Source organism: Psychrobacter sp. NPDC078501 (genome assembly GCF_044900935.1).
In the GTDB taxonomy this organism is placed as follows: Bacteria; Pseudomonadota; Gammaproteobacteria; order Pseudomonadales; family Moraxellaceae; genus Psychrobacter.
The window spans coordinates 1-57,671 of the sequence record NZ_JBJDOS010000009.1; the positions used below are offsets into that span (position 1 = coordinate 1).

Below are 57,671 nucleotides of genomic sequence, written 5' to 3' on the forward strand. Positions count from 1 at the left end.
TAAAACGCCAAGACAGGTGTGGTTTGACTATTATCGTCAGGCTGCGTAATTAAAATCTCCCAAGTTTAGTTGTACGGATTTGACGGCAGGGGTCAGTATTTGATGCCAATAAAAAGATATCTGCTGAAGATTTTGAGCAGATTAAAGACATGCTACAGATGAGTCCATCAAGTACCAATATTCAACCATGGAGCTTTGTCATTGCAGATGATGATGCAGGCAAAGCACGCATTGCCAAAAGCACGCAAGGCGCCTTTCATTTTAATACACCTAAAGTCTTAGATGCCTCACATGTGGTGGTTTTCTGTACTCGTATCCATGCCGACGATGAGTATATGCAGGCGGTGTTAGAAAAAGAAGATCAAGATGGTCGCTATGCGCAGCCAGAGTTTAAAACGCAGATGCACCAAGCACGCCAATTATTTTTAGACATTCATCGTTACGATGTCAAAGATGAGGCACATTGGCTTGCCAAACAGGTACATCTAAATATGGGCGCGGTATTATTGGGCAGCGGTCTCTTAGGTATTGATACTGTTCCTATGGAAGGCGTTGATTTACAGGCGCTTGATACGGAGTTCGACTTACGTAGCAAAGGATATTCTGCTGTAGCAGTGGTATCGTTTGGCTATCGCAGCGATGAAGACTTTAATGCCAAAATACCTAAATCACGCTTAAGTGAAGAGACTATTTTTATCAAGGCTTAAGCAATCATTAAGCGAAGTCTAGACATTATCAGATGGTCAGTAATCATCATTTTAGCGTTGCTATTGGCCGTTTGAGTTTCTACTATAGATTTTCTGACGTTTTTTAATAAAATTTCTTATTGATCTACTTTATTATGTTTAAAATAGTATAAACAAACATCCCGATCCATCCATTACTTGCTACCAATAAGGTGAACGCTTTATTTCTTCGGCAAGAAAATCAATAAACTTTCTTTGTAGTGGTGTCACCTGCTTTCGATTGGCATAAACCACATAAACACCCAAAGTTTTAGGTTTCCATTCAGGCAATAACTCAATAAGTTGGCCAGAGGCAATCAAAGATTTGACTGCGCCAGATGGCTGTAAACTAATCCCATGTCCACGCAACGTGGCAGAGAGCAAGACTTCAGAAATATTGGCGCTGATATTGCCAGAGATAGGAACAGATTCTAAACCATTTGGCCCGTCAAACACCCATGCAGACCGTCCAAAATACGCAAACGATAGACAGTTGTGATGTACAAGCGACTGTACATCTGTAGGTCTGCCACGCCGTTGTAAATACTCAGGTGCCGCGCATACGATAGAGTGGCACTCACCGATACGTCTGGCAACGACATTTGGCTCCAAGTCATTGGTGATACGAATCGCCAAGTCAATACGGGCATCAACTAAATTGACCGAGTCATCAGTGGTAAGAATATCAATCGCTGTTTGCGGCCAGTGAGATACAAAGCGACCAACCACATCCATCAAAAGGCTATCAATCAGCGAAAAGCTGGCCGTGATTCTCAACTGTCCTTTTAGCTCCAAAGTGTTTTGATTGCGTATCTGATCCAACGAGTCAGTCAATTCAAGTAACTGATACGCCACCTCAAGGGTCTGCTCACCAGGTGCAGTGAGGCTTAGACTTCGAGTCGTGCGATGTAATAAGCGCATATCCATCCAGCTCTCAAGCTCTGTCAGATAGCGCGTTACCTTAGCTCTAGACATGTCTAAATTGTCCGCGGCACGGCTCAAGCTACCTTGTTCAACGATCGTGACAAACACTTGCAACGCGGTCAGCCTATCCATCTCTTCATCCTTATTTGCGCGAAAACTGAAACAGTAAATACCGAATTATAGCGTATTTAAACGAAATACAATCGAATAGAATAGCTACTAACAACGAATGCCGCCATTAACGCGGTCTATTTACTCAAATGAAAATACAGGTAGATTATGAAAAAATTAATGACAGCTTCTATGGCGGCCAGTGTGCTACTGCTTGCAACCCAAACAAACGCAGCCGATCTACAACTACAAGCATATAAACCTGATCAAAATGCTATTTTCCCAGTGGTTTCTGTACTGGCAAGTGGCGAGAAAGATGCTATTTTGTTCGATGCACAGTTTAGTGTTAAAGATGGTGAAGCATTGGTTGATATGATCAAAAAAAGTAATAAAGACCTAAAAATGATTTATATCACGGCAGGCGATCCAGATTACTATTTTGGTCTTCAGCCTTTAGTCAAAGCCTTCCCTAATGTAAAGGTTATGTCTAGCCCTTCGATTATTGAACACATTGAGGCGACTAAAGATGCAAAATTAAAGCATTGGGGTCCAATCCTTGGTAAACATGCGCCTACCAAGATCACAGTACCGCAAACACTTGATCAGTCTACACTGACCCTAGAAGGTCACAAAATTGAAATCAAGGAGATGGGAACCCATCAAGCATATATGTGGGTACCAGAGTCAAAAACCGTTTTCGGCGGTGTGTCGGTAACATCAGGTATGCATGTGTGGACTGCTGATACCCAAACTAAAGAAGCTCGTAGCGAGTGGATGCAATCATTGGAACAAATGAAGCAATTAGAGCCAAACCTTGTGATACCAGGTCACTATTCGGGCAACCTACTCAAAAAAGACTATGCTGTTGATTTCACTCTCAGTTATCTAAAAACCTTTGAGCAAGCACTGGATGAGGCAAAAAAGCAAGACTCTAAACAGTCAGAAAAAGTGATTTCTACTATGGAAGCAGCTTATCCCACGTTGCCCGGAGGAAGTGATTTAGAGTTGAGCAGTCAAGTCAATACAGGTGAGATAGAGTGGTAAATACAGGACAACTATTAAGTAAAAAACACTAATACTTTACTAAACCCACTAACCAGATATTAGTAGCAAAGTACTGGCGTATGCTGGGTCAATCAGCATACGCCAGTACTTTTAATGATAAATGAGAACAACTGATGACAATACAGTATCGTCGTGCTACGCCTGAAGACTTTGCAGCCATTGTTGACCTTTTTGTCGTCAATATGAATTTGAGTGTATTTACTACTGCAACAGATAAGCAGGTTCTAAAGCAACTGGCTACCCTATTTCTAGCTAAAGACTGTCATCATGCTACTTTTATACAAGTTGCAGAATATGGTGACATTATTTGCGGTGTGGTGATAGGGATCACTAGACAAGATCCACATAAAGCTTTGTCATTCGATGATAAGCCCATTATTGATCAGATAGAAAACAAGCTGCGTTTATCTGATCAAGGTCGACAGGTATTAAGTGATTTACAGAAAAAAGAATCGGCTGGCGCGAAACAAAAGAAAGTCGATTTTGATAACGAATTACAGTTCTTCTGTGTAGATCCTGACTATCGTCGCCACCGTATTGGAGCGACGCTAATTCAGGCATTTGAGACTTATCTCGTGGCACAGGGCGTAACCACGTATGCATTACATACAGACACTTTATGTACTTATCAGTACTACGATAATAATGGCTATCAACGTGTTGATCAGTATCCTAACCACCTAAATCCGCAGATAATACACTATACCTATGTCAAATCTTTATCTTAACAAGCTTTTATAGATGACCATCAATGATATTCAAATAAGCATAATCCAAAAGCTCTGAGACAATATTCATACAACCAATAAACTATCTTTAATTAGCCAATAAAGCGGCTTCGAATGGATAATTAGTAAGGTTTTCAAACCCAGTGTCTGTAATAATGATTTGATCTTCAAGTTTGACACCACTTTTACCACCAACTCGACCTACATACGCTTCAACGCAGAGTGCCATGCCCGGCTCCAACACACCACTATAGCCATGGCATTCAAGGTCTTCGGGGTAACGAATAGACGGGTATTCATCACAAAGACCAACGCCATGCATCATCACACCATATCTTTGCGCTCTATATTCTTCAGGAAGCAATAAACCAGATTTTGTCACCTCTTCAAATGTCATTCCTGGTTTCAATATATTCATGTTGTGTTGGATATGTTCATAAGCTACCTGATAGAGATGCTTTTGCTCTGCACTTGGCAAGCTCTCTCCAATCATCCAAGTTCGAGACAAGTCTGCACACATTCCATAAGGGCCAATCAGATCTGTATCGAATGCAAGTAACTCACCCTCCTTCACAATTCGAGGGCCGCTTTCTTGAAACCAAGGATTGGTTCTAGGCCCTGAAGAAAGAATTCGACATTCTATCCACTCACCACCTCGACGAATATTTTCCGCATGAAGAATAGACCATATGTCATTCTCAGTGATACCGGGTACTATTGCTTCTTGCATGCACTTCATCGCAACCTCTGTTGAGGCAATTGAACATCGCATGGCATTAATTTCATCTTCGTTCTTAATAGATCGAGCAAACTCCATCACTTCCTGACCATCAAAAACATCGATTCCTAATTGTTTTATCTTATTGAAACCAGCAATTTCCATTTTATCGATAGCCAATCTTTTATTGTCTCCAGCATGTTCCTGTAAAATAGATTGAATTTCTGAAGCAAACCTAGAGTCATGTTCGTCAGTTCTATCACCGGTTTCAAAGTAGAAGAAAGAAGCGCCTCCTCTGACTTCTTTGATCAAAGGACGGTGTGCTGATAAGTGCTCACAATTGTGAAAATCCCATAAAATAAGATGGCCTGATGCCGATACAAAACAGGCTCTAGAGTGATTATGGGTTACCCATACCTGCATATTTGTGGAGTCAGTCGCATATCGAATATTAAGAGGATCAAACAATAAGATGCCGCCAAGATCTCTTTTCTGTAGTTCTTTTACGATTCTTTGGAGGCGGTATTCGCGCATTCGTGTAAGGTTAGGAGGTGTCAGCCCTAGCTCAGCCCACTCATTGAATGCAAGATCTGTTGGACCTATCTCGACACGGTCATTGTCGTTAAGAGAGCCATCAGCTTTGAACGTGCCACCTCGACGCCGTGAAGGGTCTATTTTTCGATTTGAAGATGTGACTGAGAATGTGGTTATATTGCTCATTATTTGGCCTACCTCATAGTAATAACTCCAACAAACACAGGCTCCATTGAAGACTAGAGCCTTGCGTGAATGGTTGTATCTATAGTAATTTGCCACAGAAAATGAGTATGAAAAAACGATTTAAACACACGAATTCATGACATAAAGTCATGCTAATATTATGACGCTTTCTTTCTCCGCTCTCTATGTTTCAAAACGCTATAAGGCTGTTCTTTTATATTTAATAGACTCAAGCGTGGCGAGCCAAATTAAAGGTAAGACAATAAGAGCCGAACCTATCAAAAGACTGATATCAGGTATTTCATCAAACCATATGATGCCGATAACCACTGCTCCTAACAGACCGGTATATTCTGCACTAGATATTTTATGTGCTTCAACCGCTCGGTAGACCAGTACGCAGATACCCGCATAGATCAAAATAAACAAATTTGAGCCTGCTGCTATCCATAGCGCGTACCAACTCAAAGGGGCATTTTCCCAAATAGCCAAACCAAGCCCCAACGGTATTCCGACTAAATTGGTCAAAAACAAGGTCTGAGCAACGGTGTGATTCGAAGGCAATTTACGCACTAGTAGGTTGTTTGTCGCCATGGTTAAGGCCACTATCAGCGCAAATATAGCACCCATATTAATTTGTGTTGGTTTTACCACGACAAGAATACCTATGAAGCCTAGTATTGCCACAATGATGCTTGGTGCTGTGAGTCTGTCTTTATAAAACAGAAACCCTAACGGCAACATCAGTAAAGGTGCAGTATAAAAAATCGCATTGACCGTGGCTAGCGGTAGCGCTTGGATAGACAACACCATGAATACCGCGCCAAACAACCAAATATGCCCACGTACAAAATGCCATTTTACGTTACTAAGTAGCTTGGCTTTTTGGTTGAATAAACAAAACGGTAGCAGCATCAAGACAGCTGTTAGCTGACGCAATAGCACAAACTGATAGACGGCTGCGCCATCAGGCAATTCTTTTATCAGCGCATCTGAAAGGACGGCAATCATGTTTCCTGCAACCAACAGTATCATTGCAAATCCAACACTCATCTTCGGCATTATCATGCTTATACCTATCTCAAAATACATAAAATTTTCAATTAAGCCATTTAATCTAATGGTCGGATAAATAGTATATTCGCGTATACTCATGACGTATAATGATATAAAAACGTTTAGTATTAGTTGAACTCATAATGAAACTCCCCCCATTACGTGCCATACAATGCTTTGAATCTGTAGCAAGGCTCAATAGTTTTTCTAAAGCGGCAGAAAGCCTCAACGTAACGCAAAGTGCTGTGAGTCATCAGGTTCGAACGCTTGAAGAATATCTTGGTGAAGCGTTGTTTTATAGGCAGGGCCGAACCCTTTCTTTAACAGATATAGGTGCTCGCTATTTCACAGAAGTGAATCAATCGCTGACTACTCTATCCAATACCAGTCAGGCCATTCGCCATGATAAGCCTGGCCATATTCGCCTAGCACTGTATAGTTCAGTGGCTGTCAATTGGTTGATTCCTCGGTTAGAAAACTTCCGCGAACAGCACCCAGAGATTGAGCTGACCTTAAATATGGTGACAGACCAAGACGACTATAATGAGCAATGTTCGGATTGCTTTATTACCGTCAATCTACCGAAACGCAATGTAGTCAGCAAGCTTTTATTCGCTGAGAAGCTATTTCCTGTCTGTGGCCAAAAGCTTTGGGCAGAAATAAAGGATCAGCCATTGCCTGAGGCGTTATGGCAACACCCTATACTGTCCGTAAAATATTCTGACAAAAGTGAAGGTACGGCTAATGATTGGCTAAAATGGTGTAAAGCAGGCGGGTTTGAGCTGCCAAGCGAGGTAAAGATTAATCAATTTAGCCATGTACTGCTTGCCGCACAGGCTGCACGTTATAACTTAGGTATTACGCTTACCGACAACTATATGATGCTAGAACAAACACATCAGCAAAATCTTGTCAAAATCCCAATGCATGAATTACTCACTGGCGACAGTTTCTATTTCTTTTATAATGACTTAAAGTCAAATCAACCAGACATCATTAAATTGAGTCGTTGGTTAGAGTCACAATGTCTTTAAAAGTGTTTTAAATAGCATTTTAAATAAGTGTTTCTAAAGACCGTCATTAACGAATATTACCTATAATTGCGACCAATAAGCACTGTGAAAGTATCAACCCCCTACGGTAAAGAGCAAGACCTATGCAAATAATCCTCAATCAAATGGATATTACCGATTATCAAGTATCAGTAAATGCTGCTGCGATATTAAAATCAATCCATGACAATCAAGCCTGCGATGGCTTTATGATTTTTCCAGAACTTGCTTTGACTGGCTTTCCGACGCTAGACAATATTGAAGCGTTGTATCATCAATCAACAGAGCACTTTCACAGCATATTGGAAGCAAGCAAAAATACAGATTCAACCATCATTATTGGACATATTGACAAACAGGATCAACTTTTCTATAACGCATGTTCTTTTATAAAAAACGGCAAAATCATTCATAAACACAGAAAGTCAAAGCTTTGGCTTGATGATGTTGGGGTATTTACGAGCGGAGAAGACTTGTCAGTGGTTAGCATTAATGATGTGGTTTGCGGTGCTCAGATTTGTTTTGAGCTAGAGTTTCCAGAAGGCTCAAGAGCACTGGCAAAAAAAGGCGCACAGATCATATTTATGCCAAACGGCAATATGTCTCCCTATGCAAATAACCACTATGTATTGACTCAAGCTCGGGCTATAGAGAACCAATGTTTTGTGATTACCTGCAATGGTGTCGGCGTCGGTCATGGCGGTCAGTTTGTAGGAGAGAGCCTAATCGTCTCTCCTACAGGACGAATTATCAAAAAACTTGGTTCGTCGCCAGATATAGTAACAGTAGATATAGATTTAGAGGAACTAGAGCAGTCTAAGCAAAACTATCAATATATAGACTTGTCTTAATGTAACCATAGAGCTTAATCATTAAACTGAGTAACAAGGTTATTTTCTGGAGAAACCACAGTGAAGAAAAATCACGGTTACTTATCGCGGCTGACGTCTGGTGGCTTGAGAGCCAATGGACTATCGTTGAGCTAGTACAGCGCAGCCTATATATCCTATGACTTACTATTCTCAGTCTCTCAAAGCATCTTCAACAAAGCTCAACCGGTCTTGACCAAAGTACATTTCATCATTTACGAAGAAACTTGGTGCCCCAAATATGCCTCGTGCTACTGCTTCTTCGGTACTAGATTTTAAACGCGCCTTGACCTCAGGCTCACTAATACGCGCCATAAAATCAGTCGCCTCAATGCCTACTTTCGACAGAACTTCAGCCACAACTTCTGGTGATTCCATATTTAACTTTTCAGCCCATAGCGCATTGAAGATAGCGGATAAATAACTCTCAAATTTAGGTGTCCCCAAATAAGCGGTAACACCGCGCATAAGCTGCATCGTATTGACTGGGAAAAATGGATTGAAGCGAAAAGGTACGTCATAGATGGCTGAAAAACGCTTAAGGTCTTTGAGCATATAAGCGCCTTTAGCAGGTACGGCAGCTGGTGAGGTGTTACCAACGGCTTGAAACACTGCGCCAAGTAACATAGGTCGCCAAACAATTTCGGCATTGTGACGCTGCGCGATACTCGCTAACTGTGTCCATGCCAAGTAACTGGCTGGGCTACCCACATCAAAGAAAAACTCTACTTGTTTACTCATCTTTGCATTCCTTGCAATATATTAAAAATTCATTAAAATTTTGACGGTTATTAACCAGATAAGATTAAAAATTTTCCATCCATGGGCGTAAATCCAGCTCATGCGTCCAGCTATCTCTTGGCTGACAGTGCAACTGCCAATACTGCTCAGCGATATGTTCTGGATTTAAAATACCATCTTGGTCTTTTAGCTCATAGCGCTCAGGAAAGTTGTCACGAATAAAATCAGTATCAATAGCACCGTCAATGATAGGGTGTGCGACATGTATGCCTTTAGGTCCCAACTCGCGCGCCAGGCTTTGTGCCAGTGCCCGCAGAGCAAACTTAGCACTAGCAAAAGCTGAAAAACCTTTACTACCGCGTAAAGACGCTGTTGCACCCGTAAAAATAATTGTCCCCCTCTCACGTGGAATCATGACTTTTGCCGCTTCTCTACCTGTCAAAAATCCAGCCAAAGCACCCATCTCCCACACTTTACGATAGACCCTCTCTGTCGTATCTAAGATGGAGAAATGCACGTTTGCACCGATGTTAAACACCACGACTTCAATCGGCCCAATGTCTTTTTCAATATGAGCAAACAGCTCAACCATCTCTTGCTCGATACGCGCATCACAACCAAATGGCTTGACTACTCCTCCAGCCGCTTCGATATCACTGACTAATGTTTCTAGCTTCTCAACAGTCCTTCTGGTCACGCACAAAGTAAAACCTTCTCGCGCAAAACGTCTGGCAACAGCGCTGCCAGTGGCATCGCCTGCGCCGATTACAACTGCTACGGGTGCTCTGTTCATATCTATTTCCTTATAGGTTCCTTTTTAGAACTAACAAAAACATAGCTTTATTTTTGGACCCTGTCAAGCTAACCTATAGCTTAAAGATAAAGGAGATAACCTATGCGCTGGGATGAACTGGACCAACAGTCTTGCTCGGTGGCTCGCACTTTAGCAGTCATTGGTGATCGTTGGACGCTCATGATTTTACGCGATTGTTTTTTGGGAGTCAGACGATTCGACGTATTTGAGCAACGCTTGGGCATTACACGCCATGTCCTATCTAACCGTCTTCGCAAGCTGGTTGAATACGATATTTTAAAAAAAGTCGCCTATCAGCAGCGGCCGCTACGTGAGGAATATAGACTGACAGAGTGTGGATTAGATTTGCACTCTGTCGTACTGGCATTGGTCAGTTGGGGTGATAAATACATGGCTGATGAACGCGGGGCACCGCTGTTGCATAGACACAAGGCATGTGGTCACATTATGCATCCTGTGACAGTATGCTCCGAGTGCGCTGAGGCCGTTACTGCACGTGAGGTTGAGGTTGAGATAGGACCCAAATGGATCGGTAATGATGAAGTGATTATTTAATATAGTAGCGGTTTATGAATCACTGGAGCTAGATATCAGAACACTTTATTTAAAAGACTTGACCTTTTACGGTTGTACTGTACTTCAGCCTAAAGTGTTCCGAACCCTCGTTAACTATTAATCTAAATGGCGTTATGCAGACCAGCCTTCTAATACAATCTTGCCATGCGCTTGCTGTTTTTCTAGCATTTGGTGCGCACTACGTAGATGTTCAGCGGTGATAGCCCCAAGATTGTGAGCAACTGTGGTTTTGATCTCGCCTGCATCAATCAATTTTGCCACCGCATTTAATAAATGATGCTGTTCAATCATGTCTGGCGTATTGAACATTGAGCGTGCAAACATAAATTCCCAATGCAGGCTTAAGCTCTTGGTTTTAAGAGGGTTGGCATCTAATGATTTTGGATCATCAATCAGTCCAAGCTTACCTTGCGGCTTTAAGCATTTAATGATTTCTTCATAATGATCCTCAGTATTATTGAGACTCACCACGTAGTCTACTTCAGCAATACCCGTTTTTTGTAGTTCCTCAGACAATGGGTTGCGGTGATTGATAACATGATCAGCACCCAAGTCTTTGAGCCACTGCACGCTCTCATCTCTCGAAGCCGTACCGATAATCGTGGCAGACGTTCTTGTTTTTAATAACTGAGTTAAGATAGATCCAACACCGCCCGCTGCGCCAATGACCAATACTGAGACGTTATTAGCATTCTCGCTACTACCGCTGTCATTCGCTGCGCTATCAGAGACAGGCACTTGTAAACGGTCAAATAACATCTCCCAAGCTGTAATCGTCGTGAGTGGTAATGCCGCTGCCTCAGCGAAAGACAAAGAGGCTGGCATGTGTCCAACGATACGCTCATCGACCAACTGATATTCAGCATTGCTGCCTGAACGGGTCAAATCTCCAGCATAATAGACGTTGTCGCCTACTGAGAATAAACTGACGTCTTCACCGACAGCCGTCACAGTGCCAGCAGCATCCCAACCAATAACAGCATACTCACCCTCTGCGGCAGGACGCCCTTCACGGATTTTGTAATCTACTGGATTGACTGATATGGCTTTTACTTCTACGAGAATATCGCGGCCTGAAGCAATTGGCTTATCAAGGGTGATGTCTTGTAGCGATTGTTCATTATCGATAGGTAGATTGTTTTGATAACCAATGGCTTTGATAGTTTGCATAATATTGTGTCCTGTTTTTAATAAGAAAGTTTTTAAAAATAAAATTTGAAAATATAGTTAGGGCGTGTCCTCAATTCAATCAATAGTCATCTAAATGGGTTAAAAATGGCTAAACCTTGCCAAACAGCGTCAAATCGCTGGTTAATATCCCGATATTATCTGCACTATTTTCCTCGTTTGACGGCAATTTACCTCATTTTTATCACCATTTTTGAAATGAAGATACGCCCTAGTAATGGTTTAATTGTTCGAAATTTATTGATGCCGCAAAATATAAATCTTATGCATCTTATGCAAAAATTGACTGCAATACTGTCTGAGTCTGCTGCTCAAGCTCTGCAATGGCTGCTTGGTTTAAAGCATCAGCATGTGGTCGACCAAACATCCCTCTTGCATCGCCATGTACGCCATCTTTGATGTCGTTATCAAAGTATGTACCAGTATCGTCAGCGAACTCATCCGAGATGGCCAACTCCGTTAGGATATTTGCGCCCTTGCCTGCTGATGACCAGTGCTGACCATACGCTTCGTTAGCCATTTTTGTGTTCAGTAGCGAACCTGGGTTGACGGCGATGACATTGATATCGTTGCTAGCGACGGTGTCAGCTAATGCCATACTCCACATCGTGAGTGCTAGCTTACTTTGGGCATAAGCATCCTTATCATCGAGGCGGGTCTGGCCTGCAAGTGCTTGATAAGATATTGACGCTTGCGCAGCTGAGCTTAAGTTCACGATACGTGCTTTATCAGACTGCTTGAGCAAAGGTAATAAAGCATTGGTCAGCTCATAAGGCGCTAGATAATTGACTACGAAACGTACATCCAAACCGTCTTTAGTCAATGCTGATGCCGTAGTATAAATCCCTGCGTTATTTATGAGTACATCAAGCTTTGGCAGTTTTTCATTGACGTCTGCTGCCATCTTTAGCACATCCGTTAAATCAGAAAAATCAGCCACAAACCCATCAATATTATCTACTGCTGCGCCTGTCGCGACTGCTTGAACTTCTGCAATGACGCTAGCAAGTTTGTCAGCATCGCGGCCATGTAAATACACTTGGTGCCCAGCTTCTGCCAGTTTTAACGCTGCCAATTTGCCAATGCCATCTGTGCTGCCAGTGATTAAAATTGTTTTAGTGGTATTCAGAGTCATAAATCGCCCTTATTGTTTGAATTATTGTTTCAGTTTTGGATACCTGTTCTATTTTATCCATCGTGATAGCGCCCATTGTAATGAAAGTGTTGTGGGTCAAACAGTAGCCATCACCTAAAACACTTTCAATATAATTTTGAAAGTGAGTTATATTTAAGAGGTTATGTAGAGCATTATCTAAGCGATTTGCAGTTATACTTAGGTTCAAACTTCATGAGGAATGTTAAATGCAGTATCCCATAGCAATTACACCAAGTAATAAAACAACAGCTTATGGCATATTTATCCCAGACATAGTGGGTTGCTATTCAGCCAGCGATGAACGTGCAGATATCTCTAATAATGCTAAAGAAGCGATTATGCTCCATCTAAAAGGATTGATAGAAGACGGTGAAGCCATTCCTCTACCTACCGATAGTACTAAACATAAAGATAATCTAGATTTTGAAGGAATGGATTGGGCAGTAGTAGATATTCAGATACATGAGCTATATGAATGACATCAAAGAACCACTCATGCCTGTCAGATATAATAAATGAACTAAAAAAATTCACATAACAAAAAGGACAAGTAATCTAATCATGAAAAATTAAAAAGATAATGAATAGAAAACTGCATTATCAATCTTATTTTAAGACAGGCTATGCAGATTGGCGTTCGAATGACGTCCAGTTCTCAATATAGGCTGGCTAGCAAATAAGACAATCACACCAACTAATGAAAACACACCAAAGGCGTAGAACGCAGTAGCAGCACCATACCTATCCACAATCAAACCAGTAAAGATGACGGGTACACTAAGCCCTATATATGCCATCAGAAAATAGCCTGCACTTGCACGTGCCTGCTCATTTCCAGCAGATTTTGCGACTCCTAGCATACCGCCCAAGTAGACAAAGCCATAGCAACTAGTACTGGCCAAGAATGCCGCCAAAAGAATGACTGGTAGATTGGCGTTCAACGTCCCCCAAGCCAATAAAGCATAAGCCGGTAATAAGATCAAAAGACCAAGCTTGCTTGAGACTTGAGGGTCAAGCTTTCGGGCGATTGGCTGAACGATCAATCCACAACTGATGGCTAACATAGAGGATATCCCTGCATACTTAGCGAGTCCATGTGTGGCCAGTACTGAGGGAATAACTGACAGCACCAAACCTGTCGTCGCCCAACAAATCAAAATACTACTGCCATACCAAATGACTTCACGATTAAAATAAGGTAGCCGTAGCATAGATGTGGGCAAATTAGTGCGTTTAGGTGCTGTCTCTGGTAATTGATATAACAAAAACATAGCGAATATCCCACTCGCTAGCAGTAAGAAAAAACTGGCTGGCTGATCGGTTTCGTAAAACATTAAAGAAACTGTCGTCAATACAGGACCAAGACCAAAACCTATCGTCGTACTGGCCGTCACCCACGCTGTCGCACGCATCGTATCCGATGAGCCAAGCAGCTCAATCATATAGGCTGTCGCCGTAGCAGCCATCAGAGCAGTTCCCACACCCAGTACGAATCGCGCTACTGCTAATGCTCGCGTGTATGGATAAAATAACATAAGAGCCGTCGCTGCTACCGATAACGCTAAAGCTATTAAAATTGTCTTGCGCCGTCCAATCCGATCAGACAACCCACCAAAAGCCAACAATACAGGTATGACGCCTAATACATAAAAGGAAAACGCTATCGTAGTTGCTAGTACACCATAGCCATCATTGTGTGCGTAAACGGCATAAAGCGGCCCTTGGATATTGACGCTTGTCGTTATCACGCATAAGGCAAAGGCCAGATATTTATTATATTTTTTCGTGGTCATATATCGCTGCTTTTTGAAGAATTACCATTGAATTGACTGAGGTAAGTGTGATTCACAGTAGAATGACACCTACCTCTACATCGTTTACGTTCAATGATTAAAACAAAAGTACAGTAGGTTATCTATATACAATCCAGTACAATTAGACAGAACTGTTTGGTCTATAAAACCCATACAGTTCGGATATCCTACCCATATATTGTCCTAGCTATAACCTTAAGATAAAACCTTCACAAAATTCGCCTTACCAAAAATTGTAAAAAATATGAATAAAAAGCTAACACGTATCGAAGTTGTCATGGCTGACGTAAAAGAGAAAATAGCGACTGTCATCTACATGCCAGAGTCGCGACTACCCTCCGTCCGTGCCGCTGCCAAAGATTATGGGTTCTCGCCATCTACCGTGGTTGAAGCCTATGAACGCCTGCAAACTGAGGGAATCATCTACTCCCGTCCTGGCGCAGGGTTTTATGTGGCAGAAACTACAGCGCCGCTATCATTGACAGATATAGCACCAAAAATTGACCGAGTGGTAGATCCGTTGTGGGTATCGCGGCAGTCACTGGAGCCACCCGATGGCGCGCTAAAGCCAGGCTGCGGCTGGTTACCAGCGGACTGGCTGTTTGAGGCAGGTATACGCCGTGGTCTACGAAATGTGGCAAAGGCTGACGCGTCCATTATCAGTGAGTATGCAACGCCGCTAGGACTGTTAACATTGCGCCAATTACTCACACGGCGTATGGCAGGATTAAGTATCAATGCAGAGCCATCACAGGTTATATTGACGGATTCAGGCACTCAGGCGATAGATTTGATTTTTCGATTTTTGCTGACGCCGGGTGACACGGTCATCGTCGATGATCCTTGTTATTTTAACTTTCGAGCACAGCTGCTTGCCCATCGGGTCAAAGTGGTTGGTGTGTCTTATACGCCAAATGGGCCAGATATAGATGCCTTTGCAGCGATTTTAGATGAGTGTAAGCCGCGCCTGTACATCACCAATGCTGCCATTCATAATCCTACGGGCGCAACGTTATCACCTGCTACGGCATACCGTGTATTACAATTGGCTCAGACTGCTGATTTGTACATTATCGAAGACGATATTTTTGCAGATTTTGAAGTCAAGCCTGCGGCGAGATTGGCGGCTTTGGATGGGTTATCACGAGTATTCTATATAGGCAGTTTTTCTAAAACGTTATCAGCATCCCTACGCTGTGGTTATATTGCAGCGCCTACAGAGTGGGTTGAGAGTTTGGTAGATTTAAAGATAGCGACTGGCTTTGGTGGCAGTCAGTTAGCAGCGGCGGTTGTGTTCTCAGCATTGACTGATAGCGGCTACCGTAAGCATATGAATGATATCCATACTCGGCTGGCAAGCGCGCGTACTCATACGCTACCACGATTGGCCAAATTAGGCATCGTACCGTGGCTGCTCCCACAAGCAGGTATGTTCCTATGGTGCCGATTACCTAAGAATAATAATGCGACCGAATTGGCCAATCGCTGTTTATCCAAAGGTGTGGTATTGGCACCGGGCAATGTTTTTAGCCAATCGGACAATGCTGAAAATTTTATGCGGTTCAATGTGGCGCAGATGAGCCATTCAAAAATTTTCGAGGTATTGGCTCAATCGTTAGACTGATCAATCAGAGACTTATATAGTCATTCCACTATAAAGTATTACAGCGTTAACCTCGCTTGAAGTATCACATGTACATCTACACTCGGTTGCCTTGTACTACTTTTAAATTGAATCGACTATAGTGCTAGTACCTTCTTATTATATATTGACCTTTCGACTATAATTCTAAGCCTAAACATAAGCTGAACACAATTAAATATAACCACTCCCGACAACGGATACTATTTCTCTAGGATAGCTCATATGTCCCCTATATATACTGCATTGGCTATACTGGTTACCTTTATCTGGGGCGTAAATTTTACTTTTATTGCGTGGGGTCTTGAGAGCTTTCCGCCATTGATGCTTACTGCTCTGCGTTTTTTCTTTACTGCTGTGCCATTGGTTTTGTTTCTAAAGCCGCCTAAATTCAACCGTACCTTGTTTATCTATGCTATCGGTACATTTGTCATGCAGTACGCCTTTGTATTTACAGCAATGCATCTGGGTTCATCCCCGGGGCTGACGGCACTACTGCTACAAATTCAGATTTTTATCACGGTATTGCTAGCGTACTTTATATTGGGTGAAGCAGTCAGCCGTATGCAAATCGTCGGTATGTTGGTCGGTGTACTAGGACTCAGCGTGATTGCGCTAAACCTTGGCGGTGATATGCCTTTGGCAGGGTTCATCTGTATTTTGATTGCGGCCATCGGTTGGAGCTTTGGTAATATTGCCTCCAAGCAAGCATCAAAACAGACCTCAGAAAAAGCGTCAGAGCAAACGGCTCTAAAAGCGATGCAGCAAGGAACAAGGGTATCTGTTGCTACATCCAGCACTGAAAAAAATAAAGCCTCTGCTCTGTCTGCGCTAGCGCTGGTAGTCTGGGGCGGTCTCATTGCTTGCGTGATGTTGACGATATCTTCTCTTACATTTGAGACTGATGCATGGCAGATGGCGACGTTTACTGAAGCATCACTCAAGTCTTGGCTCTCACTTGGGTTTATCGTCTATATCTCAACCTTAATTGGCTTTGGTCTGTGGGCACACTTACTCAGTCAAAATACCGCGTCCAAGGTTATGCCGTTTGCACTATTGGTGCCCGTATTCGGTATGGTGACCTCAGTACTACTCACAGGAGAAGTGGTGACTTGGTGGAAGATGCTGGCCATGATGTTGATCTTATCAGGGCTGTTATTGGCGAATGTGAAAATGAAAAGAAGCTGCTAACGATGACCACTAAAACACTCAGCCATCATTAGCAGCTTTCTATTTTCTGCAGCTTTTTTTCTATAGTTATCGTAAGTCATCCACCACAGCTAGCATTGCTACCAGTGATGCTTCCCCTAACTTGATAGAACGCTCGGGTGACCAACCCATCTCTTCATCGGGCAGATTATCATTGTCTTTAAATGGCATCTCTAACGTATTAGCAAGACAATCAAAACGCTCTGCTACCCAATTGGTGGCAACGGTCATATTGGCAGCACCTGGTGCATCGACCTCATAGCCAATCTCAGACTGAAAGTCGGCACTGGCTAACTTTAATACCTCTGAAAACTTATCACGTAGTCCAGCAAGACGGTCACTGTAGCTTGGCGTCCCTTGTGACCCAGCGAGGAATACATACGGCAATGCTTCATCACCATGCACATCATAAAATAGATCCACGCCTGTCGCTTCCATTTTATTAATCACATGAAATACTTCAGGGCTTTTGTCTAAGCTTGGACTTTGCCATTCACGATTTAAGTTGGTTCCGGCAGCGTTAGTACGCAAGTGTCCACGCACACTGCCATCAGGGTTCATATTAGGAACAATATAAAAATTGGCCTTGTCTAACAACTGTTTGCCAGTCGCATTATCACTATCTAACAAGCTATACAACAAACCCTCAATGAGCCATTCAGCCATCGTCTCACCTGGATGCTGACGAGCAGTAATCCATATATTGCGCTTGTGGGCAGCACCGTCACCTATTTTGACTAGGGTCAAGTCACGTTTATCAAGCGTTTCGCCTAGATGCTCTAACGTCACTAGCGGATGCACTTGCACGGCGGCCAATAAATCTTGATGACGCTCATAGCTATAAGGCGCAAAATACGCAATCTGAATGGTTTCGCATTCTAACTCTGCCACGATGGTCAATTTGCCATCTTTATAAGAGGTTGGCAGACGGAACCAATGCTGACGATCATAAGAAGCCACCGCTTGGTAGTTCTCCCACCCTTCTAGATAAGACGCCTCTCCTGCATTCAGAATATTGAGAACATACTGCTCCCCTATTTGACCTGACAAACGAAAGTTAAACCACTGAAAAAACTCGCCGCCAACATCTGGACGAATCGCTAATTGAATGTCTTTTTTGTTGTCTGCATTAATAATGTCAATGTTGCCTGCATCAAAATTAGCTGTGATATGCATAGTCATTCCCTAATTGATTTTTATGATTGTGTTTTAAGTATTATGTTCGTTATCGACTTACTGTTCTACCTATTGCCTTGTAATAATCTCTAGCTTTATATTGGGCACTAGACATACATTTACTTGGTCATTATCAGCTCGTTTTCAAGGCAATAACCTATCAAATCTATCTGTTCAGGTTGAATATTTAGCGTTGGCTACTAAAAGATTAAACCTCTGCTAATAACTCGACACTTACTTGAAAGTAATCATCGTCTTTTATAGTAATACTGACGTTACCATTATGCGCCCCAACGATAGACTGTACGATAGATAGACCCAAACCTGTTCCTGTGTGGCGATCTATTGTTTTATGATGTCGATAGAAGCGCTCAAACAACTTATCTGCCTCACTTTGTGTCAACGGCTCATCTAATTGGTTAGTGATGGTCATTCGTAAAATAGCTTGTTTTGATTGTTGAAGACTGCTTATTGTTGTACCCACCATCTCATCTGAGTTTACTCTATCTGCACTAATGGTTATAACGCTATCTTGAGCAGCATAATAAATCGCATTCGATATCAGATTAGCAAAGAGCCTTTGTAATAAACTTTTATCTCCTAAAACAGCGCTGAACTCACCTTTGGTTTCAATAGCGATACCTCGGTCTTCTGCAATCATTTCGTAGTAATCAACGAGCTTGGTGATTAAACTGTCCGTATCCACGTGACTGATTTGCGAGTCACTCAATCCTTTTTGGGTTTTTGCTAGCAGCAGCATATTATTTATCATGGCCGATAGCTGCTCTAAGGTGTCATGCTGATGGTGTAGCTGCTCAATGTATTCATCACTAGCTCTCGGTTTGTTTAACATGACTTGCGTTTGCGTGCTGAGTGTCGCTATTGGAGTGCGCAGCTCATGGGCGATATTGTCTGAAAACCGTGACAATGATTCAAAATTACTTTCAAGCTTGGCCATCATTGAGTTGTAAGATTCTGCTAATGGTCGCAGCTCTAACGGCATATCACTGACCGTGACTCTATCATCCAATCTGTCAGGATTCATTGTTTTCATTTTTTGGACGATGGTCGCCAAAGGTGCAAAACCCCAATACACACCCAGCGCCGCTACTGATACGAGCAACAAGGTAATCGCGAACAAAATCATACTAAGCTGACGATTGAACTGTAATAAATACTGATGATGCACATCTATAGGCAATGCGATAAGCGCGAGCATTTTGTCGTCTTCAATGACCATTGCTCGATAGTATCGGCTGTTGATATTCATCACAAACTGTTGCTTATCATTATCTTGTTTCAGTGATGACAGATTAAATCCTTCCCCTAGCTCTTGAGCAAAGTTATTGGGGGTACTAGACAGTATCTGCCCTTCTTTATTAGCGATAATGGTTTTTAGATCGTAATCTAGCCAAGAAGAATGCTGATGATCAGCTTCATCTGATATCGCTGCGGTAGAAGTATCTCCATCAGGCATTACGTCAGGTGCCGCTCTTAGCGGCTGTTGACTATCCAATGGATTTTGAGAGCTAGGTAGGGTTTGGGAAGTTATAGGGCTACTAGGTTCTATCACTCGTTTACGTAGATTAAAAGCCGCATGAGTCATAATTTCAGCGTCCATTTGCTCGAAATGGCCTTTAACAGAACGCTGTATCCATATATAAATGATAACCTGTGATATAACAACAAATATCGTGAGCAGCAACACAGTACGCCATAATAGTGGCAAGCGCCGATTATCAAACCTATATTTCATATTAGACATTGCCAGCTTCGTGAGATGGTTGGCTATCAAGCGCTGTATCGACAGCTTCTAACCGATAGCCCATCCCGCGCACCGTATGAATCAGCTTTGCGTCATGATCATCGTCTATTTTTATACGAAGACGTCTTATCGCCACATCAATCACATTGGTATCATTTTCAAAGTTCATATCCCATACTTGGGAGGCGATGATTGAGCGTGGAAGCACTTCACCGCGGCGCTCTAATAAAAACTGTAGTAAGGAAAACTCTTTTGCCGTGAGCTTAATAGGCTTATCTCCTCTATGCACCGTACGCTTGCCGATGTCCATCTTAAGATCCGCTATTTGCATAATCGTACTTTGATAGTCGGCTTGATTGGCACGTCGTAATAAGCTTTTCATCCTGACGATCAATTCTGCAAAGGCAAAAGGCTTGGTCAAATAATCATCGCCACCAATCTCAATCCCTTTTATCTTGTCACTTAAGTCATCTTTTGCGGTTAGAAATAGCACAGGCGTATGCTTGCCAGCCGCTCGGTAATTACGCACCAGCTCAAAGCCACTAACATCAGGCAGCATCACATCCATCAATATCACGCTAAATTCTTCCGTCATCAATGCATGATAGCCATCTAATCCTGTTAGCTGATGATCCACGATAAACCCAGCTTCGGTTAAGCCTTTTTTTATATACTCGCCAAGCTTCAATTCATCTTCTACCAGCAGTACTTTCATTGTAATTCCTCAATACGGTCATGATTGTTTAACGTTCTAACCAGCACAGGTGACAATATTGACTGGTAGCGGACAAAGATGTCATGTGCTCGTAATCAGACTGTCAGTTTTATTTTGCTAATCTATATAAACGGTACATAGGTGCTCGTTTCAATACTTAGCTACTATCCAATACTTAGGGCGTGTCCTCAATTCAAACGAGTGTCTCTAAATGGGCTAAAAACAGCTAAATTTTGCCAAACATCGTCAAATAATTGGTCAATATCTCGATATTATCTGCACTATTTTCCTCGTTTGACGGCAATTTATCTCATTTTTATCACCATTTTTAAAATGAGGACACGCCCTAGCTACTATGAATTATTTTTATCGGTAATCAATGTAAACAACTTACGAAAGAGGTTTTATATGAAAATTTATGGTTCGTTCAAAAAAGTAGTACTGCTTTCGGTATCTGTACTTATCGGTACTACCACTGCCAATGCGCATACGATTGATCTAAGCACTTCAATCATCAACAACTGCGACGCTGTGACTGAGTTTGCAAAAAACTTGGATCATAACGATGCTCAGCTCTCAAATTCACAAATGAAAAGCTATATCGATGCGAGAGTGGCTTGTGAGATTGAACACAAAGATCAACATCTACAGTCTGAAAAATACTTCATTAACAAATATGGTAGCGATAAGTGATATCAGCTCTGATGTCATACTAAAGGATTACTGACAACATTAAAAACCATAAATAGTAAGATGACAGAATTGTAATCTTACCGTCATCTCTCTGTCAGAATCACTAAAGTATGCTTTAAAGTAACTTAATATCTTAAAGTCTTTTCGACTACATACCAATTTAAATAAGGATTTACCATGTCATTATTCAAACCAATGCCACTGCTCAAATCAATGCCACTTTCTAAATCAATCGTAGCAACTGCTATAGCCTTAGTTGTTTCAACCTCTGCGTTGGCACACGATCCCAAAATGCACGCTGAAAAAGACCAAATGAACTGTGAGAAAATGCAAAAGCATATGCAGATGATGCAAAAAATGGATCATAGCAAAATGGATATGAATGATCCTGCTATGAAAGCCATGATGGCTAACATGAGCAAAATGAAAGCGATGTACCAAAAGCACTGTGTGAGCAGCGATAGCGATTCTTAAATATCAATTTATAAGTTCAATACTATAGTCAGTTCAATATAATTTCGATACAAGGAAACCGAGTGCAAGTTATACATTAATATGCTTAGCGAGGATGACGCTGTAGCGGATTTATATAGACTTGACTATATTGTCAGAGAAGCTGATCAAGCAGTAATGGGATATTAAATAAAATGGATTTTTAGGACAAACCTATGAAGTTTTTACTAGGAATACTGTTTACTGTCTTTGTCGCTATTGTGGGCATTTTTATGGTGGTGACTAGTGGCATGATAAATATCGGTGCTGATCGAGCTCATAGTCCGCTGGTTTACGATTTTTTAGAAACTGCCCGCACACGCTCGATTGAACATGCCAGTAAGAATATTTTGGTTCCCAATTTAAAAAAGGCGGAGATGATCAGCTCGGGCGGTGCAGATTACAAAGATATGTGTGCAGGCTGTCATTTATCTCCTGGCGTCAACAGCACAGATTTAAATAGCGGTATGTACCCAAAGCCTCCTAACTTTACTCAGGCGGATATCGTTAAGCGCTATCGAAACGAGGCTGGTGCCAGACAAAGCTTTTGGGCGATTAAACATGGCATTATGGCGTCTGGCATGCCCGCTTGGGGCGCTACTCACGATGATGACAGAATATGGGCGATGGTTGCTTTTATTAGATCGCTACCTAACTTAAATGAAAACCAGTACACCATGCTAACGACTCGGTTAGACGATAGTATGTTGGATATGTCATTTGATGGTGAGATGGATATGTCAGGTGATGGATCCGGCATGCAACATTGATTTTTTGTACAAAATGCAGTGCTCAATAGTGCTGCTTTTTGCGATTTGAGTTTTAAGCTTTGCTAGCACTATTTTGTCCAGTGATGTGGCTCTAATTTTTATAATATTTAATCGTCAGACAGACGCTCGGGAGTGGTTTTATGAGACGCTATACTAATAGATTTATTAATGAACATAATCTGATATCTGGCCGTGTGCTCTCGGCGATCGTGGTATTGCCGTTATCGTTAACGATTGCCGCTTGTAGTCAACCTAACTCCGCTGCTGCTGACTCAACACCAGCGACTGAGCCAACTGTTGCTACGCACACGGAGCAACCAACAGCTGAAATAATGCCAGTCAGCGCTCCTTCAGATACCCAATCAACTATCCTAAAAAATATCTCAGCCACCGTCTATAAAGATGCGAATTGTGGCTGCTGCAAAGAATGGGTCGGTTATGCCGAAGGTCATGGTTTAAACGCAACTGCACAGAATGTCGAAGACGTGTCCTTGTTTAAAGAGCGATACAGCGTACCGCAGCAAATGCGCTCTTGCCATACCACCGTCACTACTGATGGCTACGTATTTGAAGGTCATGTCCCTGCTAAGTATATGGCGCAGTTCCTAAAAAACCCGCCAAGTGATGCGATTGGCCTTGCTGTCCCGAGCATGCCAGTCGGTAGCCCAGGTATGGAATACCAAGATAAATTTATGCCATATAAAGTGATGCAGCTTAATAAAGATGGCTCAACAGCTATTTATGCAACTATTGACTCACCGCAGCAGCAAATCTAGCTTGGTTGTCGTTTAAATAGCTTATCCAGCTCTATTAATAAGCGGCCAAAGTCATAGACTTAGCTGATAAATATAGACTCGACTCTCACTTTATAGATATAAATCAGGTGAATTATTATGAACACAACTATGTTTAACCGCAGGCGTTTTTTGACAGGATCTTCTACCTTGTTAGGGGCATCCATGCTGTCCACCCTACCGTCTATTGCCAATAGTGCGCTCGGTAAAGGCCAGCAGAATGTAGCCATCAACAGTGATAAAGCCGACCATATCGTACCTATCTTAACTGGGAATGAGTTTGATCTGTATGTCAGCAAGAAGCCCGTCACTGTCAATGGCAAGTCGAGTATGGCAACACTGATTAATGACTCGCTACCAGCACCAACGCTAAAGATGCGTGAAGGCGATACCGTAACTATCCGTGTTCATAACCAGATGAATGAGTCAACCTCTATTCATTGGCATGGCTTGCTGGTACCTTTTGAGATGGATGGGGTGCCAGGTATCAGTTTCGATGGTATTCCCGCGAACAGCACCTTTACCTATAAATTCAAACTTAAACAATCAGGCACCTATTGGTATCACTCACACAGTGGCTTTCAAGAGCAAACCGGTATGCTTGGTGCTATCGTCATTGAACCCAAAGGCCGTGAGCGTCATCCTATCGAGGAAGACCATGTAATCGTGCTGAGTGATTGGACGCACCGCGATCCGCACAATCTCTTGAAATTGCTCAAACAGCGCGCTGACTTTGATAATTATCATCTGCCAGATTTCAAAAAACTATTGTCTGATATCGCCGCAACAGATTTAGAAGCCGCTTATGACAAGCGCAAAATGTGGAATCAGATGCGCATGATGCCGACGGATTTTACTGATTTATCTGGCGAAAAGACCTTTACCTATCTGATGAATGGTAAGACCACAGCGGCTAATTGGACAAAGCTAGTAAAAGCAGGACAGCCCGTTAAATTACGCTTTATCAATGCTTCAGCGCAAACCATTTTTGATGTGCGTATACCGGGTCTCAAAATGACTGTGGTGGCAACAGATGGTATTGATGTCGCACCTGTTGCGATTGATGATTTCCGCATTGGCGTGGCTGAGACCTATGATGTCATCGTCACGCCTACTCAAGATGCACATACGATATTTGCCCAAAATATCGATCGTTCAGGCTATGTCGCGACCACGCTTGCGACCAAGAAAGGCGCTCGTGCTGCAATACCTGCTATGGATCAGATCGAATGGCTGACCATGGCCGATATGATGGGTGCGATGGGTGATAAAGGCTACAAAGCAAAGCATGCCAAGACCGAGTATGACTTTAAATCTGATATGCGTGTCGACAGTCCACGTATGAACCTAGATGATCCCGGTATCAACCTGCGTAATATCAATCGTGACGTACTGAATTATAGTCAGCTGCGCTCTGTCGAGGAGGCCATATTTGTAGAGCAGCGTAAGCCTACCCGAGAGATTGAGCTACATTTAACGGGTAACATGGAGCGCTATATTTGGGCTTTAGATGGTGTCATGTTTAAGGATGCAACGCCTGTCAATATTAAGCCTAACGAGCGCGTGCGTATCACCTTAGTTAATGACACGATGATGAACCACCCTATGCATCTGCATGGTATGTGGAGCGACTTGCGCACGCCATCTGGAGACTTTCAGGTACGTAAACATACGATTGTGGTGCAGCCTGCGCAAAAGATTAGCTTCGATGTGACGGGTGAATTTGGACGATGGGCGTGGCATTGCCACCTGCTTTATCACATGGAAGCTGGTATGTTCCGAGAAGTTGCCGTCGTTTAACAAACCTTCGAATATGAGGCTTATTATGAAAATATCTAAGAAAAATCTGCCATTCATTGGTTTGTCATCACTAGTCTTGCTCGCATCATCTTTTGCAGCAGCTGCTGAGATGTCGAATATGGATCACAGCGGCATGGATATGTCCGATATGGATCATAGCGGCATGGATATGTCGGGTGATATGTCTAGTATGGACCACAGCGGCATGGATATGTCAGGCGATATGTCTGATATGGAGCACAGCAGTATGGATATGTCGGGTATGCAAGGTGGGCAGCCACCAGCTGATGCTCGCAGTCCAGACTATTCAAATGGGGTTCCATACGGGCAGTATGGTAAACCCATGATGATGGGCAGCATGCCATTATGGGGAGTCTCAGTAGACGACTTGGGCTATCAGTTTGATGAGGATCAAATCAACTTCGAAGCGATGGGTTGGTATGGTACTGATAGTAACCGTATAAGACTACGCACGGAAGGTAGTGCTCAGACTAAAGATGATAAAGAAATCGATAGCTTGAGCTCGCTTGCTTATTGGAAACCACTGAGCATTTTCTGGAATGGTGAAGCTGGTGTCGCTTACGATACTGAAAACGATAACGCTGCCATAATGGCAGGTATTGTCGGTACCGCGCCTTATTTTATCGAAACGGATGCGAGAGCCTACTTATATACCGATGGTCAACTTCGTCTTGATTTGGGCGCAGAGTACGAATGGCGTTTGGATCAGCATTGGGTAGTCATACCGGAGGTTGGACTGACTGCCTTTAGTAAAGATGACCATGATAATGGTATTACCAAAGGCTTTAATGAGATGGAAACTGAGGTCAGGCTGACTTACGAGACATTCAGTCGCCAGCTAGCTCCTTATGTAGGTGTTAGTTATGAGACAGCGCTTGGCAAGGCTCGTGGCCAACGACGTCAAGAAAATGAATCAGTTGATAGCAGTAGTTTGACTGCGGGGGTTAAATTCTGGTTTTAACTGTCTACCCATTTTAATTTAACAAAACAATGGAGGTCATATCATGGAAGCTTCTAAGCAAAAAAATATGAACCCTTATGTAAAATTCACCTTAATGATTCTGACATCGACTGTCATCATGTATATCATGATGTATTTTAACACCTACCAGTGGGATCACATTTACTTTAGTGAAACCCGAGCTTATATGGCGCTATATATGGGTGCCGGTATGGCAGTCGTCATGTTGGCATTTATGACCAATATGTATAAAAAGACCAAGGTCAATTTGATGATCTATGGTCTAAGTGTATTGATGTTTGCAGTTGGTATCTGGGGCGTTAGATCTCAAGCGACTGTCGATCAAGTCGATTGGATGCAGGCGATGATACCGCATCACTCGATTGCCATTCTCACTAGTAGTCGCGCTGATATTGAAGATCCGCGTGTACAAAAGCTTGCTGATGATATTATAAAAGCACAAAAACGTGAAATTGATGAAATGAAGCAGTTGATTGATGAGCTTGAATAAGAGAATGGTGTACCAGTGAACGCTGCGAAAAGTGATCACTCTTTTCTGCTCAGACGCTCAATGACCCAGCCTGCTAGTGGGAAAGACACCAACTGTGTCAGTGGAACAAGTATTATCGTTTCAATTAATACCACCACTGGCAGGCTTAATCCTTGGGTCACAGGCTTCAATAACGTCAATACGATTAGGAGCGTTGGATAAAGTCCGACATATCCTATCAATATGCGTATAAGTCTGTCTTTGGAATTCTGATTCATTGCCTACTACCTATTGATAAAACGATAAAAGAAAAACCTTTAAGCGACAAAAACAATAATTGTCGCTTAAAGATTGACTGTCTGTGAATATCCAACAAGTCACAAATTTATAAATGAAAATAAGGCCATTAGTATTAATGGCCTTATCTCAGTCACTGTTTATGTACTTTGCTATTCTTGATAGTAAGGATAATCACTGTAGCCCACATCAGTACCACCATACATCGTGGTAGGATCTACTTCATTCAATGGCCAGTTATTGGCAATACGCTCTGGCAGATCAGGATTGGCGATAAAAGGACGACCAAACGCGAATAAATCACCGTAGCCTTTTTCTAAAATGTTCACAGCTTTTTGTACCGTGTACTTGCCAGCATAAATAATACGGCCTGAAAACTCTTCTCTGACTGCTTGATAAAAAGTGTCTGGTAAATCAGGCGCATTATCCCAATCAGCTTCTGCAATGGACAAATAAGCAATACCCGCTTGCTCAAGCAATTTGACTGCTTCGACATAGGTATGATGGGGATCTGACTCTACCAAGCCTAAATACACGCGCGTCTCATCCGTACTCGCAAATAATGGCGCAAAGCGTACGCCTAAACGATCAGCACCCACCACATCACTGACAGCAGCGACGATTTCTTTTAAGAAGCGCAAACGATTGGTCAACGACCCACCATATTGATCATCACGGTGATTGGTGTGCTCAGAGATAAACTGATTGACCAAATAACCGTTAGCACAATGCAGCTCTACCCCATCAAAACCCGCCTCCAATGCATTGCGCGCAGCGGCCGCATACATCGTTACCAACTCACCAACTTCATCGGTACTGAGAGCGCGTGGCTCACTTGGATCAGCCAATGCACCTGCACCTGGACCTGTTTCAATAAATACTTTGACGTTATCAGCGGTAATATCAGACGGCCCTACCGGCTGAGCACCATTAGGCTGCAAGCTGGTGTGCGACACACGGCCTACATGCCAAAGCTGAGCAAAAATAATACCGCCTTTGTCATGTACTGCTTGCGTGACTTTTTTCCAGCCTTCAACTTGGGCTGGTGAATGGATACCCGGTGTCCAAGCATAACCTTGACCTCTTGGCTCAATCTGCGTACCTTCCGTCACCATAAAGCCTGCTGACGCACGCTGTGCATAATAGCTGGCCATTAAGTCATTAGGGATATTGTCAGGTTGCGTGCTACGAGAGCGTGTCAATGGCGGCATTACGATACGGTTGTTGAGCGTATAAGGCCCAAGTGCTACAGAGGAAAATAATGTCTTTGTACCTGGAATAGTTTGTGTCATAAGTATCTCTTTTAAAGCAGCTGATGGCTTATTATTGAATGTATTGAGCCTGTTTTAATGCTTAACAGCTCATTTAGTGGCTACTTAAGCAATGTTGGTCAGCATAGCGTTTTGCAGGTACAATTAGAAACAACCGTTTCTTGTTTAAGATACAATTATTAATGGTATGAAATTATGAATGGTATGAATCGGCTCGATATCAAGCAACTTAGAGTATTGCAGGCGCTACTTGATCTAAAAAACTTGTCGCAAGTCGCACGCAAAATGGGGCTGACCCAACAAGCCATCAGTGAGCAGTTACGCAAGTTACGTGAGGTGTTTGATGATCGTTTGTTTATTCGTCAAGGCAATAGCATGGTGGCAACACCAAAAGCGCTATCGATGCAGCAACCTATTGACCATATATTAAAGCAGTTGGAAGATTTGTTAGAGCCAGAGATTTTTATGCCGCACACATACAAAGGCATATTTACGATTAGTGCGACTGACTATGCGACGCAGGCATTATTACCGCAATTGTTTAATATTACGCGACGCGAAGCACCAGATTTGAAGTTAATCGTACGTGATTTTGCCTCAGACAATATCAATCAGCTGATTGCAGCAGGCGAGCTTGATTTGTTGATTACCTTCCCTGAATTTATCCCTGATAACTTATCATATGTGACTTTATTTGAAGAGCAACATTTATGCGTGACGGGTTGTGAAAATACCTTTGCCACAGAGCCATTGACGCTGTCGCAAGTGGCTGCACACGCGCAGCTAGTCGTGTCACCCTCGCGTGCTAATTTACGCGGCTCTCATGATCAATGGTTTGCAGAAAAAGGTCTAAAACGAAATATTGTGATGTCGGTTCCTAGCTTTTCGGCTGTACCAGATATTTTGCACACGACTGACATGATTGCGTTTTATCCTTCGCGATTATTGCCGAGCAATAAGGTCAAAGAACTTGAGGTGGAAGCATTGCCGCCTACTTTTAAGGTCATCGCAGCATGGCATCCACGTACTGCTGACAGTGGCATACATCGTTGGTTAATCGAGCAATTACGAAATCTATAATAAGTAACTTAGCTATAGCCAACCTTGAAACGACATCGAACACTCTTAAACTTGATGTAAGTATTATCTAGACTAAACATGGTTCTACACAAGATTCTAGACGGGTGCACATAATCACCTTAGTAACAGTTTCTTAAAATAACAGTCTTTTAAACATAGTTATCCTACGCAATACTCTCCAAATTGGGTATTAAATCATTACTGCTTATCACTTTATCAACATCAACAAACTCACCTTTACCCATGGCGCCAAGATTATAGTCTGCAAACTCATGATATAAAGTGACCACATCACCCATAATCAATAGTGCAGGGGTTGGCAGTTTTGCTTCAGCTTGCTGATCAGCGATATCACTTAATGTGCCGATAAGTACTTGCTGCGTTGGCATACTGGCATGACTAATGATAGCAAAAGGCGTTTCGCTGTCACGTCCGCCTGCTATCAACCCTTGTGTCATCTCATGCAAACGGTGCAAACCCATGTAAAACACAACTGTCTGGCTGCTGTCCATTAGCTCACTATAATCGTTATTAGGCGCGCCATTTTTTTTGCAAGCAGTAACAAACTTGACCGATTGAGCATGGTCACGGTGCGTTAGTGGAATTCCTGTACGGCTAGCAGCGGCACTGGCGGCAGTAATACCTGGAATAGACTCAAAATGAATGCCATGACGTACCACTTCCTGTAGCTCTTCGCCGCCGCGTCCAAAAATAAAAGGGTCGCCACCTTTTAAGCGAACCACCATCTTACCTGCCAGCGCGTGTTTGACCAGTAGCTCGTTAATACTTTCTTGTGGCAATGCATGATTGGCGCGGCGCTTACCAACGAATATTTTTTCAGCCGTGCTCGCGCACATATCCAAAATATCCTCAGACACCAGACTGTCGTATAACACGACCTCTGCGCGCTGCATTACTCGCCACGCTTTTAATGTTAATAGCTCAGGGTCACCAGATCCTGCGCCAATCAGATGCACAGTGCCTCTTTTGGTGCAAGTTTGCACGTTTTCTGCGCAGTGTTGATCCATTAGCTGATAGGTCTCATGCATTGAGGTAGCGGCAGATATATTGGTCATGGTGGTGACTCCTGATAACAGCGTGAATACAGCAAAATGGGCAACCACAAGCAAAGTTGTCAATAAACCCCTACCCTAAAATGGCTTATTGTTCATAACACAACACTCAACCAGTAATTGCATATAAAAGGCTGCAAGCGACGTGCCATAACATCATTTAAGCTTGTGCCAATGGGCCGCATTCTGCGATTAATGCGTTAATTTGCCCCACGCAAGAGCCACAATTGGTACCTGCTCGGCACTGCTTACCCACTGCCGTCGCACTAATACAACCATGCTGTGTGATAGCGTTGAGAATGGTATTTTTTCCAACTGACATACATGAGCACACTAAAGGTCCTGGATCAACATAGCCGCTGGCAGGCCGCCCCGCTAGCAACCATTTATATCGTTGATTAACAGGTATTTGACTAGTATCCGTAAAGCAGCTATCGAGCCAACGTACACTCGGTAATTGCTTTTGCGTTGGAGCAACATAAATAGCCATAATCAGTTGTGTGCTGGGTCTCTCATCATCAGATGACCCACTATTTATGGCAGCGTTATTTGAGTCCGTCTCAGGCGCAGATTGCGTCACAATAAAACGCAATTGATTCTGTACATTATCGACCGTAAACGCCGTATGCATGACACGCTCTTGACAGTTTGGCTGTGATAATGATTGCATAGAGGCCATAAACTGCTGCCAAAACTCGGGGCACGCTAAGGTACTGCTAGCCTCCACCATCGGGCTAGCGAGATTTATCAAGACACTGTTATTTTGATGACTCAAACTCCAAGTAAGTGCAGGTAATGCCTCTGGCAAAATATTATTCGAATGTGCTTCGCATTTTGTTTCAGACAATTCTTTCTCTGACGATTGCGCAGAAAAATTGGCCAAAATAGTACGTAGTTGCACTATAACGGCGTCTTGCCACTCAGGATGCACCAAAATCTTGCCAAATGATTGCATAGGAACGGACGTGACACTGATCGCCGAATTTTTGAGCTCTGGCTGCCCTGAATGTGGATCGACGACTGTTGGAATAAGGGGACCTACCCGAGCAAAGCTAGCAAAAGCATTGCTCCAATGCATGGGCATAAACGCATCACCAACGCGCAACGTATCGCTAATGGCAACTTGCGCCATTACGGTACTTGCGGGCTCGTTGCCATCCCTAGCCGTACTCATCGCGATATCAATGACTATGCCATTATTGGTCACGCCGTTCTCATAACTTTCATACTTTCCGTAGTTTTCATACCTACGATGCAGTTGCACAAAATCATTGTCTTGAACACCTAGCTGCCGTGCATCATTAGGATGTATGGTCAGTGTCGGTACTGGCTGATGTTGATTTAACTGCGATGCAAGGCCAGTGCGAGTCATGGTGTGCCATTGATCACGCAGCCTGCCAGTAATCAGGCGTACATGAAACACTTCGTTTTCAGATTGAGTATCATACTCAACCTCGTGTTTAGAGGGTGTTCGATTATCAACAATCAGTTGGGGTTTTTGCCTGCTTTGATATCGATGCACATTAGCTACGCTCGCTTCATTAGAGGGTGTAATAGCGATTAACTGTGACTTAGTAATAGTAGCAGCGGAATTAATAATCTCGTTTTCTAAAGGTTTTATCTTATCAATCATAGAGATACGCGTGCCACCCCATTGAAACGGTAGCATCTCTTCGTATGCTTGCTGACTGAGTACGATTGGCTGATGTATTTGATTGCCGTTCTGGTTAATATGCTGGCTAATATATTGTTGAGCAGGTTTATCGGCTGGTACCTCATCTGTCATTAAAGCAGACAAGTCTTTGCTAAGGTTCAGATAACGAGGGTAATTCTTATTAGAGTGAGATGTTCTGTGGCTATGCGTATTACCATCAGCGGTCAATGCCACATGCTCATTAAATATCTCGCTAGGATGTTGGTAATCAAACCCCGTTAATCCCATTCGTGTGGCAACTTGAGACAGTATCCACCAATCTGGTTTGGCAAGCCCTGCTGCAGGCATTAATGTCCGCTGCCGAGAGATACGCCGTTCAGAATTGGTGACCGTTCCAGATTTTTCACCCCACCCTTGAGCAGGCAGTACAATGTCGGCACACTTTACCGTATCACTGTCTACCGAGCAATCAGAGACAATTACCAAATCACATGCAGCAAGCGCTTGACGAAAATTATCCGCATCTGGCAAGCTGACCACAGGGTTGGTGGCCATAATCCAAATGGCCTTGATACGACCATCCAATATGGCAGCGGCAGCATCGCAGGCTTTGACACCCACGTTTGGGGAGATAGGTTGAGGCGACTGCCAAAAGTCTGCCACAAGCTGACGATGATCGGCATTGTCTAGTTCTAAATGCGCCGCCAACAGATTTGCAAGGGCGCCGACTTCTCGTCCACCCATTGCATTAGGCTGTCCAGTAAGTGAAAACGGACTGGCCCCTACTTTGCCCACACGCCCCGTGAACAAATGGGTATTGGTAATAGCATTGACCTTATCGGTTCCGCTTTGTGATTGATTAACGCCCATACTAAAGGCAGTGACTGTTTTATCAGTGGCGGCAACGCATTCATAGAACTGGCGGATACTATCTGCCGACACTTGGCAGGCGTGTGCAACTTTGTCAATGCTCCATGCTTTGGCAGCATTCACCGCATCATCAACGCCCAAGCTTTGGTTAACATATTCATCATCTTGGCAACCCTGCTGATCTAGGTAATGCAGCAACCCATTATATAAATGTGTATCCGTACCCGCAGCAATTGGTAAATGCAAATCAGCAAATTCACAAGAGTCCGTACGGCGCGGGTCTATTACAATCAGTTTTTTATTAGGATTGGCTTTTTTGGCTGCTAAAAATCGACCAAACAAAATAGGATGGCACCACGCCATATTGGAGCCTACCAGTACCAATAAATCACAAGCTTCCAAATCCTCGTAATTACCCGGCACAAGGTCTGCACCAAACGCACGTTTGTGCCCAGCTACTGCAGATGACATACACAGCCGAGAGTTGGAGTCGATGTTATTATTACCAATAAACCCTTTTATAAATTTGTTAGCCACGTAATAGTCTTCAGTCAGCAATTGACCTGAGACATAAAACATAATGCTGTCTCGCCCGTGTTTAGCGATAGTGTCATTTAAACGACTGGCTACGTCATCTAAAACGGTGTCCCAGTCTGTCTGATTTATAAGTGGCTTGTCGGATACGTCTATAGCATTGAAATCATTACCCAATTGCATAGGCTGATGCTGTTTCATGACTGCTTGCTTGTTTTGATAATATGGCTCGGTCAAGCGGCGCGCAGTGCCCAGTGTTTGTGCTAGCGCACTCCCTTTGGAGCACAATTTACCAAAGTTAGCCGGATGCTCAGGATCTCCTTTAACGCTCAGCACCTCTGTCTCATTTACGCTCGCTAAAACACCGCATCCCACTCCGCAATAAGGGCACGTCGTGCGGATAGTAGTGATAGAGCTATCAATCGAGCTATCAATCAAATCGCCATCAGAAGACGTCAGTGCTTTTTTTATATTTTTGGCAGCACTTATATCATGTGTTTCAATGACGCAGTCTGTTGCTTTTTGCACGCTATTAGGTAGGCCGTTCGATTTATTAGCTGATACTACTTTGCTTGCAGCAGATTCATTGGCAATAGCGTCATTCATAATGCATCCTCTAACAGTTCAGCCGCTTTATGATGATCGACGTTCTTGTCTGTCTCATTAAATTCTATATCTACTTCCGTAGTTGGCAAATTGTTAAGTGTGATTTCATCCAAATGACAATATGCCTCACCAAATATGAGTGTGTCTTTGATGGACGTAATATCAACGTTATCTATAATCAACTGGCTATAAAAGCTGCCATCGCTGGTGTCCCCATAAAGCACAGCACCAATGAGTTTGTTTTCTTTGAGGTACAGACAATGATAATGGTTTAATTCAGGCTGACGATATACGAGGGTTTCAACAGTATCAGCGGCTTCGTCATCAAAAGCGATTTGCCCTGCAGAAAATGCCGACATACCAGATACTTTTAATTTTAATGACAACGGTTTGCTCACAAAAGAAACCCAGTGATCTGGTACGGCAGTTTTATTGTCTATCACATTTGTATCGTTTTTTATCAAAGCATCTTTTAAAACCGTGACCAACGTATCTACTTGTTGATTGACCGGCGCCACCATTCCAAATAGCTCGCCCTCTCGCTCTATACACTCACCAATCGCATAAACATTGGGACAACTGGTATGCATAAAATCATCGACCACAATACCGCGATTAACCTCGAGTCCGCTTTGCTTAGCAAGCGCTGTATTGGGTATCACACCCACTGCCATCACGATAAAATCGGCCGCTAGCATGCGCCCGTCTTTTAAAGATAGTCCGCATACTTCTCCTGCGTCATTCATCTCAATGGCTTCAGTGTGTGCAGAAACCGCGAGACAAACCCCTCGGCGGCGGAGCTCGGCTTGCAAAAGTTCGGCGGCTGGCAGGTCTAATTGACGATTGAGGACATAACCATCCATATGAATGACCGTCATACTCGCGCCCTGTGCCGCTAACGCGCAGGCAGCCTCCAATCCCAGTACGCCACCGCCAATCACCAAACCCGTTTTTCCTTGGCGGGCATAGTCCATCAGAGCGGTCACATCGGCAAGGTCTCGAAACACATGCACGCCCTTAGCCGTGTGATTGGGGAACGGAATGACTCGAGCAGTTGATCCTGTGGCCATTATTAACTTGGCATAGTTGAGTGTTTGCCCATCATCTAGCTCAATACACTGGCACTTAGTATCTATTGTCTCTACTGCAACCCCAGCCAGCACGGTAATACCCAGCTGCTCATACTCTGAGTTGTCATATAAATAAGTATCTTCAAACGCTGTGTCGCCAGCCAATACTGGTGACAGCATAATGCGGTTATAGCCCACTTGCGGCTCTTTACTGATTAACGTAATTGGCAAACGGGCGGTGTCATCATTTGATTGCGTGCGAGCAAGCTCAATGGCAAAACGACTGCCTGCCATGCCCGCTCCGATAATAACGATGCCAGCGTTTTTTTGATGGTCTGATGCTAAGGCGTGAGTGTTGGTATGAGTATCTACCCTAGTGGAGGCTTGCGACATAGATAGCGACATAAACAGAAAATTCCTTAGCCGCGCGGAGCAGCATTGAATGCAAAACAGCGTGTCATGAAAAGTACGCCAACAACAATAAAATGATGACAAACTCTATGAAGCAAATGCCATGCCATACTAGTAGAGGGTTACGCTTAATGAGAGGCTCTGGGTCGCGGCTGTGCGCCTTATTATCGGGGTTAAAATCTTGTAAAAACTCACCAATGGCTTGATAGCGCGCGTTAGTATTGACATGCAGCGCACGCATGAGTGCCTGTTGGCTGGTGTCAGGTACGTTCTGTTGCCGTAGCGGCTGCGCGGGCATCATTAGTGTTTGGTTTGGCATCATTAGTGTTTGGGTATTAAATGGCAATTGCCCCGTCAGCAGTTCATAACCAATCACTGCAATCGAGAACAAGTCAGAATGCACGCCTTTTGGTGCATCGGTGTAATATTCTGGTGCAGCATAGTGCAAATCACCATTTGGTGGTCGGGTGCTGTCTTTTAAGATAGAGGAACTGGCGGAACCAAAATCAATCAGTTTGACGGCGCCTGATTTGGTTAAAAGAATGTTTTCGGGTTTGATGTCTTGATGCAACAGATAGTTGCGATGCATGACTCGAACCGCCATGCCAATTTTGGTGAGTAAATCAAAGGTTTGCCACACATCACAAGGCTCATGACGATCCATAAAGTCCCGTAGGCTCTCACCGGCGATATATTCAGTCAAATGATATAAGTATGTGGTACTTGCTGGTACTGGATAGTAACGCAGCAGCCCCGACTCACTGAGCCCAGAACCCACGTTATGACCACTATTGTTGGATGCAGGATTGACAGACAATCGATTGGGATCAGCTTGATTGTAAGCCGACTCTCCTGCGCGGCGATGTTTTGATAGGCTCAAACCGATTTTACGTTCTTTTAGAAAATCACGCAGATAGTGACCATCGGCAACAGAGTCTAAACTGGGTGATTTTAGAACAAAGTCATGATTGTATTCATCTTGCACCCAGTACACGTGACTGCGAGCCGTACGAGCAATGATACCAATCACAGTAAAACCATCAATATGATCGCCTATCTGTAAATCGGTTGGCAGCTGGTAGCGATTCACATCATGTATGACCGTATCCAGATTATCAAAGTCAATGCCATCAAAATGACCAATACCCTTTGAGCCATTGATAGAAGTAAAATGGGCTGATCGTGTGTTCATACTCAGCATGACCATGCTTAGATTATCATGACTGCCTGCACTAAAGGCTTGCTCGCACACGGCTTGACTGGTGTTAAACCCTAGCGGTAATTTGTGCGTGGTGGCCATCAACTGAAATATATCAGTCGCACTGCTGCACAGCTCAAATTGCAACTCTGTGGGCTCTATATGCTCATAAACCCCATCTGTCATAATGGCCAAACATTCGTTTTGATGAAGGGTAAATACCGATTGTTGTAGCTCTAACTGGCTATCTGCGCCGATAGCTGCAGCAAGCGCTCCTTTGTCTTGGCCGCGGTGCACGCGATGATCTTTGCTCAATACTGTCAGACAATCTACCCCAACGCGGTATATTCGAGAGTCGCCTGTATGAAACAGGTGAATACGGTCACCGATACAGAGCAAGCCTGATAACGTAGACAACAACGGCGGTACCCGTTGATACGATTGAGGAAAATATAGAATATCGTTGGCTTTGTTGACTGCTGTTTTGATGATAGTGGCGACTTGATCATCATCAAAACTGATGGATGACGTCTCATCTTGTGATTGTGCCAGTGCAGTCAACCCTAATGTGATTTTGTGAGCAATGGTATTCACTACCAGTCGACTTGCCTGTTTTGGAAACTGACAAGCGCTGACCCCATCTGCCATCAGCACCAATAATGGGGCTGATGAGGACGGGTGAGATACTGCATGAGGCATTGAGCGATTAGCATTAGATGATTCTGCACCTGAGCATTGATAGGGCAAGCAGGTGGTGATAAGTAAGCTGTCTTGGTTTTCAGTCTTGCGACCTGCCATAGTGAAAAAATCAAGCCACCATAATGCAGTACTGGCATCAACAATATCCTTACTGTCACCAGTCTTATCAATAGCGTGGCTATCAATGCGCTGGCTGACATCGTTGGTAACAAACTGACCTGAGCCTATTAGAGATGACGGATTGCCTGTATTAAAATGAACCGCCATCTCATCAGCGTTTTGGTACATATCACCATCCGCATTTTGACTATTGTTTCTATTGGCGTGTGCTATCGTCATCTGTCTTCACCCCGTACTATCTATGACTCACTTGTATTTCGGCAAATGTGCCATCTGGCATCTCTTCAATAATGATGCCTTCTGGCTCTTTTAAGAGAAACAAAGCAAAGAATCCAGCCACTGCTGTCGCGGCAATTACAAAGAAAAACACTTGATAAGACACCAGGCTCAACACCGTTAAATACACCACTGATCCAACATTGCCATACGCGCCTGTCATCCCTGCAAACTGCCCTGTCATACTGCGTTTGATCAGAGGAATCACTGCAAAAACAGCACCCTCACCTGCCTGTACAAAGAATGAGCAAAACATTGTGATTAACAATGCCAATGCCAGTGGCCACGTTGAGTCAAGGAAGCCCATTAATAGATACCCGATGGCCAAACCAGCTGTCAAAATCAACAAAGTAATTTTGCGACCAAACTTATCACTGAGCCAACCGCCACCTGGGCGTGACATGAGATTCATAAAGGCATAGCTCGATGCCAATACCCCTGCCATCACAATCGATAAACTAAAAGTTTCTTGGTAAAACAAAGGAAGCATCGACACGACGGCAAGCTCTGAGCCGAACGTAGCAAAATACAAAATATTTAAAATACCTACTTGCTTAAAATCATAACGATGCGCCACTGGTACAGGCGTGGTGAAAACCTCTTTATTAAAGCGGTAGCTACTGATGAACTCGTAAACATACAGTATCGCAAGGCCGATATAGACCATGGTGACACTAGACTGGCTCAGCAAGCTCACACCATCAGGTGATAGTTTCCACGCCAATAGGGCCAATGCCAAATACATAGGCAGTTTAAAAACCATCATTAACCAAAAATCACCTGATGACGTCACCATCATGGCACCTGATTTTTTGGGTTTAAAATAAGTAGCTCCTTTGGGTGTATTACGCGCCATCTTATAAAAAATGATGCTATAAATCGCCATCACAACTCCTGACGTGGCTGTTGCATAACGCCAACCTTCATCACCACCGAACACTGCTGCGGCACCAATCGCGATAGTCGGCAATAACAGTGCCGCTGCTGCTGAGCCGAAATTACCCCACCCCCCATAAATGCCCTCAGCTGTTCCCAATTCATTGGTTGGAAACCAATCGCTCATCAAACGGATACCCACCACAAAACCTGCACCCACAAAACCCAGTAAAAACCGAGACAGTGCCAAGGTGTTGTAATCCTGCGCGAACGCAAAGGTAAAACAAGGAATAGCACCAATGGCTAAAATGGCGGTATAAACAATACGAGGGCCAAAACGGTCTGTCAGCATCCCGATAATCACGCGGGCAGGAATAGTCAGTGCCACGTTTAAAATGAGTAGCGTTTTGACTTGATCTTTACTCAGATTGAGTGTTTCTCCAATCGCTGATAAAAATGGTGCATGGTTAAACCATACAAAAAAGGTAAGGAAAAATGCCATCCAACCTAAATGAAGGATTTTATTTTTACCCGTAAATGACAAAACATTAAGCTTGTCTTTACTAGGTGCAACGGGGGCTGATGATGACATAGGCAACTTCCTCAAATGATTAACTTCAGGGTTCTGACAACGTACTAAAGGTACTAAGTGTTCAAAAAATGCAGTATTCAAATATGATAAGTAGCAATGTTTCAAGCAGTGCAATGGTTATGCCAGTTATTTATGTACGCTGCCAAATCCGTATAAAGATCAGCACTCGTTAATTATCCAAGCGCCTTTACTGGCGGGTCTATAACCATTACCACACCTGACGCTTATGCTAATAAAGCATTAACACAGCAGATTTAAAACACTCCATCAGCCTCCCTTATAAACAGCAATAACATCCAACTTGGGGCACTGTAGTGTCTATTTTGGTGCATTAATTTTTGATATCACTGTCGTTAACAATCGTGTTCACCCTGATTTTTGGCAAATAGTGGCGCTAACTATACTCACGTAAAAACCTTTGTACATAAGTGACTCGAACCGATACGGTATACCTTTATGTCTGATGGCAACACGCAAAAACCTAGCTAATCGAAGTGCTCTGGCATGATTATTGAATGCTCTGTAATAGTAGGTATTAAATGCTGTTTATCAGCTGTTGTTGAGAGACGGAGCCGTTTATAGCGTGATAAAAAATAAACGATGTCCGTATTCAACCAGCCCCATTACTAAGGACAGACGCATGATTAGCACTGCATTGAACACAGAAAACAAAGGCAATTTGGTGGTGATTGGCAACGGTATGGTCGGTCATCACTTTATTGAACGAGCAATTGAGCAAGGACTGCACCAGCAATTTGATATTCATGTATTTGCTGAAGAAGACCGCCCTGCTTATGACCGTGTTTATTTGTCGAGCTACTTTGAACATAAAGATGCCAGTAAGCTGAACCTAGTAGATTTAACGGCTTACGAATTATCAAAAGTTAATTTGCATTTGAATCAATGCATTGTAGATATCGATTCTGCCAGTCAGCGTATTACTACTGAGGCAGGCGAGATTATTGAATACTCTGAATTGGTGCTAGCGACGGGCTCATATCCTTTTGTGCCGCCCATCCCAGGCCGCGAGCATCCGCACTGCCACGTATACCGTACCATTGCAGATTTAGATGAGATTCTAGCGATTGCTGAGCTACCCACTGTCAAAAAAGGCGTGGTGGTTGGTGGTGGCTTACTGGGGCTTGAGGCCGCAAAAGCGCTCGTGACGCTAGGGCTTGATACCTATGTGGTCGAGTTCGCACCGCAATTGATGGGCGTTCAGCTTGATGCCGCTGGTGGTGAGATCTTAAAGCGTAAAATAGAAGCACTGGGTGTCAAAGTACTGACAGGCAAAAACACCAAAGAGATTCTGTCTAATACTGCACGCGACTCTGATGACACTAGCAGTGATGGTCAACATTTAACCATGCAGTTTACAGATGGCACCTCTCTAACGACCGATATGATTGTGTTTAGCGCTGGTATTAGACCGCAAGACGGTCTCATTAAAAACAATCCCGAATGCGGTATCGAAATGGGCGGGCGTGGTGGCATCTTGATCAATGAGCAATGTCGCACCAATGTAGATCATGTTTATGCCGTAGGCGAATGCGCAGTATGGGACAATAAAGTATTTGGTCTGGTAGCTCCCGGTTACAACATGGCCAGTATCTGTGCCGCGCAAATCGCTGGTGATAGCAAACAGATATTTACGGGTGCTGACATGAGCACCAAGTTAAAACTGATGGGTGTGGATGTAGGTAGTATTGGCGACGCACATGGCTCAAGTGAAGGCAGCTTAAGCTACCTGTATCAGAACCCTGCTGAGGGAATTTATAAAAAACTGGTCACCACACCAGATAACAAACGATTGCTTGGCGCTGTATTGGTAGGCGACACCGAAGACTATAACAACCTATTGCAATTATATTTAAATGACATTGACCTACCCGCACACCCAGAAAGCCTGATATTACCCAATGTCGAAAAACCCGTGATGGGCATCGACAATCTGCCAGATACCGCCACGATTTGTTCTTGTTATAACGTGACCAAAGGTGCTATCTGCTCAGCCGTCGAAAACGGCGCATACTCCGTCAGCGATGTAAAAACCATGACCAGTGCTGGTAGTGGCTGTGGCGGCTGTGCCCCTATGGTCAAAGATACGGTCAGCTATCAACTCACCGCCATGGGCTTTGAAGTAAACAATGACTTGTGTGAGCACTTTGCTTACTCTCGTCAAGATTTATATAGCTTGATTCGCGTGCACGGTATCAAAACCTTTGATGAATTACTAACTGAACATGGTAGCGGTCATGGTTGTGAGATATGTAAACCAACGGTCGCCTCTATTTTGGCATCGTGCTGGAATGACTACGTACTCAAGACTGAGCTGACACCACTACAGGACAGTAACGATTACTACTTAGGTAACATCCAAAAAGACGGCACTTATTCCGTCGTACCGCGTGTGCCGGGCGGTGAAATTACTGCAGACAAGCTCATCGTACTGGGTCAAGTGGCGAAGCAGTTTAATTTATACACTAAAATCACTGGTGGGATGCGGGTCGATCTGTTTGGCGCACGCATGGAGCAATTGCCTGATATTTGGACGCAACTGGTGCAAGCAGGCTTTGAGACTGGCCATGCCTATGGTAAATCTTTACGTACCGTGAAATCTTGTATCGGTAATAACTGGTGCCGCTACGGCGTCGATGACAGCATTGGCCTCGCCTTGAGATTAGAAGATCGTTACAAAGGCGTGCGCTCGCCGCACAAAATCAAGATGGGTGTGTCAGGCTGTATGCGCGAATGTGCTGAGGCGCAAAGTAAAGACTTTGGCATGATTGCGACTGAAAACGGCTGGAATTTATTTGTCTGTGGTAATGGCGGTATTACCCCGCGTCATGGTGAGCTGTTCGCCACCGATCTGGATACCGAAACCATGGTCAAATACATCGACCGCATCATTATGTTCTATATCAAAACAGCGGACAAGCTACAGCGCACCTCAAAGTGGCGTGAAAGCTTAGATGGCGGGCTTGATTATCTAAAAGCCGTCATTATCGAAGACAGTTTGGGCATAGCAGATGAGCTCGAAGCACAAATGCAATTATTGGTCGACAATTACGTGTGTGAGTGGGCAGCGACGATTAATGACACCGAAAAACTCAAACGTTTCCGTCATTTTGTAAACAGTGAGAAAGGCGATGATAATGTCGTTTTCGTGACTGATCGTGAGCAGATTCGCCCAGCGACTGATGCGGAAAAAGCAACCATCAACCTGGTTGAATTGGCCTAGCCAATGATGAGTGCCTTGTTTGTTATCACAACAAGCAAGGTGCTGTTTTTTCCACTCATGTTTTTAGACTCAAGTTTTACGACTCATTTTTCTCAAATCATGTTTTGCAAATTGCAGCTTATCACTCACGATTTATCATTCATACAGAGCAATATTATCATCACTAAGGATACCGCCTCATGAACCAACAGACTATTTGTACACTTGACGATATCATTCCTGAAACCGGTGTCTGCGCCCTGATAGATGGCAAACAAATTGCTATCTTTCGTACCAAAGAGAACGATTTATTTGCTCTTGATAACTACGATCCATTCAGTCAAGCCAATGTACTGTCACGGGGGTTGATTGGTGGAACCACGATTACAGATGATACAGGAACAGCAAAAGAAGTGCTTTATGTGGCCTCGCCCATCTATAAACAACGCTTTAACCTAGCTACTGGCCAGTGTTTAGATGATGAGAGTATTGTGCTCAATACTTATAAATTCAAACTTGATGGGAATAATGTGGTGGCAAACTACGAATAATAAGCGACGTTATCTCTAATTTGATATGCCATTAATAATTGCTGTATTAATCTAAGACATCCTTTGATTCTGAGATTCAAAGGATGTTTTATTTTTGACAATTACGCTGAAACACCGTGATCTATGATTTTCAAAATACTTACCCAAACTGAAAAGCTGACAATTGCGTTTTTAGCACTTGCTGGGAGTAAGTCTTTTGGCCTTTATCACGTCCTGCTGCACCCACCGCTATCATAAGCGGTAACAAATGCTCTTCTGCCCCTAACGGATGTGAGTCAAGCGCATGAGGAGCATTTTTCCAATTAGCCAAGGCCGTGAGTCGTTTATTCGAATCTGCTGATTCTACAGTGTTCGTTAGCCATTCATCAAAACGCTCTGACGGTTCAGTAAAACTGGTATCGCCATAACCGCGCATATTATGAAAGCTCATGCCGCTACCGATGATTAGCACACCCTCTGTACGCAATGACGCCAATGCCTGACCAGCAGCCAAATGCGCTTGTGGGTCTAAATCATGACGCAGGGATAGTTGGACCACTGGAATATCCGCCTCAGGGAACATTAGCTTGAGCGGTATAAATACCCCGTGATCAAACCCACGCTCCGCATCTTGTTTATTGCTTACCCCTGCCTCTGTCAGTAGACTACTGACTTTCTCCGCCAATGCTGGTGCGCCTGAGGCTGGATAAGTCAAACTGTAAGTATGTTCAGGAAAGCCATAATAATCATAAATGAGATCAGGTTGCTTACTAGCGGTGATACTAAATTCAGCTGTCTGCCAATGTGCACTAATGATTAAGATAGCCTTTGGTCGCTCAGGCAAACGAGCAGAAATGCTCTTTAAAAACGTTGCCATCTCATACCACGTATCCGCTGGTTGCCAATCCATGAAAAAGCACGGCCCTGCACCATGCGGTATAAACAATACAGGCTGGCTAACTGACTCATTAGATAGAAGTGTTATCATGGCTTTCCCCTTGTTGCTTTTCTTAAATGGCTCTAATTAAACAGCTTTATTCACGAAAATTGAATAAAGCTATTTACAACTATAAAACCTATCCTAATTTTTCTGACAATACCTTATCCATACTGAAGGAACCGCCACCTTGGATGGCTAGAGCAAGCGAAGCCACCATCAATGTTAGCGCGTATTCATAACCACCATTATCAGCGAACAGCCCATTACTGATATGGACAGAAAAAATAGCCACCAACATGGTAAAAGCTGCGGCTAAAGCGGCCGGTCTGGTTAGCAAACCTAATACCATAGCCAGACCACCGAAGAACTCAGCACCGCCTGCGAGTATTGCCATCAGGTAGCCAGGCTCCATACCCATACTGCTTAACCATTGAGCCGTACCTGCCAGTCCGTTACCACCGAACCAACCAAATAATTTTTGGGCGCCATGGGCTGCTAAAATTAGGCCAACGGGTACACGAAGAACTAAGGCCGCTGCTCCAGCTTTTGATGTCAAAATAGTATTTAATAGTGATGATTTCATTGATGCTCACTCCATAACGTATGATTAGAATAAATAGTGTCGAAAATGATATAGGCACACTTTACTATCAACGCTATAAAAGAGTAAGATCAGTTATATTGAATAATTATCAACATACTGTTTATAATGGATTTGATATCGAGAGAATTATAGGGACAGATATGGATAGAATCGATGCCATGCGTGCTTTTGTCGCGGTAGTGACAGAAGGCAGCTTTAGTAAGGCGGCAATTACGATGCAGCTCTCGCCGCAGCTAGTAAGCAAGTATGTAGCAAAGCTAGAGGAGGAACTACATACTCGCCTGCTCAACCGTACTACACGCAAAGTCAGCCTGACAGAAGCTGGCAGTCAATACTTTACACACGCGCAGCAGATTTTATTGAGTATTGATGAGATGGCATCGCAGTTAGGCGGCTTACAGCAGCATCCCAAAGGCGTCCTGCGCATCAGTGCGCCCGTCTCCTTTGCCTTAAAGCATATGGCAAAACTCATCACTGATTTTCAGGAGCGCTATCCGTCAGTTACCGTTGATCTGCAGTTGAGTGATCGAAAAGTAGATATCGTTGAAGAAGGGTTTGATATTGCCCTGCGTATCGGACAGCTCCAAAGCTCATCGCTTATCGCCAAGCAGATTGCTCCGATTCGCGTGGTGCTATGCGCCTCGCCTGAGTACCTCAAAGCTCATGGCACCCCTAAGCAACTTGAGGATTTAGAGTCGCATCGCTATTTGCATTATAGCTATATGAATGTAGAAACTAAGGGTCAAATCTACAAATACCTAAAGACCAAACAATTCAAAGAACGTAGCGTTTTCCATAGTAATAATGGTGACGTACTCGTTGAAGCAGCTATTGCAGGCGGAGGATTGATATTACAGCCAACTTTTATTGCTAGCGAAGCATTAAGTACTGGTAAGTTGGTTGTAGTGTTGCCAGAATATGAACCTAGCCCTTTGGGGTTGTATGCAGTCTATGCCCATAGAAAACTACTACCTCACAAAGTCAGATGCTTTATCGACTTTATGACCAACTACTATGGCACGCCGCCGTATTGGGATGAGAATATATAGCTCTAAATATAGAGAAATAAAAAAGCCACGACACATTATGTATCGTAGCTTTCGGTTCAAGCAAACTTAAGCGATCTAATTTGACGATTAGATCCAACCTTCTTCTAATAGGTGCTCAGTATTGCTGATTTTAAAATTATTGCATAAGTCATAGAATGCCATTGGGTCTTCAACATTATCGAGCAATTCTCGTTTATGCAGCGCCACAAATAACGCTAACGCATACGCCGCGCTATGAATAGATTTTTTAGGATTAAAGGTAATATCAGTGAAGCCCTGATATTGAATCACTTCTTCATGCAGCTGAGGATTTTGCTTGAGCGCATTCACGTACAGCCAATCATAAAATGTCGTTAAGGGCTCTACGCCCCATTCCATTCCAAAGTAATTGTAGCCAATGAGCTCGCCCGAAGTCATCAATCGCTCATCCTTTCGGGCTTGTCTTGGCGGCGCAGTCAGCAAATCCGTGTAAGGACCACCATCTTCAAAAACCATACTGGCTTGAAAAGCATTTTCGACACTATATGGATTGTCATCATGCTCATCAGTAATTTTTAAGCTAAACGGGCTTAATGGAAAACTCAGCTTATTACCAGATTTGCTAGACAGCTCTAACACATGCTTAAACCCATACTTTTTACGAATGACTTGTTGTAAGTCATTGATGGATTTTTTCTTTTGTCTGGTCGCAAATCCCACATGCCGCTCAAACATAACCATATCCGTTTTTACCAAATTGTCACTGTTGACTTTGGGCATGAATACAGGTCTTTGTTCTATCGTATTTGGTACTTCTTCCATAGTGATGTGCCTTAATATCAATGGTCTTGTATAAATGTTTTATGTTAACGGTGCTGATATCACCTGCTATTGACGTTGTACTCTGTCATTGCTAGCAGCATTTCTTATTATTGGTATTTTCTTCGCTAGCAGTCAAATACAGTGAATTGATCTAGAGCTATCGAGAGTTATCGAACCCTATCAGCGCTCGCTGGGCAGTTTATCTTATTATCAGTCATTTATCCTGCCCTATTTTAGAATTAATGCCGCCATACCTTCAACAATAAACCATAATCGAGCTATTTTGTATTCAACGATAAATATAAGACGCTACTATAAACGGGTTTAAAAGTATTTAAAGAAATCTGCTTGACCTTACCATGATGTCAACCTATATGCTGTCACTATAGATTTGAAAATAAGATTAAAAATATAGTTAAAAACGACAGAGGTTGTTATGAAAACAAAAAATACTAAAGCCCCTATTTATCAAGAAATACTGAGCATTGAAGGCATGAGTTGCGCGTCTTGTGTTGGGCGTATCGAAAAACAATTAAAAAATATTGAGCATGTTGAAAATGCCGAGGTAAACCTTGCCACTGAACAGGCGACTGTTTACTCATCTCAGCCTTTAGATGTAGCCCAGTTAAACAAAGCGGTAGAGCGCGCAGGTTATAAGGTGACTGAAACCAAGCCTATCGAGCTATCTATAGAAGGCATGAGCTGTGCCTCTTGCGTTGGACGAGTAGAAAAATCCTTGGCCAAAGTCGCTGGCGTGCAACAAGCTACTGTAAACCTTGCGACTGAACGCGCTTGGATTAAAGGCGATGCTCAAATACAAACGAGCGACTTAATTGAGGCCGTTAAAAAAGCGGGCTACGAGGCCAAACTGGTAGAACAAGATCAAAGTGATCGACAAGATAAAAAAGCCTCAGAGCAAAATCAGCTTAAACGAGATTTAGGGCTTTCTGCGCTGTTGTCACTGCCCGTATTCATTCTAGCAATGGGCTCGCATATGATTCCAGCCTTTCATATGTGGGTAGTGAATAACCTCGGCACTCAGCAAAGTTGGCTGATACAGTTTGTCTTGACCACACTGGTACTACTCTTTCCAGGTCAACGCTTTTATCAAAAAGGCGTGCCAGCCTTATTGCGTTTTGCGCCAGATATGAATTCGCTAGTGGCGATTGGTACCGTCGCAGCATATGGCTTTTCTCTCATAGCGACCTTTATCCCGCAAGCGTTACCTGAAGGCACGGTGCACGTCTATTACGAAGCCGCTGCTATGATTGTGAGCTTGATTTTATTAGGACGCTATTTTGAAGCAAAGGCTAAAGGTCGTACTTCTGGGGCCATTCAGCATTTAGTGGGCATGCAGGCAAAAACGGCCCGTGTACATCAAGATGGCAAAGTCATTGAGGTCCCTGTAGAAGATGTCACCGCACAAATGATCGTTGAGATTCGCCCAGGAGAGCGTGTGCCTATCGATGGCGAGGTGGTTGACGGTCACAGTTATATTGATGAATCTATGATTACTGGTGAACCTGTTCCTGTGAAAAAACAAGCAGGCGATCAAGTGGTCGGCGGTACTATCAATCAAAACGGTACCGTGAATATTCGAGCAACGGCCATTGGTGAAGATTCGGTATTGGCGCAAATCATTCGTATGGTAGAACAAGCCCAAGGCTCTAAATTACCAATTCAAGCATTGGTGGATAAAGTCACCCTGTGGTTTGTACCAGCGGTGATGTTTTTATCAGCATTGACCTTTATAGTTTGGTTGATTTTTGGCCCTGACCCTGCCTTGACCTTTGGCTTAATCAATGCGGTTGCCGTGCTCATTGTGGCCTGCCCTTGTGCAATGGGATTGGCCACTCCCACCTCTATTATGGTCGGTACGGGTCGTGGCGCCGAATTGGGTGTGCTATTCCGTAAAGGTGAAGCGCTACAAATGCTTCAGGACGTGAGCGTGGTTGCCGTTGATAAAACAGGCACATTGACTGAAGGCAAACCTACCTTAACGGATTTTCAAGTCCAACAAGGATTTGAGAAAGAACAAGTCTTACGTGTGGTGGCATCGGTTGAAGCAAAATCTGAGCATCCCATTGCCTTAGCCATTGTACAAGCAGCAGAGCAACAGAATATTCAACTGCTTCCTATCACTGACTTTGAGGCGATGACAGGTTTGGGTATTCAAGCAAACGTGGCAGGCCAAGTGATTCATATTGGCGCAGATCGTTATATGCAACAATTAGGGCTTGATGTCGCGCCTTTTAAACAAGATGCGCTACGTTTGGGGCAAGAAGGTAAAACCCCACTCTATGTCTCTATTGACCAGCAGTTGGCTGCTATCATCGCCGTTGCAGATCCTATTAAAGAGACGACTCATGCCGCCATCGCCGCACTACATCAGTTGGGCTTAAAAGTGGCTATGATTACAGGTGATAATCGCCATACCGCCCAAGCGATTGCCGCAAAATTAAATATTGATCAGGTAGTGGCAGAAGTATTGCCCGAAGGCAAAGTGGATGCAATACGCCAGTTGCAAGAGCAATATGGCCGAGTGGCATTTGTTGGTGATGGTATCAATGATGCCCCTGCATTGGCTCAATCCGATGTTGGTTTGGCCATTGGTACAGGCACAGACGTTGCGATTGAGGCGGCTGAAGTGGTGCTAATGTCAGGTAGTCTGCAAGGCGTGCCTACCGCGATTGCCTTGAGTAAAGCCACCATCAGTAATATAAGACAAAATCTGGCTTGGGCGTTTATTTATAATGTTGCTTTGATTCCGATTGCCGCAGGTGTCTTGTATCCCGCATTTGGTATTCTGCTCTCACCCATTTTTGCGGCAGGTGCCATGGCACTCTCTTCTGTTTTCGTATTGGGTAATGCGTTACGCCTCAAGTACTTTAAAGTATAGTCAGCGAACTACTAAACCGCTACAGAGTAAATATAGAATCGTAAAGCATATCCATATAGGGTTTAAACATTAATGCTTAAGCCCTTTCTAGGTTAGGAGGAGAAATATGAATATTGGTCAAGCATCAAAGCAATCAGGTATCTCTACCAAAATGATTCGCTACTATGAGCAGATTGGCTTGCTAGAAACCGTAAATCGCTCGAACTCAGGTTATCGCTTATATTCTAAAGACGATATAGACGATTTATGCTTTTTAAGACATTCTCGTGACTTAGGATTCTCATCCAAGCAAATGAAAGAACTACTATATCTGCGCAAAAATGCCAACCGTCAGAGTGCAGATGTTAAGCAACTGACACAAGAGCATATCGAAACGCTGAATCAAAAAATTGCCCAATTGCAGGAGATGGTCAATTCGCTACAGAACTCTTTTGATCATTGTGCAGGCGATGACAATGCAGACTGCGCTATTCTGGATGATCTTGGGCAAGCCAAATAGAGCTTTTAACGAGCACTTCTCTACGAAGACATTCTCGGTTATGTTGTTTTTTCACATCATTAAAAGAGAAGTGAGTATGCATACTGTTCAAGTATTGACAGTCAGCTTAGTGCCCATAGTGGTCGGTGGTAACACAGTCATAAGTTGTGAGTATTATCTGGCTCAAATGTGTAGTGAATCAGAACCGAGAAAACTGTTAGCAGTTCCGCTTCAAATGCTTGTTATATCCCGTTTTTAATAGACTCTACTTGTGTGTTTAATATATTCCGCATCATTATAAGCGAGAACTTTACGCCATCTTTTTCGGAAAGAATCTCGCTTAAATATATTTTTTTATCATCATATTGTTCTGGAAAATTGATACTTATATATGTCATTTTTTTCTTCTCAGCTTCCCAGAATCTATACTTTATTTCGGTATGACCAGCGTACTTTTGGAGAAAGCGATCAATGGTTAACCCTTCTTTCTGCCAATTTACTAAGCCTTTTGTTAACCAAACCTCATTCCAACTCTCAAACAAGGGAAAGTGAGCAAAAGTATTTCTAATAAATTTAAACAATGGGCCACCAATTTCAGATTCCATTGGAGGTCTTTGTTTCTTAATTGCCTCAAGAACATACTTAAAGGGCTCATAAGCTAGTAACTCTGCATAAACTGAAAATAGGTTAATCACTTTGCTAAAACGATACCAGTCTTCTTGTTCCCAAAATGAGTCTTCAATTATTTCATCGGCAAGATCATAAAACCTATTGTAAGCAAGTCTTAAAAAAACTTCTTCTTGTGATGTAGGTCGCAAATCCATGAAAGAGAACTCCTAGAAACATAACGCCGGGTTAAACTGCAAAAAACATGTGTTAGCATTTTGAGCGAAGCCGAACCAACCTTTTTATTTCCGTTTAAACTGCTTGTTATATGAATGTATTAATCATCGATCTTCAGGTTTTGTGTGTTTAACTTTTGCTGAGAACTCTTTGAGTTCTTCAATGCTATATTTGGTATGTACTCTTTCAATTGAAGGAGGCTGATGGTTGATACTTAAACCTATACGTCTAGCCATTTTAGGTCGAATAGGTCGAGGAACAAAACCACCGCCACAATTTGGGCATACATTTTCTAGTATTTCATTTACACATGTAACGCAAAAAGTGCATTCGTATGTGCAAATCATTGCTTCGGTAGAATCTGGTATTAAGTCTTTATCACAACATTCACAATTAGGTCTAATTTCTAGCATATATCAACTCCATTTTAATTCACCTAGGGCTTGTTTCTTGGGCTACAGAGCGTAAGTCGTGTGGCAGCCCATAGCAGCTACTTGTTATATTTTGATGCCTACCAATTAATGATTAATGGCAAAACTGGTCGTAAGTCTTCAGATAATCCACTACGCTTATTATCAGGAGATCTCAACTTTCTTGCTAGCCCATTATTCGACTCTTTACTATCACGTACGTATAGTATTTCGAGAATCTTAGCCCACGCCTATGCGGATTAGACTAGCAGAAAATCTAACTAGTACGAATTAATTATAAAATTTCTGCTTAGGCTATTATTTTATACTTCCTACTTTTATCCTCTCAACCAAGAAATCGACGGCGGCTTTTACCTTAGGCACTAGATAGCGCTGCTTTTGATACAGCAGATATACGGCCATATCAGCGTGCTGCGTGATTGCTAATGGATGCTCAAATTTAATCTCTTGCAATGCGCCTGACTCAAGATATGAGGATAGTGCCCATCGAGTGGACATCAAAACCCCTTCACCATCACAAGCCTTTTTTGCTAGCCATGGTCCATTGTTTGAAATTGCCACTGCAGGTCCTGAGACATCATGCCACTGATCGTCCACATAGCAGAGCCAAGGCGTTGGCCCGTTTGGCGCTTTGAAATACAGACCTTTATGTTCTTTTAACGCCATTACATGATTAGGTGCACCATGCATCTCTAAATAACTGGGCGATGCAACCGGAATAAACCCATTGTCCATTAGCCTAATGGCAAGCACTCGCTCATTTGGCGCATAGCCACCGCGAATCGCAATATCGACATCGTCACGTCCTAATGCTGATGGCTCATCACTGAGACTGACATCTAGCACAATCTCTGGATACAACTCACCAAACTCATCCAACAGTGGTAGCAGTATTTTTTCACCGAAACCCACCATAGAGCTGATGCGTAACCGCCCCATTGGCGTCGTTTGATAACTGCGTACTGTTTCTTTGCTTTGCTCGAGCTGATCTAGTACTTGCTGCATATCGTCGTAATAGACCTGCCCTACTTCGGTCAATTTAACGATTCGAGTCGAGCGCTTTAACAGTGTCGCGCCCAAGCTCTTTTCTAAATCAGATACCCGTCTCGATAGTGAGGATGGCGGTACTTTGAATGCATTTGCGGCCTTAGTAAAACTGCCCGTTTCTACGACTTTGCTGAAGTACTTGATGGCACGTAATTGATCCAACTGACCTCTCCATTTAGGTGAATATTTGAGTATTCTCGCCTTATTATTGTCTTAAAAGCAATAGTGATTCACGTTATTCCTTATATATAACCACATTAAAACCAGTAATAATGTGTTTAACTTAAACGTTGCAATGAAAACACGATTAAAAATAACTTTTACGTCAACAATGGAAGAATGACTTATGATTACTTTGCACGGCTTTGCTGCAAGCAACTATTACAACATAGTAAAACACGCTCTTTTATATAAGGGCGTTCCATTTCAAGAGAACCTTTTGTACGCTGGTAGTGATGATCTACTAACCGTTAGTCCAGTGGGTAAAGTACCTGCGATCACCATGCCTGACGGTTTTAATCTGTCGGAATCTAACGTGATTTGTGACTTTTTGGAAGAAACCTATCCTGAAAAGCCACTATATCCTACCGATGCAGCAGAACGCGCGACTGTACGTCAGATTATGAAAATAGCAGAGCTGTATTTTGAGCTACCAAGCCGTCGTCTGATTCCATATGTGTTTTCTGGTACTCAAGCACCTAACGCAATCAAAGAGGAAGTCCGTCAAGTATTGGGCCGCGGTATTATTGCCATGAATCGCTTATGTAAATTTTCGCCTTGGATTGCAGGCGAGCAATTCACCATGGCTGACATCTATGTGCATCACGTCAACACTATTGTCAACGCTTTTGGCGCGACTCAGCTTGAGTGGGATGTACTGGCAGAAGTGGACGGCATGAAAGAATGGAACAAAGCCATGAGTGAAACCGACATTGCAAAAAGCGTTCAGGCAGACAGTCAAGCAAACATGCCTGAGTTTATGCAACACGTTAAAGCTCTAATCCAAGCCGCAAACGCTAAATAACATATGACAGTGTGGCCACTAAAAATGAGCCATGTTAAGAAAACTACTAAAGCTCAATAACCTAAAGAACGACCAATGCCGTAAAGGGATTGGTCTAAAAATCCAACTATTTGCAGGAGCAAACCTTATGACCGATAAAAATAAACAACTGGTTTCAACCATCAGTGATGACAACAAATTAACCCTGTCTTTAAAAGACATCGAGATGCCGCAACCCGGTGCTGACGAAGTTGTCGTTCGCATGGAAGCCATGCCATTGAACCCCTCTGACTTTGGTGTGATGTTCAGCGCCGCTGATATGTCAACCGCTGTACAATCAGGCACTGATGACAGCCCGATCATTACTGCTGATGTGCCTGCGAAATTCATGCCATCACTCAAAACGCGGGTAAATAAAGACACGCCTGTCGGCAATGAAGGCGCTGGTACAGTCGTCGCAGCAGGCTCATCAGAAGCCGCACAATCACTCATGGGCAAAATGGTTGCGGTGATTGGTGGCGGTACATATCGTCAATACCACTGTGTCAATGTAAGAAGCTGCATAGAAATGCAAGACGGCACGACAGCTACCGAGGCCGCATCGTCTTTTGTAAACCCGCTCACCTCACTGGCAATGGTCGAAACCATGCGCGCTGAAGGCCACAAAGCCATCGTACATGCAGCAGCCGCTTCGAGCCTTGGCCAAATGCTAAACCGTATCTGTATGGCAGACGGCGTTGATTTGGTGAATATCGTCCGTAAAGACTCGCAAGAAGAGCTATTGCGCGATATGGGCGCAAAATATGTGGTGAACTCAAGCAGCGAGACATTCCTTGCTGATTTGACCACCGCGATTACTGAAACAGGCGCTACGATTTCGTTTGACCCTATCGGTGGCGGTAAGCTCACCAGCGATATTCTAAACTGTATGGAAGCAGCTATTACTCGTGACGTAGAAGAATACAGCGTCTATGGCTCAAATACCTTTAAACAAGCTTATATTTATGGCGCCTTAGACCGTGGTCCGATCACCTTAAACCGTAACTTTGGTTTTGCGTGGGGTGTGAATGGATTCTTATTGTTCAATGCACTTGGCAAACTTGGTAGTGAAACGGTTCAGTCCATGCGCAAACGCGTGGCAGAAGAAATCACCACCACCTTTGCGAGCAGCTATACGCATGAAGTGACCCTAGAGGAAGCGCTACAGTTAAAATCAATCGCCGCTTATGGCAAACAGGCGACTGGTGAGAAATACTTGATAAAGCCTCAAGTCTAATTGCAAATTAAAGAACAGTTAAAAAAAGCAGATATCTATGATGTCTGCTTTTTTATGTCTAACTAAAAGTCATCGCCACTTCGCATTTACTCACAATTTGTATAGACCTCAACGAGAAAATCTTGCCCTGACGACACCGAAATCAGGCAATCAGATGCCAAAAGTAATCAATTAACATTATTACTAAACTTTTGGTTGCATCTACTCCTTATTACGCCTAGTATTTCGTCCCTTTAAATAACGCTATTTCTCAAAATATAGCTGATTCAGTTTGAAAGAGAGACAAGGCAACCGAGCGCAGATGTAACTGTGATACTTCAAGTGAGGTTAACGCTGTCACTCTTTTATAGAGAATTGACTATAGAGTCTTAGTAGATGTACCTATTCACTATAAAGAGGGACTTATTATGTCAATTGACGCAATCACAATTATTGACGGCGGCTTGGGTCGAGAGCTAGCCAAGCGTGGCGCACCATTTCGTCAGCCTGAGTGGTCGGCGCTAGCAATGATAGAAGCGCCTGAGATCGTCCGTGACGTGCATCGCGCTTTTATCCAAAGCGGTGCAGCGGTCATCACCACCAACAGCTATGCGCTCGTACCCTTTCATATTGGCGAAGCGCGTTTTGCCAATCAAGCGCAAGCATTGGCTACCTCAGCAGGCGAGATGGCGCGCGCTGCGGTCGAGATGGAAGGCCGCGACACTAAGATTGCAGGTTCAATCCCGCCGCTATTTGGCTCATATCGTGCCGACTTGTTTGACGCGGATCACGTGGAAGATATCGCCACGCCACTTATCAAAGGTTTGAGCGAATATGTGGATTTTTGGCTGGCAGAAACCCAAAGCTTAATCGCTGAATCTGTCGCTGTTCGCGAGCTACTGGACACGCTCGATACTGACAATAAGCCATTATGGGTTTCATTCACCCTAGAAGACAGCGAGGATCTCGATGTACCCCGCCTACGCTCAGGTGAGACGGTAGAAGAAGCCGTTACCAAAATGGCGGATATCAATGTAGAAGCGATCTTATTTAACTGCTGTCAGCCAGAAGTGATTGAACAAGCGCTTGATGTAGCGCAAAGCGTGTTGCAAGACAAGGATGCCGCGCACATCAAACTTGGTGCATATGCCAACGCCTTTCCACCACAGCCAAAAGACGCTACAGCGAATGATGGCCTCGATGAAGTGCGCGATGACCTAACCCCGCCTGCATACTTGGTCTGGGCAAAAAAATGGCAAACCCAAGGCGCATCACTGATTGGCGGTTGCTGCGGTATTGGCCCTGAACACATTCAAGAATTGAGCCAGCATTTCACAAGCACTTTGACAACAGGTACTTTAACAACAGGTACTTTGACGACAGGTACTTTGACGACAGGCACCTCAACAAAATAGAGATCGCACGATGCAAAATGGACAAAAAATTGGGCTAACCATGCTCACTGCCATCGTGTTTAGCTCGATGGTCGGTGCGGGTATTTTTAGCCTACCGCAAAACATGGCCGAAGTGGCAGGCGTGAACGCCATCATTACCGCATGGATCATCACCGGCGTAGGTATTTTGTTCCTCGCGGGCTGCTTTTTGCATTTGTCACGCCTCAAGCCTGAACTGGATGGCGGTATTTATACCTATGCTAAAACAGGGTTTGGCGATTTGGCAGGCTTCTTTTCGGCATGGGGTTACTGGCTGTGTGCGACGATTGGTGTGGTCGGTTACTTGGTCGTGGCGTTTGCCGCGCTGGGTAGCTTTATTGATACACCAACCAGTATTGTTTTTGGTGAAGGCAACACGCTGTGGGCGCTAGTCGGTGAATCTATCATCTTATGGCTGGTACATTATTTGGTACTGCGCGGCGTCAAGCAAGCGGCCTTTATCAACTTGCTGGCGACCTTGGCAAAAAGCTTACCGCTCATTGCTTTTATTGTGTTTGCCTATTATGCCTTTGATATGAAGACTTTTAACGCCGACCGCGCGGGAACGACTTTGGACGTGCCATTTATGGAGCAGGTCAAAGGGACAATGCTGATCACCCTATGGGTATTTACGGGTATCGAGGGCGCGATTGTCTTATCACAGCGTGCCAAGAAACGCGCTGATATTGGCCGCGCTACTTATATCGGGGTGTTGTGTGCACTGGTACTGTATGTTGCCATTACCCTGCTCTCTCTCGGGGTCATGAGCCGTGTGGATGTGGCAGCGCTTAGCAACCCATCAATGGCTGGCATCATGGCGCAGATGACGGGCGACGTGGGTAAATGGGTTATCAGTATTGGTCTTATCATCTCGGTATTAGCATCTTACCTGAGCTGGATTCTCTACTCGGCTGAAGTGCCGTTTACCGCGGCGAAGTACAATGCGTTTCCACGTATATTTACCAAGCAAAACGCACAAGGCACGCCAACGGCATCATTACTACTAACCAGTTTGACCGTGCAGCTGTGCTTACTGATGATCTTTTTGACCGGTAAAGGCTATAACACCTTGGTGATTATCTCCACCTCGATGATTTTGATTCCTTACTTTTTAGTCGGGGCGTATTTGGTCAAAGTATCATTTGCACAATCAGAACGCTGGAGCATCAAAGCCATCGGTCTGGGCGCGAGTGTCTATGGTATCTGGCTAATTTATGCTGCTGGCGTGGATAACTTGCTGTTGTCCTTGCTGCTGTATATACCTGGCTTAGCGATTTTTTATTACAGCCGCTATCAATCGCGTCAGCAGTTAACATAATCTAGCTGATCGATAGCTATTTTAATAATGTAAAAGGTCCAAAAAATCATCATTTTTTGGACCTTTTTTAGTGGTGATCAAGGCTTCAGAGCAAAGCCAGTCATATAAACAACCGCAAATATTAAGTATTAGCAAGGAAAAATCACCACCTCATCCCCCTCTTGCCACGGTTGAAACTTAGTCAATAAAGCTTCAAAATTTTATAAAAAAATATATCTTATTGCCGAGACTCTAACTCGATCATCTCAGGGTAATCATTGGCGTACCAGTAACCATTTAATCTATTGCAGACTTTAACCGCGACCGAATAGATAAAGTTGATTTATTATGCGAGTCAACGCTAACAGTCGATCCAGATTATTATCTCGTTCGCAAAAATAATTCGTCATCAACACCAATTATCGACGC

General features: G+C 43.5%; 49 protein-coding genes and 1 pseudogene. 26 read left to right on the forward strand and 24 right to left on the reverse strand.

Translation table 11 applies throughout. The features are described from left to right. Positions 1-107: 107 nt before the first annotated feature. Positions 108-707 (forward strand): annotated as a pseudogene (gene nfsB / locus ACI2IW_RS12075) (oxygen-insensitive NAD(P)H nitroreductase); the annotation flags it as partial. Between the two features lie 180 nt (positions 708-887). Here the strand turns inward: nfsB and ACI2IW_RS12080 are convergent. Next, on the reverse strand, positions 888-1,781 hold the full coding sequence (locus ACI2IW_RS12080) for a LysR family transcriptional regulator (protein ID WP_404693797.1): 894 nt from the start codon (positions 1,779-1,781) through the stop codon (positions 888-890). Between the two features lie 147 nt (positions 1,782-1,928). Here ACI2IW_RS12080 and ACI2IW_RS12085 point away from each other — a divergent pair, with 147 nt between their 5' ends. Both ACI2IW_RS12085 and ACI2IW_RS12090 read left to right on the forward strand, forming a co-directional pair. Next, complete coding sequence (locus ACI2IW_RS12085; protein ID WP_404693798.1) at positions 1,929-2,804, forward strand: MBL fold metallo-hydrolase; 876 nt, start codon at positions 1,929-1,931, stop codon at positions 2,802-2,804. Positions 2,805-2,938: 134 nt separating this feature from the next. Further along, positions 2,939-3,553, forward strand: a complete 615-nt coding sequence (locus ACI2IW_RS12090; RefSeq protein ID WP_201606646.1) for a GNAT family N-acetyltransferase — start codon at positions 2,939-2,941, stop codon at positions 3,551-3,553. 88 nt (positions 3,554-3,641) lie between these two features. Here the strand turns inward: ACI2IW_RS12090 and dddP are convergent, their stop codons facing one another. After that, a complete protein-coding gene (gene dddP / locus ACI2IW_RS12095; protein WP_102078382.1) occupies positions 3,642-4,991 on the reverse strand; it encodes a dimethylsulfonioproprionate lyase DddP in 1,350 nt (449 codons plus the stop codon). 198 nt (positions 4,992-5,189) lie between these two features. Next, positions 5,190-6,059 (reverse strand): DMT family transporter, encoded by an 870-nt coding sequence (locus tag ACI2IW_RS12100; protein WP_228153121.1) that lies wholly within the window; start codon positions 6,057-6,059, stop codon positions 5,190-5,192. Between the two features lie 131 nt (positions 6,060-6,190). Between ACI2IW_RS12100 and ACI2IW_RS12105 the strand changes: the two genes are divergently transcribed. Next, positions 6,191-7,081, forward strand: a complete 891-nt coding sequence (locus ACI2IW_RS12105) for a LysR family transcriptional regulator (RefSeq protein ID WP_101204563.1) — start codon at positions 6,191-6,193, stop codon at positions 7,079-7,081. A gap of 122 nt (positions 7,082-7,203) precedes the next feature. After that, entirely contained in the window at positions 7,204-7,950 is a 747-nt protein-coding gene (locus ACI2IW_RS12110; RefSeq protein WP_101204562.1) for a carbon-nitrogen hydrolase family protein, read from the forward strand. A gap of 171 nt (positions 7,951-8,121) precedes the next feature. On the opposite strand, the gene ACI2IW_RS12115 is transcribed toward ACI2IW_RS12110, so the two are convergent. Further along, entirely contained in the window at positions 8,122-8,709 is a 588-nt protein-coding gene (locus ACI2IW_RS12115; RefSeq protein ID WP_101204561.1) for a 2-hydroxychromene-2-carboxylate isomerase, read from the reverse strand. A 64-nt stretch (positions 8,710-8,773) separates the two neighbouring features. Then, positions 8,774-9,502: an SDR family oxidoreductase gene (locus ACI2IW_RS12120; protein ID WP_404693799.1), complete on the reverse strand. Its 729-nt coding sequence runs from the start codon at positions 9,500-9,502 to the stop codon at positions 8,774-8,776. Between the two features lie 102 nt (positions 9,503-9,604). Here ACI2IW_RS12120 and ACI2IW_RS12125 point away from each other — a divergent pair, with 102 nt between their 5' ends. Further along, positions 9,605-10,078: a winged helix-turn-helix transcriptional regulator gene (locus tag ACI2IW_RS12125; protein WP_404693800.1), complete on the forward strand. Its 474-nt coding sequence runs from the start codon at positions 9,605-9,607 to the stop codon at positions 10,076-10,078. Positions 10,079-10,210: 132 nt separating this feature from the next. Here ACI2IW_RS12125 and ACI2IW_RS12130 read toward each other — a convergent pair whose 3' ends face one another. Together ACI2IW_RS12130 and ACI2IW_RS12135 are read right to left on the reverse strand one after the other, a co-directional pair. Continuing rightward, complete coding sequence (locus ACI2IW_RS12130) at positions 10,211-11,260, reverse strand: zinc-binding alcohol dehydrogenase family protein (RefSeq protein WP_404693825.1); 1,050 nt, start codon at positions 11,258-11,260, stop codon at positions 10,211-10,213. 298 nt (positions 11,261-11,558) lie between these two features. Next, entirely contained in the window at positions 11,559-12,422 is an 864-nt protein-coding gene (locus ACI2IW_RS12135; RefSeq protein ID WP_404693801.1) for an SDR family NAD(P)-dependent oxidoreductase, read from the reverse strand. Between the two features lie 227 nt (positions 12,423-12,649). On the opposite strand from ACI2IW_RS12135, the gene ACI2IW_RS12140 reads away from it, so the two are divergent. Then, positions 12,650-12,922: a type II toxin-antitoxin system HicB family antitoxin gene (locus tag ACI2IW_RS12140; protein WP_101204557.1), complete on the forward strand. Its 273-nt coding sequence runs from the start codon at positions 12,650-12,652 to the stop codon at positions 12,920-12,922. Positions 12,923-13,054: 132 nt separating this feature from the next. Here ACI2IW_RS12140 and ACI2IW_RS12145 read toward each other — a convergent pair whose 3' ends face one another. Further along, complete coding sequence (locus tag ACI2IW_RS12145) at positions 13,055-14,236, reverse strand: MFS transporter (protein WP_404693802.1); 1,182 nt, start codon at positions 14,234-14,236, stop codon at positions 13,055-13,057. Between the two features lie 265 nt (positions 14,237-14,501). Here ACI2IW_RS12145 and ACI2IW_RS12150 point away from each other — a divergent pair, with 265 nt between their 5' ends. Continuing rightward, positions 14,502-15,881 (forward strand): PLP-dependent aminotransferase family protein, encoded by a 1,380-nt coding sequence (locus ACI2IW_RS12150; protein ID WP_404693803.1) that lies wholly within the window; start codon positions 14,502-14,504, stop codon positions 15,879-15,881. A 243-nt stretch (positions 15,882-16,124) separates the two neighbouring features. Then, complete coding sequence (locus ACI2IW_RS12155) at positions 16,125-17,090, forward strand: EamA family transporter (protein ID WP_101204554.1); 966 nt, start codon at positions 16,125-16,127, stop codon at positions 17,088-17,090. A 66-nt stretch (positions 17,091-17,156) separates the two neighbouring features. Here ACI2IW_RS12155 and ACI2IW_RS12160 read toward each other — a convergent pair whose 3' ends face one another. From ACI2IW_RS12160 to ACI2IW_RS12170, 3 genes are all read right to left on the reverse strand, one after another. Further along, on the reverse strand, positions 17,157-18,284 hold the full coding sequence (locus ACI2IW_RS12160; RefSeq protein ID WP_101204553.1) for a M14-type cytosolic carboxypeptidase: 1,128 nt from the start codon (positions 18,282-18,284) through the stop codon (positions 17,157-17,159). A gap of 208 nt (positions 18,285-18,492) precedes the next feature. Further along, a complete protein-coding gene (locus ACI2IW_RS12165) occupies positions 18,493-20,040 on the reverse strand; it encodes an ATP-binding protein (RefSeq protein WP_101204552.1) in 1,548 nt (515 codons plus the stop codon). Position 20,041: 1 nt separating this feature from the next. After that, on the reverse strand, positions 20,042-20,764 hold the full coding sequence (locus ACI2IW_RS12170; protein WP_101204551.1) for a heavy metal response regulator transcription factor: 723 nt from the start codon (positions 20,762-20,764) through the stop codon (positions 20,042-20,044). Between the two features lie 408 nt (positions 20,765-21,172). Here ACI2IW_RS12170 and ACI2IW_RS12175 point away from each other — a divergent pair, with 408 nt between their 5' ends. From ACI2IW_RS12175 to ACI2IW_RS12205, 7 genes are all read left to right on the forward strand, one after another. Beyond that, positions 21,173-21,457: a hypothetical protein gene (locus tag ACI2IW_RS12175; protein WP_101204550.1), complete on the forward strand. Its 285-nt coding sequence runs from the start codon at positions 21,173-21,175 to the stop codon at positions 21,455-21,457. A 177-nt stretch (positions 21,458-21,634) separates the two neighbouring features. After that, positions 21,635-21,931 carry a hypothetical protein gene (locus ACI2IW_RS12180; RefSeq protein WP_227522875.1) on the forward strand — a complete coding sequence of 99 codons (297 nt, stop codon included), beginning with the start codon at positions 21,635-21,637 and terminating at the stop codon, positions 21,929-21,931. Positions 21,932-22,125: 194 nt separating this feature from the next. Continuing rightward, a complete protein-coding gene (locus ACI2IW_RS12185) occupies positions 22,126-22,719 on the forward strand; it encodes a cytochrome c (protein WP_165597926.1) in 594 nt (197 codons plus the stop codon). A gap of 140 nt (positions 22,720-22,859) precedes the next feature. Next, the gene (locus tag ACI2IW_RS12190; RefSeq protein ID WP_165597927.1) at positions 22,860-23,495 is read left to right on the forward strand and encodes a DUF411 domain-containing protein; all 636 of its coding nucleotides are present in this window, start codon (positions 22,860-22,862) and stop codon (positions 23,493-23,495) included. A gap of 117 nt (positions 23,496-23,612) precedes the next feature. Then, complete coding sequence (locus ACI2IW_RS12195; protein WP_404693804.1) at positions 23,613-25,313, forward strand: copper resistance system multicopper oxidase; 1,701 nt, start codon at positions 23,613-23,615, stop codon at positions 25,311-25,313. Positions 25,314-25,338: 25 nt separating this feature from the next. Continuing rightward, positions 25,339-26,295 (forward strand): copper resistance protein B, encoded by a 957-nt coding sequence (locus ACI2IW_RS12200; protein WP_371547256.1) that lies wholly within the window; start codon positions 25,339-25,341, stop codon positions 26,293-26,295. A gap of 43 nt (positions 26,296-26,338) precedes the next feature. Further along, positions 26,339-26,806, forward strand: coding sequence for a DUF305 domain-containing protein (locus tag ACI2IW_RS12205; RefSeq protein ID WP_101204545.1), 468 nt, complete (start codon positions 26,339-26,341; stop codon positions 26,804-26,806). 35 nt (positions 26,807-26,841) lie between these two features. On the opposite strand, the gene ACI2IW_RS12210 is transcribed toward ACI2IW_RS12205, so the two are convergent. Together ACI2IW_RS12210 and ACI2IW_RS12215 are read right to left on the reverse strand one after the other, a co-directional pair. Continuing rightward, complete coding sequence (locus ACI2IW_RS12210; RefSeq protein WP_101204544.1) at positions 26,842-27,063, reverse strand: hypothetical protein; 222 nt, start codon at positions 27,061-27,063, stop codon at positions 26,842-26,844. 171 nt (positions 27,064-27,234) lie between these two features. Further along, positions 27,235-28,374: an alkene reductase gene (locus tag ACI2IW_RS12215; RefSeq protein ID WP_101204543.1), complete on the reverse strand. Its 1,140-nt coding sequence runs from the start codon at positions 28,372-28,374 to the stop codon at positions 27,235-27,237. A 174-nt stretch (positions 28,375-28,548) separates the two neighbouring features. Here ACI2IW_RS12215 and ACI2IW_RS12220 point away from each other — a divergent pair, with 174 nt between their 5' ends. Continuing rightward, the gene (locus ACI2IW_RS12220; RefSeq protein WP_102094142.1) at positions 28,549-29,433 is read left to right on the forward strand and encodes a LysR family transcriptional regulator; all 885 of its coding nucleotides are present in this window, start codon (positions 28,549-28,551) and stop codon (positions 29,431-29,433) included. A 164-nt stretch (positions 29,434-29,597) separates the two neighbouring features. On the opposite strand, the gene cobA is transcribed toward ACI2IW_RS12220, so the two are convergent. From cobA to ACI2IW_RS12245, 5 genes are all read right to left on the reverse strand, one after another. Next, positions 29,598-30,461, reverse strand: coding sequence for a uroporphyrinogen-III C-methyltransferase (gene cobA, locus ACI2IW_RS12225; protein WP_227522881.1), 864 nt, complete (start codon positions 30,459-30,461; stop codon positions 29,598-29,600). 205 nt (positions 30,462-30,666) lie between these two features. Beyond that, positions 30,667-34,170 (reverse strand): nitrate reductase, encoded by a 3,504-nt coding sequence (locus ACI2IW_RS12230; protein WP_101204540.1) that lies wholly within the window; start codon positions 34,168-34,170, stop codon positions 30,667-30,669. Then, a complete protein-coding gene (locus ACI2IW_RS12235) occupies positions 34,167-35,645 on the reverse strand; it encodes an NAD(P)/FAD-dependent oxidoreductase (protein ID WP_227522874.1) in 1,479 nt (492 codons plus the stop codon). The genes ACI2IW_RS12230 and ACI2IW_RS12235 overlap by 4 nt, the downstream gene beginning before the upstream one ends. Positions 35,646-35,697: 52 nt before the next feature. Next, complete coding sequence (locus tag ACI2IW_RS12240; protein WP_101204573.1) at positions 35,698-37,647, reverse strand: bifunctional protein-serine/threonine kinase/phosphatase; 1,950 nt, start codon at positions 37,645-37,647, stop codon at positions 35,698-35,700. A 256-nt stretch (positions 37,648-37,903) separates the two neighbouring features. Next, complete coding sequence (locus ACI2IW_RS12245; RefSeq protein ID WP_101204539.1) at positions 37,904-39,412, reverse strand: NarK family nitrate/nitrite MFS transporter; 1,509 nt, start codon at positions 39,410-39,412, stop codon at positions 37,904-37,906. 640 nt (positions 39,413-40,052) lie between these two features. On the opposite strand from ACI2IW_RS12245, the gene nirB reads away from it, so the two are divergent. Together nirB and nirD are read left to right on the forward strand one after the other, a co-directional pair. After that, positions 40,053-42,653 (forward strand): nitrite reductase large subunit NirB, encoded by a 2,601-nt coding sequence (gene nirB / locus ACI2IW_RS12250; RefSeq protein WP_102094136.1) that lies wholly within the window; start codon positions 40,053-40,055, stop codon positions 42,651-42,653. A gap of 179 nt (positions 42,654-42,832) precedes the next feature. After that, the gene (nirD, locus tag ACI2IW_RS12255) at positions 42,833-43,183 is read left to right on the forward strand and encodes a nitrite reductase small subunit NirD (protein WP_101204537.1); all 351 of its coding nucleotides are present in this window, start codon (positions 42,833-42,835) and stop codon (positions 43,181-43,183) included. A gap of 139 nt (positions 43,184-43,322) precedes the next feature. On the opposite strand, the gene ACI2IW_RS12260 is transcribed toward nirD, so the two are convergent. Beyond that, positions 43,323-44,150, reverse strand: a complete 828-nt coding sequence (locus tag ACI2IW_RS12260; RefSeq protein WP_101204536.1) for a class III extradiol ring-cleavage dioxygenase — start codon at positions 44,148-44,150, stop codon at positions 43,323-43,325. 88 nt (positions 44,151-44,238) lie between these two features. Further along, positions 44,239-44,685 (reverse strand): DoxX family protein, encoded by a 447-nt coding sequence (locus ACI2IW_RS12265; RefSeq protein WP_101204535.1) that lies wholly within the window; start codon positions 44,683-44,685, stop codon positions 44,239-44,241. Between the two features lie 161 nt (positions 44,686-44,846). Here ACI2IW_RS12265 and ACI2IW_RS12270 point away from each other — a divergent pair, with 161 nt between their 5' ends. Then, positions 44,847-45,755: a LysR family transcriptional regulator gene (locus ACI2IW_RS12270; protein WP_101204534.1), complete on the forward strand. Its 909-nt coding sequence runs from the start codon at positions 44,847-44,849 to the stop codon at positions 45,753-45,755. 87 nt (positions 45,756-45,842) lie between these two features. On the opposite strand, the gene ACI2IW_RS12275 is transcribed toward ACI2IW_RS12270, so the two are convergent. Continuing rightward, the gene (locus ACI2IW_RS12275) at positions 45,843-46,556 is read right to left on the reverse strand and encodes a DUF6977 family protein (protein WP_101204533.1); all 714 of its coding nucleotides are present in this window, start codon (positions 46,554-46,556) and stop codon (positions 45,843-45,845) included. A gap of 436 nt (positions 46,557-46,992) precedes the next feature. On the opposite strand from ACI2IW_RS12275, the gene ACI2IW_RS12280 reads away from it, so the two are divergent. Both ACI2IW_RS12280 and cueR read left to right on the forward strand, forming a co-directional pair. After that, a complete protein-coding gene (locus ACI2IW_RS12280; RefSeq protein ID WP_404693805.1) occupies positions 46,993-49,455 on the forward strand; it encodes a heavy metal translocating P-type ATPase in 2,463 nt (820 codons plus the stop codon). 106 nt (positions 49,456-49,561) lie between these two features. Beyond that, complete coding sequence (gene cueR, locus ACI2IW_RS12285; protein ID WP_197101096.1) at positions 49,562-49,954, forward strand: Cu(I)-responsive transcriptional regulator; 393 nt, start codon at positions 49,562-49,564, stop codon at positions 49,952-49,954. A 221-nt stretch (positions 49,955-50,175) separates the two neighbouring features. Here cueR and ACI2IW_RS12290 read toward each other — a convergent pair whose 3' ends face one another. The 3 genes from ACI2IW_RS12290 to ACI2IW_RS12300 all read right to left on the reverse strand — a co-directional run bounded on the left by ACI2IW_RS12290 (position 50,176) and on the right by ACI2IW_RS12300 (position 52,416). Beyond that, on the reverse strand, positions 50,176-50,757 hold the full coding sequence (locus ACI2IW_RS12290; protein ID WP_404693806.1) for a hypothetical protein: 582 nt from the start codon (positions 50,755-50,757) through the stop codon (positions 50,176-50,178). Positions 50,758-50,880: 123 nt separating this feature from the next. Beyond that, positions 50,881-51,189, reverse strand: a complete 309-nt coding sequence (locus tag ACI2IW_RS12295; RefSeq protein WP_404693807.1) for a DUF1272 domain-containing protein — start codon at positions 51,187-51,189, stop codon at positions 50,881-50,883. A gap of 315 nt (positions 51,190-51,504) precedes the next feature. Next, positions 51,505-52,416, reverse strand: a complete 912-nt coding sequence (locus tag ACI2IW_RS12300) for a LysR family transcriptional regulator (RefSeq protein ID WP_404693808.1) — start codon at positions 52,414-52,416, stop codon at positions 51,505-51,507. A 184-nt stretch (positions 52,417-52,600) separates the two neighbouring features. On the opposite strand from ACI2IW_RS12300, the gene ACI2IW_RS12305 reads away from it, so the two are divergent. The 4 genes from ACI2IW_RS12305 (at position 52,601) to ACI2IW_RS12320 (ending at position 57,263) form a co-directional block, all read left to right on the forward strand. Further along, positions 52,601-53,278 carry a glutathione S-transferase family protein gene (locus ACI2IW_RS12305; RefSeq protein WP_404693809.1) on the forward strand — a complete coding sequence of 226 codons (678 nt, stop codon included), beginning with the start codon at positions 52,601-52,603 and terminating at the stop codon, positions 53,276-53,278. Between the two features lie 127 nt (positions 53,279-53,405). Then, a complete protein-coding gene (locus ACI2IW_RS12310; RefSeq protein ID WP_404693810.1) occupies positions 53,406-54,533 on the forward strand; it encodes a zinc-binding dehydrogenase in 1,128 nt (375 codons plus the stop codon). 422 nt (positions 54,534-54,955) lie between these two features. Further along, on the forward strand, positions 54,956-55,927 hold the full coding sequence (locus ACI2IW_RS12315) for a homocysteine S-methyltransferase family protein (protein ID WP_404693826.1): 972 nt from the start codon (positions 54,956-54,958) through the stop codon (positions 55,925-55,927). A 10-nt stretch (positions 55,928-55,937) separates the two neighbouring features. After that, on the forward strand, positions 55,938-57,263 hold the full coding sequence (locus ACI2IW_RS12320; protein WP_404693811.1) for a basic amino acid/polyamine antiporter: 1,326 nt from the start codon (positions 55,938-55,940) through the stop codon (positions 57,261-57,263). Positions 57,264-57,671 lie beyond the last annotated feature (408 nt).

Coding starts and splice junctions, on each gene's coding strand:
- ACI2IW_RS12080 (WP_404693797.1), bottom strand. CDS start 1,781: ATGGATAGGCTGACCGCGTTGCAAGTGTTTGTCACGATCGTTGAACAA.
- ACI2IW_RS12085 (WP_404693798.1), top strand. CDS start 1,929: ATGAAAAAATTAATGACAGCTTCTATGGCGGCCAGTGTGCTACTGCTT.
- ACI2IW_RS12090 (WP_201606646.1), top strand. CDS start 2,939: ATGACAATACAGTATCGTCGTGCTACGCCTGAAGACTTTGCAGCCATT.
- dddP (WP_102078382.1), bottom strand. CDS start 4,991: ATGAGCAATATAACCACATTCTCAGTCACATCTTCAAATCGAAAAATA.
- ACI2IW_RS12100 (WP_228153121.1), bottom strand. CDS start 6,059: ATGATAATGCCGAAGATGAGTGTTGGATTTGCAATGATACTGTTGGTT.
- ACI2IW_RS12105 (WP_101204563.1), top strand. CDS start 6,191: ATGAAACTCCCCCCATTACGTGCCATACAATGCTTTGAATCTGTAGCA.
- ACI2IW_RS12110 (WP_101204562.1), top strand. CDS start 7,204: ATGCAAATAATCCTCAATCAAATGGATATTACCGATTATCAAGTATCA.
- ACI2IW_RS12115 (WP_101204561.1), bottom strand. CDS start 8,709: ATGAGTAAACAAGTAGAGTTTTTCTTTGATGTGGGTAGCCCAGCCAGT.
- ACI2IW_RS12120 (WP_404693799.1), bottom strand. CDS start 9,502: ATGAACAGAGCACCCGTAGCAGTTGTAATCGGCGCAGGCGATGCCACT.
- ACI2IW_RS12125 (WP_404693800.1), top strand. CDS start 9,605: ATGCGCTGGGATGAACTGGACCAACAGTCTTGCTCGGTGGCTCGCACT.
- ACI2IW_RS12135 (WP_404693801.1), bottom strand. CDS start 12,422: ATGACTCTGAATACCACTAAAACAATTTTAATCACTGGCAGCACAGAT.
- ACI2IW_RS12140 (WP_101204557.1), top strand. CDS start 12,650: ATGCAGTATCCCATAGCAATTACACCAAGTAATAAAACAACAGCTTAT.
- ACI2IW_RS12145 (WP_404693802.1), bottom strand. CDS start 14,236: ATGACCACGAAAAAATATAATAAATATCTGGCCTTTGCCTTATGCGTG.
- ACI2IW_RS12150 (WP_404693803.1), top strand. CDS start 14,502: ATGAATAAAAAGCTAACACGTATCGAAGTTGTCATGGCTGACGTAAAA.
- ACI2IW_RS12155 (WP_101204554.1), top strand. CDS start 16,125: ATGTCCCCTATATATACTGCATTGGCTATACTGGTTACCTTTATCTGG.
- ACI2IW_RS12160 (WP_101204553.1), bottom strand. CDS start 18,284: ATGCATATCACAGCTAATTTTGATGCAGGCAACATTGACATTATTAAT.
- ACI2IW_RS12165 (WP_101204552.1), bottom strand. CDS start 20,040: ATGAAATATAGGTTTGATAATCGGCGCTTGCCACTATTATGGCGTACT.
- ACI2IW_RS12170 (WP_101204551.1), bottom strand. CDS start 20,764: ATGAAAGTACTGCTGGTAGAAGATGAATTGAAGCTTGGCGAGTATATA.
- ACI2IW_RS12175 (WP_101204550.1), top strand. CDS start 21,173: ATGAAAATTTATGGTTCGTTCAAAAAAGTAGTACTGCTTTCGGTATCT.
- ACI2IW_RS12180 (WP_227522875.1), top strand. CDS start 21,635: ATGTCATTATTCAAACCAATGCCACTGCTCAAATCAATGCCACTTTCT.
- ACI2IW_RS12185 (WP_165597926.1), top strand. CDS start 22,126: ATGAAGTTTTTACTAGGAATACTGTTTACTGTCTTTGTCGCTATTGTG.
- ACI2IW_RS12190 (WP_165597927.1), top strand. CDS start 22,860: ATGAGACGCTATACTAATAGATTTATTAATGAACATAATCTGATATCT.
- ACI2IW_RS12195 (WP_404693804.1), top strand. CDS start 23,613: ATGAACACAACTATGTTTAACCGCAGGCGTTTTTTGACAGGATCTTCT.
- ACI2IW_RS12200 (WP_371547256.1), top strand. CDS start 25,339: ATGAAAATATCTAAGAAAAATCTGCCATTCATTGGTTTGTCATCACTA.
- ACI2IW_RS12205 (WP_101204545.1), top strand. CDS start 26,339: ATGGAAGCTTCTAAGCAAAAAAATATGAACCCTTATGTAAAATTCACC.
- ACI2IW_RS12210 (WP_101204544.1), bottom strand. CDS start 27,063: ATGAATCAGAATTCCAAAGACAGACTTATACGCATATTGATAGGATAT.
- ACI2IW_RS12215 (WP_101204543.1), bottom strand. CDS start 28,374: ATGACACAAACTATTCCAGGTACAAAGACATTATTTTCCTCTGTAGCA.
- ACI2IW_RS12220 (WP_102094142.1), top strand. CDS start 28,549: ATGAATGGTATGAATCGGCTCGATATCAAGCAACTTAGAGTATTGCAG.
- cobA (WP_227522881.1), bottom strand. CDS start 30,461: ATGGATCAACACTGCGCAGAAAACGTGCAAACTTGCACCAAAAGAGGC.
- ACI2IW_RS12230 (WP_101204540.1), bottom strand. CDS start 34,170: ATGAATGACGCTATTGCCAATGAATCTGCTGCAAGCAAAGTAGTATCA.
- ACI2IW_RS12235 (WP_227522874.1), bottom strand. CDS start 35,645: ATGTCGCTATCTATGTCGCAAGCCTCCACTAGGGTAGATACTCATACC.
- ACI2IW_RS12240 (WP_101204573.1), bottom strand. CDS start 37,647: ATGGCAGGTCGCAAGACTGAAAACCAAGACAGCTTACTTATCACCACC.
- ACI2IW_RS12245 (WP_101204539.1), bottom strand. CDS start 39,412: ATGTCATCATCAGCCCCCGTTGCACCTAGTAAAGACAAGCTTAATGTT.
- nirB (WP_102094136.1), top strand. CDS start 40,053: ATGATTAGCACTGCATTGAACACAGAAAACAAAGGCAATTTGGTGGTG.
- nirD (WP_101204537.1), top strand. CDS start 42,833: ATGAACCAACAGACTATTTGTACACTTGACGATATCATTCCTGAAACC.
- ACI2IW_RS12260 (WP_101204536.1), bottom strand. CDS start 44,150: ATGATAACACTTCTATCTAATGAGTCAGTTAGCCAGCCTGTATTGTTT.
- ACI2IW_RS12265 (WP_101204535.1), bottom strand. CDS start 44,685: ATGAAATCATCACTATTAAATACTATTTTGACATCAAAAGCTGGAGCA.
- ACI2IW_RS12270 (WP_101204534.1), top strand. CDS start 44,847: ATGGATAGAATCGATGCCATGCGTGCTTTTGTCGCGGTAGTGACAGAA.
- ACI2IW_RS12275 (WP_101204533.1), bottom strand. CDS start 46,556: ATGGAAGAAGTACCAAATACGATAGAACAAAGACCTGTATTCATGCCC.
- ACI2IW_RS12280 (WP_404693805.1), top strand. CDS start 46,993: ATGAAAACAAAAAATACTAAAGCCCCTATTTATCAAGAAATACTGAGC.
- cueR (WP_197101096.1), top strand. CDS start 49,562: ATGAATATTGGTCAAGCATCAAAGCAATCAGGTATCTCTACCAAAATG.
- ACI2IW_RS12290 (WP_404693806.1), bottom strand. CDS start 50,757: ATGGATTTGCGACCTACATCACAAGAAGAAGTTTTTTTAAGACTTGCT.
- ACI2IW_RS12295 (WP_404693807.1), bottom strand. CDS start 51,189: ATGCTAGAAATTAGACCTAATTGTGAATGTTGTGATAAAGACTTAATA.
- ACI2IW_RS12305 (WP_404693809.1), top strand. CDS start 52,601: ATGATTACTTTGCACGGCTTTGCTGCAAGCAACTATTACAACATAGTA.
- ACI2IW_RS12310 (WP_404693810.1), top strand. CDS start 53,406: ATGACCGATAAAAATAAACAACTGGTTTCAACCATCAGTGATGACAAC.
- ACI2IW_RS12320 (WP_404693811.1), top strand. CDS start 55,938: ATGCAAAATGGACAAAAAATTGGGCTAACCATGCTCACTGCCATCGTG.